The organism is Streptomyces sp. NBC_01716, assembly GCF_036248275.1.
Taxonomy (GTDB): Bacteria; Actinomycetota; Actinomycetes; order Streptomycetales; family Streptomycetaceae; genus Streptomyces.
On the sequence record NZ_CP109181.1, the window covers coordinates 3331266 to 3388936 of the forward strand.

Consider the following 57671-nt stretch of genomic DNA (forward strand, 5'->3'; position numbering starts at 1 on the left):
CGGTCGTACGGAGCGGGGCGAAGCCCGCGTCGGCGGCGGCCCGGACCAAGTCGTCCAGCGAGCCGACGAGTTCGTCCTCCTCGGCGCCAAGTCCCTTCAGCGCGTCGGCGGTCGGCGGGGTGGTCCAGAATCCGTCCCCGAAAAGCACCTGCCCGCCGGGCTTCACGGTCGTGCGCAGGGCGCGCAGCGCCTCGCGGGTCGAGCCGGGCCAGGCATGGACGGCGCCGATGGAGACGGCGAGGTCGTAGCCGGTCGGCGTCCACCCGTCGGCGGAGCTCTCATGGAACGCGACGTGGCTGTCGAGCCCCCGCCCCCGCGCGAGCCGCTGTCCGCGCGCAACGGCGACGGGGTCGCTGTCCACACCGTCACCGGTGCTGCCGGGCGCGCCCTCCACGATCCGCAGCAGCAACTCGCCCCAGCCACAGCCAAGATCAACGACCCGCCCGCCGTCGGGCACCGGGCAGGCGTCGATCAGGGAGCGGGCGTGCTCTTCGGAGAGGGGTGCGTTCCAGGTCAGAAGGGGGTTGTTGGGTGCGGCGAGGATGGCGTGAAGTTCGTGGTCGGACATGGTGGGTGAGACTCGCACAGGTGGTCGGCGGGGTGCGAGTGAATTGCGGCGGCTACAGGTTGTCGACGTCGGCGAGATCGATGTCGATGTCGAACGGGACGGTGAGCTTCAGCCGCTCGTGATGGATACCGACCAAGGCGTACGACTTCGTCACCGACGCCAATTCGTAGACCTGGACGACCGGGTGATCGTTCGGACTCGCCATCTCCACCAACCAGAAGTGCTTGATACCCGCCCGCGCGTATTTGTGCGGCTTGGTGTCGCGGTCGCGCGACTCGGAGTCCGGCGAGACGACCTCGACGGCGAGCGAGACGTCCGCCACGTCGAAGCGGGTCTGCTGCCTACTGGTCACGGCCTCGGCCCGGACGACACAGACATCCGGCTCGGGGCCGTTGCGCTCGTCGAGCTGCACGGTCATCTCGCGCCGGATTCGCAGCTCCGCAGGCGCGGTACGGCGCAGTCCTGCCACCAGCAGGTCAATCACGATGCTGTGGAAATCTCGCTGCGGACTCACGAAAACCAGGCTCCCGTCGATCAACTCTGTGTGCGGCGGGAGCCCGGGCAGCGTCAGCAGATCGTCCACGGTGTAACCGTCCTGCGGCGGCAACGGCCACAAGGTGGTGGGCAGCGGCTCAGGGGTGGTGGGCAGCGGCTCAGCGGTCATGGTTCCTCCCATGGACGGGATTCTGGTCCGTACAGCAAGCCTACCCACGGCATATGCCAATGCCGCCACCCAAACGAATGAGCGACGGCACCGGCGTTGACCTGGGAGAAACGGTCACTCCCACTCGATCGTGCCCGGCGGCTTGCTCGTCACGTCCAGGACCACGCGGTTCACGTCCGCCACCTCGTTGGTGATGCGGGTGGAGATCTTCGCCAGTACGTCGTACGGCATCCGTGTCCAGTCCGCCGTCATCGCGTCCTCCGAGGAGACCGGGCGCAGCACAATCGGGTGGCCGTACGTACGGCCGTCGCCCTGGACGCCCACGGACCGGACGTCCGCGAGCAGCACCACCGGGCACTGCCAGATGTCACGGTCGAGACCGGCCGCCGTCAGCTCCTCGCGGGCGATGGCGTCCGCCTCGCGCAGCAGGTCCAGGCGTTCGCGCGTGATGTCGCCGACGATACGGATGCCGAGTCCCGGGCCCGGGAAGGGCTGGCGGTGGACGATCTCGTCCGGCAGGCCCAGTTCCTGGCCGACCATCCGGACCTCGTCCTTGAAGAGCTGGCGCAACGGCTCGACCAGTGCGAACTCCAGGTCCTCGGGGAGCCCGCCGACGTTGTGGTGCGACTTGATGTTGGCCGTGCCCGTGCCGCCGCCGGACTCGACCACGTCCGGGTAGAGCGTGCCCTGGACGAGGAACTCGACCGGCTCGCCGGGCTCGGCCTCCGCGACGATCTCCGCCTGGGCCTGCTCGAAGACCCGGATGAACTCGCGGCCGATGATCTTCCGCTTCTGCTCCGGGTCGGAGACCCCGGCCAGCGCTGCCAGGAAGCGCTCCTGTGCGTCGACCACCTTCAGCTGTACGCCGGTCGCGGCGACGAAGTCCTTCTCGACCTGCTCGGTCTCGCCCTTGCGCATCAGCCCGTGGTCGACGTACACGCAGGTCAGCTGCGAACCGATCGCCTTCTGTACGAGGGCAGCGGCGACGGCCGAGTCCACACCGCCGGAGAGACCGCAGATCGCCCGGCTGGAGCCGACCCGCTCGCGGATCGCGGCGACCTGCTCCTCGATGACGTTGCCGGTGGTCCAGGTCGGCTCGATGCCGGCCCCTCGGTAGAGGAAGTGCTCAAGGACCTGCTGGCCGTGCGTCGAGTGCATGACCTCGGGGTGGTGCTGGACGCCGTACAGCTTCTTCTCGTCGTTCTCGAAGGCCGCGACCGGCACCACGTCGGTGGAGGCGGTGACGGTGAAGCCCTCGGGGGCGGCGGAACAGGCGTCGCCGTGGGACATCCACACCGGCTGCTCGTCCGGGGTGCCCCCGAAGAGCGTGGAGCCGGACTGGGAGACATGCAGTCCCGTACGGCCGTACTCGCGCGAGCCGGTGTTGTCGACCGTCCCGCCGAGCGCCGTCGCCATCAGCTGGAAGCCGTAGCAGATGCCGAAGACCGGGACCCCGGCCTCGAAGAGCGCGCGGTCGAGGGCCGGGGCGTCCTCCGCGTACACGGAGGACGGGCCGCCGGAGAGGATGATCGCCTTGGGGTTCTTGGCCAGCATCTCGGCCACCGGCATCGTGGAGGGCACGATCTCGCTGTAGACCCGGGCCTCGCGGACGCGGCGGGCGATGAGCTGGGCGTACTGCGCGCCGAAGTCGACGACGAGTACGGCGTCGGGGGCGGCGGGGGGTACTGCTGGCACGGGCGCGGCCTTCCGGCGGTGAAGGGGTTCGGTACCCCGATTCTAACGGGGGCCGAACACAGCTTTTCGTCTCAGCATCCGAACCCCACGCGGGCTGCCGGCGGCCTTCGGGCATACTGCCCACTATGCGCGAGCACTCGACCTTCGTCTTTACCTATGGCACCGGCCCGTCCGGCTGCCATGGTCGTGCCGCTTGAGCTGACAAGCGACTTCCCAGGCGCCCCGGGCCGACAGGCCCGGGGCGTTCCGCGTTGTCCGGGCCGGATGTTCGTCGCTCGGGGTCTCCCCCTTCGTACAGAGGAGCCCTTCATGACTGCCACCGACCGCGCTGCCACCGGCCCCGCTGTCACCGACCGCACCGGCGCCCGTACCGAGGACGCCGCGGCGGTGATCGACGGCGCGCGTGAGCGCATCGACGCGCTGGACGACCGGATCATCGGTCTCGTACAGGAACGGATGGCCGTCTCCGCCGTCATCCAGGACGCCCGTATCACCTCCGGCGGACGCCGGGTCAACCTCTCGCGCGAGAACGAGATCCTGGCCCGCTTCAGTGACGCGCTCGGCACGCCGGGCACCGCGCTCGCGATGACGCTGCTGGAGCTCTCACGCGGCCGGATCTGAGCGGGTACGGAGGCGGTACGAGGGCGGTGGCCGTGCGGACATGGGTTCGGGCGCATCCTCACCCGTACGGCGCGTGACCGGACGCGCCGGGCCTTCGTTGGTCCCGATGTCCGTGCCAGCCAGGGGCGGGCACGAACAAACCACGCGTGGCTTCGCTGGGGCGTGTGACGTACCGCTGGTACGTCGTGGGACCTCGCCCCAGCCCGAGTGACCGGTCGGCAGGGGACAGCATGCCCGGTCACCCCAAGAGCGGTCGGCACCGGGGACGCCCGGCGCCGACCGCATACGGATACGGATCCCCCCGTCTCCGACCGCTCCTCCCGCTCAGCAGCTCTCCGCTCCTCCGTCCACCGTCCCGAACTCGCGGCGCTCCCCCCCCAGCGCCGCGATCCGGCACCGCGCGCCGCCCTGACGCCGCGGTGCCGACGGCAAGGGCCCCGCAGGCGCCCGTCCGATTCGCTTCGGACCGGGCCCGCGGGGCCCTTGTCGCGCGTGGGGCGGGACGTGACGGCCGTCACATAAGGATTCCGTGAGGAAGTGGGCAACCATTCGCCCAGGTCACAGGTCCACCATGCGGCACACCGGAGGCGCTGCACTCGGAGGGGGGCGCAGCGCCTCCTTGCTGCCCGGCCGACTCAGGGAGCGCTACGCTCCCTCATCGGCGGCACCGTCGGCAGCCCGAGGAACGGCAGCCTCAGCGCCCCGAACGCCGACGCCGGGACCGCCGGCGACTTGGGCGCGACCGCCTCCCGCCGTACGTACGCCGTCCCCGCCGACTGCTCCGGACGCGGGTCCTCCTCCCCCTTGTTGGGCCAGAAGGACATCGCGCGCTCGGCCTGCGCGGTGATGGTGAGCGACGGATTGACGCCGAGGTTCGCCGAGACCGCCGAGCCGTCGACCACCGAGACGCCCGGGTGGCCGTACAGCCGGTGGTACGGGTCGATGACACCGTGCTCCGCGTCCGACCCGATCGGGCAGCCGCCGAGGAAGTGCGCGGTGAGCGGAGTGCCCATCAGCTCACCGACGTTCGAGCCGGCGAAGCCGTTGATCTCCTCGGCCAGCAGGGTCGCCGTCCGCGTACCTTCCGCGATCTGCTTGGGGTTGGGGTCGCCATGGCTCTGACGTGCCGTCAGCAGCCCTTTCCCAATACCGCCTTGCTTGCGGTATGTCGTCAGCGAGTTGTCGACGGACTGCATGACCAGGCCGATGATGGTCCGCTCCGACCAGTGCCGGTAGGAGAGCGAACGGGCCGCGCGGACGGGGTGCTTGGCCATGTTGCCGAGCCAGCCGGCTATCCGGCGGCCGTTCTCGCTGTAGGGGACCTGGAGGATCGAGAGCGAGCCCATCGCGTTGGAGCCCTTGCCGTAACGGACCGGCTCCACATGGGTGTCGGCGTCGGGATGGAAGGAGGAGGTGATGGCGACACCACGGGTGAAGTCCGCCCCGCCACCGGCGGCGCCGTACTTCTTCCGGTAGCGCCGGTCGGTGGTCTGGGCGCCCACCAGGGCCTCGGAGTTGGTACGGGTCAGCTCACCGAGCCGGTCGGACAGCCGGGGCAGCCGGCCCCGGTCCTTCATCGTGTGCAGCAGGGTCTGTGTCCCGTACGTCCCCGCCGCGACGACGACTTGGCGGGCGCGCAGCTCCCGTGGCGCGGACTTGCGCCGGTGGGTGGGGACGGTCGCGACGCGATGGCCGCCCGCCGGGTCCTCCGTGATGTCGACGACGGTCGTCATGGGGCGGATGACGGCCCCGGCCTGTTCGGCGAGATGGAGATAGTTCTCGTTCAGCGTGTTCTTGGCGCCGTGCCGGCAGCCGGTCATGCACTCGCCGCACTGGGTGCAGGCCCTGCGGGAGGGACCGGCGCCGCCGAAGTACGGGTCGCCGACGGACGCGCCGGGCTCGGCACGTTCCGTACCGTCGGCGTCCTTGCCGTCGCCGAAGAAGACCCCGACCGGTGCGAGGTGGAAGGTGTCGCCCACGCCCATCGCCTGTGCGGTGGCCTTCAGATGGACGTCCGAGGGGGTCATGACCGGGTTGAGCCTGACGCCGAGCATGCGCTTGGCCTGGTCGTAGTACGGGGCGAGTTCGGCCTGCCAGTCGGTGATGCCGGCCCACTGCCTGTCCTCGAAGAACGCCTTCGGCGGCACGTACAGCGTGTTCGCGTAGTTGAGCGAGCCGCCGCCGACACCGGCGCCGGCCAGGACCATGACATTGCCGAGCAGATGGACCCGCTGGATGCCGAAGAGGCCGAGGGCCGGGGCCCAGAGATAGTTCTTGAGGTCCCAGGAGTTCTTGGGGAGGGTGCCGGGAGTGAAGCGGCGGCCGGCTTCGAGGACACCGACCCGGTAGCCCTTCTCGGTCAGCCGCAGCGCGGAGACCGCGCCGCCGAAGCCCGACCCGACGACGATGACGTCATAGTCGTAGCCGTCGTAGCCGTCGTTGCCCTTGAAGCCGTCGCGGTCGCGGTCCTCGCGGTCGTCGTCCTCCGGCCCCCGGGCATGGATGTCCCCTGACATCGGCTCTCCTTCTTCCCATCAGCGCAGCCGGAAGGCCTTGAGCGCGCGCAGGCTCCTGGTCATGAACGCCGCGTACTTCTCGTCGTCCATGCCCATCGACGGAGCCATCGGCAGCACGCGCTGCCGCGCGACGGTCTGTACCTCGGTGAATTTGAGAATGCCTTCGGAGCCGTGCCTGCGGCCGAGGCCGGACTCCTTCATGCCGCCCATCGGCGCCCGGACGCTGCCGTACGCGGAGGCGTACCCCTCGTTGATGTTGACGGTGCCGGTGCGCAGCCGCGTCGCGACCGCGTGCCCGCGCCGGGCGTCACGTGTCCATACGCTCGAATTGAGCCCGTACGGCGTGGAGTTGGCCAGCTCGACGGCCTCGTCCTCGTCGCGGAACCGGTAGATGGAGACGACCGGCCCGAAGGTCTCCTCGGTGCAGACCGACATCGGCGCCTCGACGCCCTCCAGGATGGTGGGCTCGTAGAAGTACGGCCCGATGTCGGGGCGCGCGACGCCGCCCGCGAGGACCGTGGCGCCCTTGGCGACGGCCTCATCGACATGGCCGGTCACGGTCTTGAGCTGGCGCTCGCCGACGAGCGAGCCCATGTCGGCGCCGTACGCGAGCGCGGACCCCAGCCGCATCGCCTTCGTACGGGCGACGAACCGCTCCACGAACGCGTCCGCGACCGACTCGTGAACGTACAACCGCTCAATGGAGACGCAGAGTTGGCCGGCCGTGGAGAAGCAGGCGCGCACCGCGCCGGCCGCAGCCTTCTCGATGTCGGCGTCACGCAGGACCAGCATGGCGTTCTTGCCGCCGAGTTCGAGGGAGGCGCCGACGAGCCGGCTCGCCGCGCGCCGCGCCACCTCGCGGCCGGTGCGGGTGGAGCCGGTGAACGAGATGTAGTCGCCGCGCTCGACGACCTCCGGCCCGACGACCGCGCCATCGCCGATCACCACCTGGAACAGCCCGGCCGGCAGCCCGGCCTCGACCAGCAGGTCACGCGCCCACAGGGCGGTGAGCGCGGTCTCGGTGTCGGGCTTCATCACCACGGCGTTGCCCGCGGCGAAGGCGGGCAGGGCGTCCCCGACGGAGAGTTCGAGGGGGTAGTTCCAGGGCACGATCTGGCCGACGACACCGCGCGGGTGGCGCTGCTCGGTCACCGTGGTCAGCAGGGGTACGGCGCCGGTGTGCCGTTTCGGCCGCAGATACGCCGGGGCCTTGCGCCCGTAGTGGCGGGCGGCGACGGCCACGGACTGGACCTCTTCGTGCCCGTGCAGCCTCGCCTTGCCGGTCTCCAGCTGGATGAGGTCGAGCACCTCGGCCTGGCGCTCCAGCAGGAGGTCGTGGAAGCGGAGCAGGACGGCGGCGCGCTTCCGTACGGAGGTCGCCGCCCAGACGGGCTGCGCGGCGCGGGCGCGTGCGAAGGCCTCGGCGACGTCCTCGGGGGTGGACTCGGGCAGGTCGGCGAGCTTCTCGCCGGTGGCCGGGGTGTGGTTCGCGGTCTGTCCGGAACCCACGACGCCCCTGATGAGCTGGGCGAGCACCTCGGGAGTGACCACGTCGGCGGCAGTGCGCACGCCGGCGGGCACCGGAGCCACGGGATTGGTCGTGGGGGCCTGTGAGTCCGTCATGAGGGCGAGGGTATGCCGCATCCAGGACTTTGGGTACCCGCCGGTAACACCCTTTTCACCGCACCTGCTCAGGGCAGGTACTTGCTCTCGATCTCCAGATGCTCGACCACGTTCGAGAAGAGTTCCTCCCCGTCCGTCACGGCGTCCCCCTCGGCCGGCATCGCCACCCGCAGCCGCCAGTGCACCTCGTCGGTGCCCGGGACGATCAGCTCGTGGTAGCGGTAACGGATCGGGTCCTCGGACGAGTCTCCGTACGCCACGAAGTCGACGATGTTGTCGAACGCCTTGTCCGAGCCGCCGAACGACGAATCCTGGCTCTTGTACTCCGCGTCCTTGATCTCCGAACCGTTGTCGCCGCCGTCCTCGTAGTACTTCTGCCAGTCCGCCTTCTCGGCCGGCAGAATCTCGTTGTCCGGCTTCTTCTGGACCTGGTCCATGGAGACGGTGAAGACACCGCTCGGATCCCGGAAGGTGACACGGCTGTCCTCGGTCAGACTCTCCTGGGACCGCCGGTAGTCCTCCGGGACAGCGATCTTGGCGTCGAGGATCTCGACCTCGGAGCGGACCTCCCAGCCCTCCGGCAGTTCGTCGCCGGCGAACGGGTTGAAGAAGATCAGCCCCAGCACGAGGGCCACCGCGAGCACACCGCTGCCGAGGCCGTACTGCGCCGGGCGGTTGCGGTGCAGCACGGGCGGGACCCACCTGCTGCCGCCCGCGCCGCCGCCGGTGCCCGCGCTCTGGTAGAGCCTCGTCGCCTCCGGCGAGAGCTGCGGCGGACGCGCCACCGACTCCAGCACCGCCCGCACCTCGGCCGCGGTGGGACGCGCCGCCGGGTCCTTCCGCAGGAGCTGCATCACGACCGTGCCGAAGGCACCCGACCCGCGGGCCGGCATCTGGGGCTCGGCGGAGAGCACGGCCTGGAGCGTCGCGGGGATGTTCGAGCGGCGGTACGGGGACATCCCCTCGACCGCCGCGTACAGCACGACGCCCAGCGACCACAGGTCCGACTCGGGCCCGGGGCGCTGGCCGAGCACCCGCTCGGGCGAGATGAACTCCGGTGAGCCGACGAACGCCCCGGTCTCCGTCAGCCCCTGCTGGCCCTCGACCTGGGCGATGCCGAAGTCGCTGAGCACGACGCGGTCGCCGCGCCCGAGCAGGACGTTGTCGGGCTTCACGTCGCGGTGCAGCACACCGGCCTCGTGGGCGGCGTTCAGCGCGTTCAGTACGTCGAGCCCGATCCTGGCGGCCTCGCGCGGGTCGAGCGTGCCTTCCTGAAGACGGTCGGCGAGCGACTGGCCGCGCACCAGCTCCATGACGATCCACGGTTTGGCGTCCTCGACGACCACGTCGTGCATCGTGACGACCGAGGGATGGTCGATCCGCGCTGCGGAGGTCGCCTCGCGCTGCATCCGCCGGTGGACGGTGTCGCGTTCCTGGGCGCTCAGATGCTCGGGCACCCGGGGTTCCTTGACCGCGACGTCGCGGTCCACGACCTCGTCGTGCGCCAGCCAGACCGTGCCCATGCCGCCGTGGCCGAGCCGCGAGACGAGGCGGTAGCGGCCACCGAGCAGACGTCCGGCCGACGGGTCGGGCGCGGTGGGGCCCTGTGGGGTCCCGAGGCCCTGCGGCGTCTGCTGTGTCGGCTGGTACGGGGAACCCTGCGGGCTCTGGGGAGCCTGGGGCGGCACCTGCGGCGGCTGCCCCTGGTGCGGCGGATACGCCTGCGCCTGCGGCTGAGGCGGTCGAAGGCCGTAGCTGGTGGGCTCGTTCGCCCGTCCCCCGTCGTTCGTCATGACCACATCCTTACGGAAAGCACATCTCGAAGGCCACCGGGGGGCGGCAGCGGGTGCAGAGCCGTGACATCACGGTTTCACTCGCGTACCTCGCGACGGGCTCCCGCGCTCACCCGCCCGCGCCGTCCGAACCGCCCGCGCCGTCCGGCTGCCAGCCGCCGAGCATGATGTCGAACTGCGTCTGGGTGGTGGACCAGTCGTCGACGGGACCGGACATGTAGAGCGCGTACTCGGTCGAGTCGTCGGCCGAGTAGTACATCTGGTCGATCGCGCGGCGCTCCCCCTTGTGCCCCTGTTCCTCGGTCCAGGTGAACTCCCAGAGCGCGGCCTTCGTCTGGCCGCGGAAGGTGTTGGGGCGCAGCTTGACCCGGTCGTACTGGGGCAGGCGGCCGACGTCCTTCTCCATGTCCTGCATGTGGTGGTACGGATCGGGGAAGTCCGGCGAGGTGTCGACGGCGATACGCAGCAGGTGGAGGCCGTTGTCGGGGGTGTAGTCGATCTGGTCGCCGTCCTGCTGGCGCTGCCAGCCCTCGGGGACGATGAGGCTGAAGCCCGCGGGATCGTCCACCCGTACCCAGCCGTCAGGGACGGCGTCGTCGGTGCGCTCGCCGTCGGTGCTGTCCTGGCCGCCGTTGTCCTTCCCGCCGCCGCCCGTATCGCCGTCCGCGCTGGTGTCCTTGCCGTCGTCGGAGGAGTCGCCGCTGGGCTCCGGGTTCGCTCCGCCGCTCGTGCCCGCGCTCGTGCCCGGGTCGTCGTTCTTGCCGGCTTCCATGGCGAAGTAGCCGGCCACGCCGCCGACGAGCGCGGCGACGACTATCGCGACGACTATCGCGGGCCAACGGCTCTTCCGGGCGGGCGTGTTGGCAGGCGTGGGGGCGGTATGCGGACCGGTCGCCTGCGGGTAGGCGTGCGGCGGTGTGTGCCCGTACGGGGAGGGGTACGGCGTCGCGGTGTGCTGGGGCTGCTGGGGCTGCTGGCCTTGCGGGTGCTGGGCCTGTGGCTGCTGGCCCCCCGGGTGCGGTGTGTACGGCGGCACCGGGGCCGTGACGGCCTCCTGCCGCGCCGCCCGCGGCTCCCGCCCCTCCAGCACCTCCCGCAGCATCCGCTCGGTCTCGGCGGCGTCCGGGCGGGCCTCCGGGTCCTTGTGGAGCAGCGCGGTGATCACGGGCGCGAGCGGCCCCGCGCGTACGGGAGCCGGCGGTTCGTCGGTGATCACCGCCTGCATGGTCGCGACCGCCGACGTACGGCGGAACGGTGACGTCCCCTCCACCGCCGTGTGCAGCGTCGCGCCCAGCGACCACAGGTCGGAGGCCGGTCCGGGATCGCGGCCGCGCACCCGCTCGGGTGCCAGATAGTCGATGGAGCCGACGAGTTCACCGGTCCGCGTGATGGCCGAGTCACCCTCGATGGCGGCGATCCCGAAGTCCGTCAGCAGCACGCCGCCGTCCCGCGCGAGCAGGACGTTGCCGGGTTTGACGTCGCGGTGCAGCACCCCGGCGGCGTGCGCGGCACGCAGCGCGCCGAGCACCTGGAGGCCGATCCGGGCCGCTTCCCGTACCACGATGGGGTCGGACTTGAGCGCGTCCGCGAGCGAGGGACCGTCCACGTACTGCATGACGATCCACGGCCGCCCGCCGTGGTCGAGCACGTCGTGGACCGTCACCACGGCGGGGTGGCTGATCCGGGCCGCGGCTCTGGCCTCTTTCTGGGTGCGGGCGTGCAGCACCGCGCGGTCGGCAGCCGTCACGTACAGCGCGGCCGTCAACTCCTTGACGGCGACTGTCCTGTTGAGCAGTTCGTCGTAGGCCCGCCACACCTGGCCCATGCCGCCTCTGCCGATGGCCTCGCCGAGCTTGTAGCGCCCGGCGAGCATCTGACCCTCGCGCGTTACCTCAGAATCTTCCACGTGCCCCCGCCTGGTGCCCCCGCCTGCTCCTCGGAGTGACAGATTACGGAGCGGACGCGCGGACACGGAACCTGGGCCCGCCCATGAAACCGCACCGTGACACGAACGATGCGACCGGACGGACCGTCAGCGGGCGTTCAGGGCAGGGCCGGTGAGGATTCGGCGGACGCGGCGGCGGCTCAGCGGGTGATCCGGTAGGAGCCGGTCGCCTGCTGGTAGATCTCGGAGACCTTGTCGCGCTCGTTCTCCGGCCCGATGACCTGGATGATGTGGTAACTGTCCTTGACGATCATGACGAGATTCCGGACGTAGACCTCTTGTCCAGTGCTGCTCTGCCAGGTGAACTGGCCCTCGGCCATGGGCTGCTGTCCGACGTCGATCCGGCGCAGACCCGATGAGGTGGCCCAGGTCGAGTCCCGGTAGGGCTGCAACTCCCTTTCCTTGTCACGCTGGTAGGCCATCGGGTCGTCGCCGTTGTCGGCCACGGTGTCGCGTCCGGGCACCACGATGAGCGTGTAGTCCCCCCGTACGTAACGGACTTGGCCGCTGTCGTTGATCGGACGGCGCTCCCAGCTCTTGTCCACGCCGATCTCGAAGCCCTCGGTGTCCTTGCGCAGGACGTACCCGTTCGCGAGGTCGGCCGGGGACCCGGAGGTCTGCGGGGTCGAGGAGTTGGGGTCCGCCGGCTGGTCGGCGCCGTTGTCCGGGGTCGTGTCCGGGTTCTGCTCCCCTGGCGTCGCCGGCGCGCTCGGATTCGCACCCGCCCCGGTCCCCGACCGCGTCTCGTCGGCCTTCGGCAGGAACATCACGGCGAAGGCGATGGCCGCGACCATCAGCACGAGGATCACGACGAGCAGGACGCGTCCGAGGGAACGCGGCGACCCGCCGCCCCCCGCCGTCCGCTGTCTGGGCTCGCGGTACTCCCTGTCGCCGAAGTCGTCGTCCCGGTGGTCCCGTCCGGCGTACGAGCGGTCCGGCTCGCGCCGCGGCTCGACGTACGCCTCGCCGTGCGACGCCTGCGCCAGGCCGCGCCGCTCGGAGGATCTGCCGCCCTTCTCCTTGCGCTCCTTGACCTTCTTGTGGCGGTGCCGGCCGGCGTCGCCGCCACGGCCGCGGCCACGGCGCTTGCGGACCAGCTCGCCCCTGCGGCGCACGATGGGCAGCCGCTCGTCCACGGAGGGCACGGCGACGACATCGAGACCGGCGTCGGGCTCGGGCGCGGAGCGCACCAGCGAACGCAGCCAGCCGCGCAGCTCCTCGAAGTCCGGGCGCTCCGTGGGGTCCTGGCGGAGCAGGGACTCCACGACGGGGCGCAGCGGGCCGCACTCCTCGGCGAACGCGGGCGGTTCGGCGCAGACGAGCTGGACCAGCTCGGCCGCGTTCTCCTCCGGATACGGGGCGTGGCCCTGGACGGCGCGGTAGAGCAGCGCGCCCAGTGCCCACAGGTCGGTGGACGGGCCGATGGGCGGGGCGAGTTGCCAGTTCTCGTGGACCGGCCCTGCCTGCTCGGGCGCCCACCGTTCGGTGACGGCGCCGACGACGGCTATCCGTGCCTGGCGCGCGCGTTCGGCGGCGAGCGGGGTGGCGGGGCCCCGGTACGCGGGGGTCGTGCCGCCCGCGACGACGTCGTCCCAGCGTCCCGCCGGCGCGGTGGAGCCGGGGACGGCGGGCAGGTTCGCCGACTGGCGCCGGGCGTCGGCGCGCATGGCGTCGCTGGTGCCCGAACCGTGCCAACTGCCGCCGCTGCCACCGCCGGTGGTGCCGCCGGTGCTGCCCGCGCTCTGCTGCGGGAGGTACGGGGACGAGCCGCCGGCCGGGGGCAGCGCCGGTACGCCGCGTGTGCCAGGCGTCTGGTGGTACGGGTCGCCGCCGCCCGCGGGCAGCGGGGCGGAGCCGTCACCGGGGGCCGAGGGGCCGTCGTGCCAGGTGCCGGCCAGCTGGACGCGGCGGGGCGGGCCGGGCTCGTCGTCGTCCGTGCCGGGGTCGTCGGCGGCAGTGTCGGTGTCGTATCGTCCGCGCCCGGTGTCGATCTCGCGGGGCGGCATGGCCCACCAGTCGGGGTCGCGGTTGTCGCTCTGCGAAGGTCCGGCCGCTCCGGCACCGCCCGAGGGGCCCTCCGGGGAGCCGCCGCGGCCTGCGGGGGCCGAGGGGTCCGACAGGGGCACGGGACGCTGTGCGGGCACGGTGCCGCTGTCGCGCTGCTGGTCCTCGGTGACCCGAGCGGCGGCGCGCGCTCCCGCGCGGTAGGCGGCGATGGCTCCGGCGCGCGCGGCGCGGGTGTCCGCAGGGCCGCCGCGCGAGGGGTTGGCGGGCAGGGCGGGCCTGCCGGTGTACGGGAGGACGGGAGCCGCTCCCGTACCGCTGTCGGCGCCCGTGCCCGTACCGCCAGGGGTGTCCGGGCCGTCGGCGGCGTCGGCGCCGTCCGCGTCGCCCCGGCCGACAGGGCGGCCGGAGGGGTCGGTCCGGTACGCGTCGGTCCCGTACGGGCCCTGGCTGTACGGGACTTCGCCGTAGGACCGGCCGTCGTACGTACCGTCACCGTAGGTCGCTTCGCCGTACGGACCGTCGGCCGAGCGGGCCGTCTCCAGCGCGGCGCGCCCGGGGGACGCGGGCCCGACCGGGACGCCCAGGGCGGACGTGCCGGGCGGCAGCGCCTCGGAGGTGCCCGTACGGCCCGCGGGGATGCCGGCGGCTGCCTGTTCGGTGCCCGGAACGGGCCCCGGAATCTCGCCGACGGGCCGGTGACCGGCGTCGAAACCGCCCTCCTCGGGCGACGCGGGCACCGGCATGTAGCCGCAGAGCGCCTCCTCGGCCGCGCCGGCGGCGAGGCCGGTGAGCACCACGCGCCCGTCGTCGCAGACGAGCACCGTGCGGATGGTGATGTTCCGGTGGGTCCAGCCGTGGGCGTGCAGCACCCGCACGGCGGTGAGCACGTCCGAGGCGATCTCGGCGGCGCGGTAAGGGTTGAGGGGCTTCTCGGCGAGCAGGGCGGCCAGCGGTCTGGCCGCGACGAGTTCACTCACTATCCACAGCGAGCCGCCCTCGGCGAAGACGTCGAAGACCTGGTCGAGCCGAGGGTGGTCGGGGATCTGCGCGGCGCTCTGCGCGGCCTCGATGGCGCGGCGCACCGCGGGGTCGGTGGGTCTGCGTGTCGTACGGCCCGAGACCCGCCGGGTGGCGGCGGCGCCGTCCGGGTCGACCATCTCGGCGTCCACGACCTCGGGCAACGGCACTTGCCTGACGAGGACTTCCTGCGCGCTGTAGGTGTCGAACGCACGCGTCTCGACGAGGTCGAACTCGTCGGACGGGGGCAGGGGAAGGCGGTAGCGGTCGGCGAGTACCCGTCCCGCGTAGTCGTCCACGACGCCTCCCACACGCGCGCTGTCCCTGGGTCTCCGGATCGTCGGAGACCTCGCGAAACCGCCAATTCCGGTCGTTTACCGGCCCATTGTGACTGCGTACGGTCCGCGAGCTCTCACGATACGTGGCCGCACAGAAATATGCCGCCGGGTCGCCGCAACACAGGTCTTAACCTTCCCGGCAACCTGCGCCCGTACGCCCCGGCGCACCGTGCCACTGACCGCCGTGGCCCGTTCCGGTCATCTTGCGCGCCGCTCCACAGACAGTCGCATCAATCACCGGAACGGGTGGTATCGCCCACGAGTTCACGCCATCGCGACGCGTTCACGCCGCGCCCCGCCGTCAGTCCGACGGCTTGAAAGTGCTGTACGCCGTCTCACGGAGCGTCCGGCACTCGTCGTCGTCCCACTCGCCCGCCTCACAGGTGATCATGATCGCGTAGCCGTGTGTGGCGTCGGCCTTGAAACCGCGGTTCAGCACCCGCACCCGTTCGCCGTTCTGGTCGCGCTCGAACTCCCAGTCGGCGGTGGTCGGATAGCCGTTGAACTCCACCGACTTGAGACCCAGGCGCTTGTAGTTGCCGAGGGTGCCCTTGATCTGGGCTTCGAGCTGCTCCCAGGCGCGCTTCGCGTCGTCGGTCGGCTTCGCGTTGAAGTCGACCTGGATACGCGGGAATCCGCCGTTCTCGCTGTAGATCCCGCCCGAACTCTGGCCCGCCGTACCGGTGCGCCGGAAGTCGTCGGGCATCGCCATGGAGAAGCGGAACTGCTTGTCCGTGATCGTCTTGAAGTCGTCGGGCAGTCCCTTGCCGTCCGAACCGGAGCCGGAGCCGGAATCCGGATCGGCGTCGGAATCGCCGGAGCCAGGACCCGAGTTGTCCGTGCCGGAGCCGTTCGAGGCCCGGTCGTCCGACTCCTTGCCGTCAGCGTCGGCCTTGGCCGAATCCTGCTGCTTGTCCTTGCCCGCCGTGTCGTCGGCGCCGCCCTTGGCGTCGTCACCGGCGGTGGCCCCGGCCGACGCGGCGGTGTCGTCCTTGCCCGTGCCGCCCCCGGCCGTCTTGTCCGAGTCGTCGCTCAGGGCGACGGCCAGGACGACGGCGAGGATCGCCAGCACGACCACGCCCGCGATGATCGCCAGCGTGCGGCGCGGGACGACGTCGGTGAGCGACGCCCGCGTGACCGGGGTGTGCGCGGCGTTGCCGCCCGGTGCGGGCGTGGCGGGTGCGGACGGCGACGCGGCTGCCGCGCCTGTACCTGAGGCGCCGGCGCCGGCGGCGCTTGCGCTGCGGGCCGGCTCCTTGGCCTTGCCCTTCGACCGGGGCTCGGGCACCGGGGGGAGCGGTGGCAGCGGCACGACCCGGGTCGCGTCGGCGGCCGGTTCGGGCTGCTCCGAGGGGTCGGGGGCGTCGATGACGTCCTGGAGCAGGGCCCGCGCTCCGGGCTCGTCGAGCCGTAGTGCCGGGTCCTTGGCCAGCAGGCCGTAGATGACCTCTTCCAGCGCGCCCGCGTTCTTCGGCGGGTCGAGAGGCTCGGTCATGACGGCGGTGAGGGTCGCGATGGCCGACCCCTTGTCGTACGGCGGGCAGCCCTCGACCGACGCGTAGAGCAGTCCGCCCAGCGACCACAGGTCGGCGGCGGGGCCGGGCTTCTTGCCGCGGGCGCGCTCCGGCGAGATGTACGAGGGGGCGCCGACGAGCATGCCGGTGGAGGTGACCGACGGGTCGCCCTCCACCTGCGCGATGCCGAAGTCGGTGAGGACGACACGTCCGTCGTCGGAGATCAGCACGTTGGACGGCTTCACGTCCCGGTGCAGGATGCCCTGGAGGTGGGCCGAGCGCAACACGTCGAGGACCGCGAGCCCGACCTCGGCGGCGCGCCTCGGGGTGAGGATCCCGTCCTCGCGGATGACGTCGGCGAGGGACTTGCCCTCGATGAGTTCCATGACGATCCACGGCCGGTCGTCCTCGTCCACGACGTCGTAGACCGTGACCGCCCCGTTGCTGCGGATACGGGCGATCGCCTTGGCCTCGCGCAGGGTGCGCGTGATGAGGCGGCGCTTCTCGTCCTCGTCGATGCTGCTGGGGAAGCGCAGCTCCTTGACGGCGACCGTACGGCCCAGCGTCTCGTCGACGGCCCGCCAGACCGTGCCCATTCCACCGCGGCCGAGCACCTCACCGAGCCGGTACCGCCCGGCGAGCAGGCGCCCCTCGGAGACCGACTTGGCGTCAGAGGTCGATTCCGCCTCGGGGGTCGATTCGGTCTCGCGCTCCGTGTCGTCCGTGTCGTTCCCGGGGTCCCGCGCCGTGTCCCGCGACTGCTCCGCCTCCGCCATGCGTCCCCTCTGCGATCCCTGGTGTCCGCCCGCGCCCGAGGGCTGTCGTCCGTCGGCCCTGCGGGCGGGGCCAGTTCGAAGACATCCCCCTGGCGCCTGCCCGCGCGCGGCGCGGTAACGCGCCCTGACAGAGCCCCCATTGTCCCTCACTCCGGCGCATGCGATGCTCCCGGGTCCGAGGTCGGCCGGGGCCGGGTCCCAAGCGGAGTCCGGCGCGGGGCCGTTGGGCGGGGCCCGGCGGACGGCGTCGCTGGTCATGCCCCTGTTCGAGGCTCGAACAAGCCGCCCTGAGACATCTGTCTCAGAGCCGCCACAGGCGCCCCACCAGCCTCAACTCGCCCCGGACACCCCGGCCCACCTCGGGCGCCCCATCCCGGAAGTCACCCGGGGGACCCGGGGCACCCGGACACGCGGGCACCCGAACAACCCCGGGCAACCGGGCGCCTCACAGCGGCACGATGTCCGGCGCCCCGAGCCTCGCCGCGTCCGCCGTCAGGTCGTCCGGCTGCCGCTGCGACTCGCGCTCCGCCTCCACCCGCTTGCGGTAGTGCTCGACCTCCTTGTCGATCTGGTCCGTGTCCCAGCCGAGCACCGGCGCCATCAGCTCCGCGCACTCCCGCGCGGAGCGCGTCCCCCGGTCGAACGTCTCGATCGAGATACGCGTCCGCCTCGTCAGGACGTCGTCCAGATGGCGCGCCCCCTCGTGCGACGCCGCGTACACGATCTCGGCCCGCAGATAGTCCTCGGCGGCGCCGAGCGGCTCGCCGAGCCCCGGGTCGGCCGCGATCAGCTCCAGCAGCTCCTCGACCAGCGCCCCGTACCGGTTCAGCAGATGCTCCACGCGCACCACATGGAGGCCGGTCCGCGCGGCGATCCCCGCCCGCGCGTTCCACAGGGCGCGGTAGCCCTCGGCGCCGAGCAGCGGGATGTCCTCCGTCACGCAGTCCGCCACCCGCTGGTCGAGGCCGTGCACCGCCTCGTCCACCGCGTCCTTGGCCATGACCCGGTACGTCGTGTACTTGCCGCCCGCGACGACGACCATCCCCGGCACCGGGTGCGCGACCGTGTGCTCGCGCGACAGCTTGCTCGTCGCGTCGGACTCGCCGGCCAGCAGCGGGCGCAGCCCCGCGTACACCCCTTCCACGTCGTCACGCGTCAGCGGTACGGCGAGGACCGAGTTGACGTGTTCGAGGAGATAGTCGATGTCCGCGCTGGAGGCCGCCGGGTGCGCCTTGTCGAGGTCCCAGTCGGTGTCGGTGGTGCCCACGATCCAGTGCCTGCCCCACGGGATGACGAACAGCACCGACTTCTCGGTCCGCAGGATCAGCCCGGTCGAGGAGTGGATACGGTCCTTGGGGACGACCAGATGAATGCCCTTCGACGCCCGGACGTGGAACTGTCCGCGCTCGCCGATCAGCGCCTGGGTGTCGTCGGTCCACACCCCGGTCGCGTTGACGATCTGCTTCGCCCGGATCTCGTACTCCCCGGCGCCGTCCACGTCCCGCACCCGGGCCCCGACGACCCGCTCGCCCTCGCGCAGAAAGCCGACCACACGGGCCCTGCTCGCGACATGCGCGCCGTAGCTCGCGGCCGTACGCACCAGGGTGGCCACATAGCGCGCGTCGTCCATCTGCGCGTCGTAGTACTGCAACGCGCCCACCAGCGCGTCCTTCTTGAGCGCGGGCGCCACGCGCAGCGCGCGGCGGCGGGAGAGATGCCGGTGCGTCGGCAGACCCCTGCCGTGGCCCGAGGAGAACGACATCGCGTCGTACAGCGCGACGCCCGATCCGGCGTAGAACCTCTCCCATCCCTTGTGCCGCAACGGGTAGAGGAACGGCACCGGCTTCACCAGATGCGGGGCCAGCCGCTCCAGCAGCAGGCCGCGCTCCTTGAGCGCCTCCCTGACGAGGCCGAAGTCGAGCATCTCCAGATAGCGCAGGCCCCCGTGGATCAGCTTGCTCGACCGGCTCGACGTGCCCGAAGCCCAGTCGCGTGCCTCGACGAGCCCGGTCGAGAGCCCGCGGGTCACGGCGTCGAGCGCGGTCCCGGCACCGACCACGCCCGCGCCCACGACCAACACGTCCAGTTCACGCTCGGCCATCTCCGCCAGAGCCGTGGCGCGCTCCTCCGGTCCCAGTGTCGCTGTCCTCACCGCTGCCTCCCTCGCCCCCCGTGTTGTTCGGGCTCTTCGATTCTGTCCGCCCTCACCGACTTCAGCCACCGCCTGTGGACAACACCGGCTGAAGATCGGATCGGACCCGATAAATCGGCAGACATGTCACTCAATGTCCGGCCATGTAATGACGCATATCGGTCATATTTACGCCTAGTCTGACATTGCACTCGCTCGTTCTGTCCACAGGGGTTGCGCCCTCTGTCTCCTCCGGTTAAGGGAAAGGACGGCCCACATGCCCGCAGACCTCGCCGTCATCGGACTCGGCCATCTCGGCCTCCCCCTCGCCCAGGCCGCCGTGGCCGCCGGCATCGAGACCATCGGCTACGACTCCGATCCACGGCCCGTCGCCGAACTGGCGGCGGGCCGCACCCCGGTCGACGGCTCACTCACCGCCTCCGACGTGCGCCGTATGCTCTCCGGCGGCTTCCGGCCCACCACCAACCCGACCGAACTGGGCCGGGTCCGTACCGCCGTCATCTGCGCGCCCACCCCTCTCGGGCCCGACCGCACGCTGGACCTCACCGCCGTCGGCGAGGCCGCGCGCGCCCTGGCCGCCCGGCTGCGCCCGCACACCACCGTGCTCCTCGAATCACCGGCGGGCCCCGGCACCACGGAGGGGTTCCTGCGCACGATCCTGGAAGAGGGCTCGGGCCTGCGCGCCGGACGCGACTTCCACCTCGCGTACTCCCCCGGCCGTCTCGACCCCGGCCACCGCACCCACGGCCTCACCAACACCCCCAAGGTGATCGGCGGACTCACCCCGGCCTGCACCGAATCGGCCGCCACCTTCTACGGACGCCTCACCGACAAGGTGGTCCGCGCGCGCGGTCCGCGCGAGGCCGAGACCGTCAAGCTCCTCGAAACCAACTTCAGACACGTCAACATCGCCCTGGTCAACGAGATGGCCGTGCTCTGCCACGACCTCGGCGTCGACCTCTGGGACGTCATCCGGTGCGCCGAGACCAAGCCGTTCGGCTTCCAGGCCTTCCGCCCCGGCCCCGGCGTGGGCGGCCACGGCGTCCCCATGGACCCCAGCTATCTGCCGCACGCGGGCCGCACCCCCGGCCACCCGCTGCGCATGGTCGGCCTCGCCCAGGAGATCAACACGCGCATGCCGCAGTACGTCATCCAGCGCTGCGCCACGCTCCTCAACGAGCACGGCAAGTCCGCGCGGGGCGCCCGCGTCCTGCTGCTCGGCGTCACCTACAAGCAGGACCACGCCGACCAGGAGAGCTCACCGGCCACCGAGATCGCCTGCCGGCTGATGGACCTGGGCGCGACCGTCAGCTACCACGACCCGTACGTCCACGACTGGCGCGTACGCGATCTGCCCGTCCCGCGCGCCGACTCTCTTTACGAGGCCGCGGCGCAGGCCGATCTGACGGTGCTGCTCCAGCACCACCGTACGTACGACCTCCAAGGCCTCGCCGTGAAGGCGCAGTTGCTGCTCGACACCCGGGGAGCGAGCCCGGCGGGCGCCGCGCACCGGCTCTGAGACGGCGGCCCACCCACCTTCCAGGACCGGGCAATTGCCTGGGGCGGTGTCGTACCCGCCTGCTATGGTCCAGGGCGCTCGCACAACGGTGCGAGCTTTCCTTGGGGGATTCTTCATGAGCCAGTCATTCCAGCCGCCCGGAAACCCGTTCGCCGGCGGCCCCGTCCCGCCCGGCCCCGGCAACCCCTTCGCGCCGGCCCCGCCGGTCCGCGACAACGTGGGCCTCGGGCTGGGAGCGGCGGCCGTCACCGCGATCGCCGCCGCCGCGATCTACGGCGGCATCGCCGGTGCGATCGAGAGCGAGATCGGCTTCGCCGCCATCGCTGTCGGCTTCGTCATCGGTCTGGTCGCGGGCAAGGTCGGTGGCCGCAACCCGATCCTCGCCGTCGCCAGCGCCGTGTTCGCCCTGGCCGCCGTCTACCTCGGCCAGATCTTCGGCATCGCGATCATCGGGGCCGAGGAGCTGGGTCTTTCGACGACAGAGATGCTCTTCGACCACTTCAGCCTCCTTACCGAAGCGTGGAACCAGGGCAAGGAAGCGATGACGTTCCTCTTCTTCGCCCTTGCCGCGTTCGCGGCCGTCTCGGCGGCCAAGAAGGCCTGATCGCGGGGCGGTTGCCGCCCCGCGCACACGAAGGTGCCCCGGACCGCGTACGGTCCGGGGCACCTTCGTACGTTCAGCGGCTGTGCTGCGAGTCCGCGACCGTCACCTCGACGCGCTGGAACTCCTTGAGTTCGCTGTAACCGGTCGTCGCCATCGCCCTCTTGAGCGCGCCGAAGAAGTTCATCGAGCCGTCCGGACTGTGCGACGGGCCCGTCAGGACCTCCTCCGTCGTGCCGACGACGCCCAGATCCACCAGCTTGCCGCGCGGCACGTCCTCGTGGACCGCCTCCATGCCCCAGTGGCGTCCCTTGCCCGGCGCGTCGCTCGCGCGCGCCAGCGGGGAGCCCATCATCACCGCGTCCGCGCCGCACGCGACGGCCTTGGGCAGGTCGCCGGACCAGCCCACGCCGCCGTCGGCGATCACGTGCACGTACCGCCCGCCGGACTCGTCCATGTAGTCGCGCCGCGCCGCGGCCACGTCGGCGACGGCGGTCGCCATCGGCACCTGGATGCCCAGCACGTTACGGGTGGTGTGCGCGGCCCCGCCGCCGAAGCCCACGAGCACACCGGCCGCGCCGGTCCGCATCAGGTGCAGCGAGGCGGTGTAGGTCGCGCAGCCGCCGACGATGACCGGGACGTCCAGCTCGTAGATGAACTGCTTCAGGTTCAGCGGCTCGGCCGCGCCCGACACGTGCTCGGCGGAGACCGTGGTCCCCCGGATGACGAAGATGTCCACCCCGGCGTCGACAACCGCCTTGGAGAACTGGGCGGTTCGCTGCGGCGACAGCGCGGCGGCCGTGACCACGCCCGAGTCGCGCACCTCCTTGATGCGCCGGCCGATCAGCTCCTCCTGGATCGGCGCGGCGTAGATCTCCTGGAGCCTGCGGTTGGCGGTCGCCCGGTCCAGCTCGGCGATCTCGTCCAGCAGCGGCTGCGGGTCCTCGTAACGGGTCCACAGACCTTCGAGGTTGAGCACGCCGAGACCGCCCAGTTCACCGATGCGGATCGCCGTGCTCGGCGAGACCACGGAGTCCATGGGGGCGGCCAGGAACGGCAGCTCGAAGCGGTAGGCGTCGATCTGCCAGGCGATCGAGACCTCCTTCGGGTCGCGGGTGCGCCGGCTGGGGACGACGGCGATGTCGTCGAAGGCGTACGCGCGGCGTCCGCGCTTGCCGCGGCCGATCTCGATCTCAGTCACGATGTATGGCCTTTCCTCTGCGTCTGCGGCTTCAGTATCCCCGACCCGCCCCGGCACACCCGTGAGGGGCGGCCCCGAATCGCGCGGGACCGCCCCTCACCGACGAGCCGGACGTCAGCGCCTGGTGTAGTTCGGCGCCTCGACCGTCATCTGGATGTCGTGCGGGTGGCTCTCCTTGAGACCCGCGGCCGTGATCCGGACGAACCGGCCCTTGCGCTCCATCTCGTCGATGGAGGCCGCGCCCACATATCCCATGGTCTGCCGCAGGCCGCCGATCAGTTGGTGCAGCACGGCGCTCAGGGGGCCGCGGTACGGCACCTGGCCCTCGATGCCCTCGGGGACCAGCTTGTCGTCCGCGGACACCTCGCCCTGGAAGTAACGGTCCTTCGAATACGAGCGGCCCTGACCGCGCGACTGCATCGCGCCCAGCGACCCCATGCCGCGGTACGACTTGAACTGCTTGCCGTTGATGAACTGGAGCTCACCCGGCGACTCCTCGCAGCCCGCGAGCAGGCTGCCGAGCATCACGGTGGAAGCGCCGGCCGCGAGAGCCTTGCCGATGTCGCCCGAGTACTGGAGGCCGCCGTCGCCGATGACCGGGACGCCCGCCGCCTGGCAGACCACCGCGGCCTCGTAGATCGCCGTGACCTGGGGGACGCCGATGCCGGCGACGACACGCGTCGTACAGATCGAGCCGGGGCCGACACCGACCTTCACGCCGTCCACGCCCGCGTCGATCAGTGCCTGGGCGCCGTCACGGGTCGCCACGTTCCCGCCGATGACATCCACCGGAACGCTCGACTTGATCTTGGACATCCAGCTCAGCGCGTTGCTGTTGTGACCGTGCGAGGTGTCCACGACCAGGAAGTCCACCCCGGCCGCGACCAGCGCCTGGGACCGCTCCAGCGCCTCGGGACTGGCGCCGACGGCCGCACCGACGAGCAGCCTGCCCTCGCCGTCCTTCGCCGCGTTCGGGTACTTCTCGGCCTTGACGAAGTCCTTGACCGTGATGAGGCCCTTGAGGAGGCCCTTGTCGTCGACGAGCGGAAGCTTCTCGATCTTGTGGCGGCGCAGCAGCTCCATGGCGTCCACACCGGAGATGCCGACCTTGCCGGTGACCAGCGGCATCGGCGTCATGACCTCGCGCACCTGGCGCGCACGGTCCGACTCGAAGGCCATGTCACGGTTGGTGACGATGCCGAGGAGCTTGCCGGCGGCGTCGGTGACCGGGACGCCGCTGATCCGGAACTTGGCGCAGAGCTCGTCGGCCTCCGCGAGCGTCGCGTCGGGGCCGACCGTGATCGGGTCGGTGACCATGCCGGACTCGGAGCGCTTCACGAGGTCGACCTGGTTGGCCTGGTCGGCGATGGAGAGATTGCGGTGCAGCACGCCCACGCCGCCCTGCCGCGCCATGGCGATCGCCATCCGGGCCTCGGTGACCTTGTCCATCGCGGCGGAGAGCAGGGGCAGGTTCACCCTGACGTTCCGGGAGACCAGGGACGTGGTGTCCACCTCGTTCGGCAGGACCTCCGAAGCGCCGGGCAGCAGCAGCACGTCGTCGTATGTCAGCCCGAGCGTCGCGAACTTCTCAGGCACTCCGTCGACGTTTGCAGTCATGACACCTTCCCCAAATGGCCTTGATCGGTGCGGATGTCCATGCTAACGGGAAGCGGAGGCGTCTCATTCCACGCTCCCGCACTCTCAGGAGGCGCCCGGGGCCGCCCGCCGGGTGCGGCTACTGCTCGGCGAGCGCGCGCAGTCTGCTGAGCGCGCGGTGCTGCGCGACCCGTACGGCGCCGGGCGACATCCCCAGCATCTGGCCGGTCTCCTCGGCGGTCAGCCCCACGGCGACCCGCAGGACGAGCAGTTCGCGCTGGTTGTCGGGGAGGTTGGCGAGGAGCTTCTTCGCCCACTCCGCGTCGCTGCTGAGCAGCGCGCGCTCCTCCGGGCCGAGGGAGTCGTCGGGCCGCTCGGGCATCTCGTCCGAGGGCACCGCCGTGGAGCCGGGGTGCCGCATGGCGGCCCGCTGGAGATCCGCGACCTTGTGCGCGGCGATGGCGAAGACGAAGGCCTCGAAGGGCCTGCCGGTGTCCCGGTAGCGGGGGAGCGCCATGAGGACGGCGACGCAGACCTCCTGTGCGAGGTCCTCCACGAAGTGGCGTGCGTCACCGGGCAGTCGGTTGAGCCGCGTGCGGCAGTAGCGCAGCGCGAGGGGATGCACATGGGCCAGAAGATCGTGCGTGGCCTGCCCGTCCCCCTCGACGGCACGGTGAACGAGCGCACCGATCACCGTGGTCTCGTCATCGCGCATCCGCCCATGGTGCCTCGGAGGCTGCCGATCCGTGGCACCACGTTCATAGTTGTGCACCGAAGCGTTATGAGCAGGTGCGCCGGAACTCATCTCCTGCGCCCTCCCCTTCCGCTCGCCCGACTCGTCCCCGAGGAACTCCACACCTCAAGGATGCGGCATCGGGCGGGAAACTGTGGCGTACGGGCACCGGTGACCCTCTCCGCCGCCCCGTCCGCCGCATGGGCAGACGGGGTTACGCGACTGTCCGGACGAGCCGCCCGGACGCCTCCGACCAGCGCCTAACGGACCAGACCCCAGCGGAATCCGAGGGCCACGGCGTGCGCGCGGTCCGATGCGCCGAGCTTCTTGAACAGCCGCCGGGCGTGTGTCTTGACCGTGTCCTCCGAGAGGAAGAGCTCGCGCCCGATCTCCGCGTTCGACCGGCCGTGGCTCATGCCTTCGAGCACCTGGATCTCACGCGCGGTGAGCGTGGGCGCCGCGCCCATCTCCGCCGACCTGAGCCGGCGCGGGGCGAGCCGCCACGTCGGGTCGGCGAGCGCCTGCGTGACCGTCGCGCGCAGCTCCGCGCGGGACGCGTCCTTGTGCAGATAGCCGCGGGCACCGGCGGCGACCGCGAGCGCGACCCCGTCCAGGTCCTCGGCGACCGTGAGCATGATGATCCGGGCGCCCGGGTCCGCGGACAGCAGCCGGCGAACGGTCTCGACGCCGCCCAGACCGGGCATGCGCACGTCCATCAGAATCAGGTCCGAGCGGTCCGCGCCCCAGCGGCGGAGGACTTCCTCACCGTTGGCCGCGGTCGTCACGCGCTCGACGCCGGGCACGGTCGCAACCGCGCGGCGCAGCGCCTCTCGGGCAAGCGGGGAGTCGTCACAGACGAGGACGGATGTCATGGCCGCCCTCCGCAGCTGATGCGCGTCACCTTGAGCCTCCAGGCTGAGTACATGTGGTCACCTGTGCGATTGACGCCATCGGACATGTGCCCGATCGCTTCTTCCTTCAACCGCCTCGCACACTCAACGACGGTCACTCGAAAGAGTTACGGGTCCGAAATCGCCCTCGGCACTCTACGTGAGGAGGCGCGCACAGAGCAGAGCCTCGCAGGTCACCGCTCGATCACGCTGAGCCATGCCCCATTTAGCGGCTTTTCTTCGCTTTTGCTGGTGTCTGTGGCTAGATTCCCAATGAGTCATATTTACATCTACTTACACAGGAGATGTACGGTCGTGAAGAGATGCGGTCGGCGCGTCGGGCTCATACCCGGCGCCGCGGGGTGCATCGCGCGCCCGGGCGACCCATATCCGCCTCCACGGATGCAAGGGGACATGAGCAATGGCAGATTTCTCCCGTCTTCCCGGACCGAACGCAGATCTGTGGGACTGGCAGCTCCTCGCGGCCTGTCGCGGCGTCGACAGTTCGCTGTTCTTTCACCCGGAGGGAGAGAGGGGCGCGGCCCGCAGCGCCCGCGAAACCTCGGCCAAAGAGGTGTGCATGAGATGCCCGGTCCGCGCGCAGTGCGCGGCGCACGCGCTGGCGGTGCGGGAGCCGTACGGCGTGTGGGGCGGGCTGACGGAGGACGAACGCGAAGAACTGATGGGGCGCGCACGCACCCGGTTGATCGCGACCACGGGGGCGAACGGGTCGGGGCGCGCCTGACCTGCGACAAACATTACGCAGAAACGTTTCTGCACTGACGCTTCCGCATCGACCGCGCACCGCGCGCGGCTCGGATCACCGCGCTCCCGTCACGGCGGGAGCGGGGGCAGGGGGAGGGGAAGGGAAGGGCGTCAGCGCGAAGCGGCCCGTTCCAGTTGATCCAGCGTCGCCGCCACCGCCGGGACCCGTGCCAGATCGGGCAGGGTGAGCGCGACGATCTCCCGCCGCACCGCGGGGTCGACGGTGACCGTACGGGCGGCCTTCGGCAGCACCGACTCCATCGCCAGCTCCGGCAGGAACGCGACCCCGAGTCCGGCCCCGACCAGGCCGATCACCGCGGGGTAGTCGTCCGTCGCGAAGTCGATACGGGGGGTGAAGCCCGCCTTCGCGCAGGCTTCCACCAGTTGGTGCCGGCAGCGCGGACAGCCCGCGATCCAGGACTCGTCGGCGAGGTCCGCGATGGAGACGGCGGCGGCCCCGGCCAGCCGGTGCTTCTCCGGGAGCAGCCCCACCAGCCGGTCGGTCAGCAGCGGGCGTACGACCAGGTCGTCCCACTCCCCGGCGCCGCCGGTGGAGCCGTAACGGAACGCCAGCGCCACGTCGCAGTCGCCGTCGCGCAGCATCTCGACGGAGCGTGGCGGCTCCGCGTCGACGAGCGAGACGCGGGTGCCGGGGTGCGCGGCGCGCAGGGCGGCCAGTGCGGCGGGGACGAGCGTGGAGCTGCCGCTCGGGAACGAGACCAGCCGGACCCGGCCGGCGCGCAGGCCCGCGATGGCGGCGACCTCCTCCTCGGCGGCGGTGAGTCCGGACAGGATGCCCGCCGCGTGCCGTACGAGCACTTCGCCGGCCTGGGTGAGGCGCATCGCGCGGCTGGTCCTGATCAGCAGGGTCGTACCGACCGAGGCTTCGAGGACCTTCATCTGCTGGCTGACGGCGGGCTGGGTGCAGCCCAGTTCCCGCGCCGCGGCGGAGAACGAGCCGGTGGTGGCGACGGCACGCAGGACACGGAGATGACGGGCTTCGATCACCCCGCAAACATAAGGGAAACTTGGGGGCCCGGGGAAATTCGGGGCGGCACATTTGGGAGGCCCCCGACCGGGGCGGCGCGTTAGCGTTCCTGGCATGAGAGTTCTGACCGTGAATGTGGGACGTGCCAAGACCGTCGCGTACACGGACGCGCCCGGCGGCGCGACCGGTATCGACAAGCAGCCGGTGGACGGCCCGGTCGCGGTGCGCGATCCCGGCCGCAAGGGCACGGGCGCGAGCGGTCTCGTCGGGGACACGGTGTGCGATCTGCGCCATCACGGCGGCAGCGACCAGGCCGTGTACGTGTACGCGCGGGAGGATCTGGATTTCTGGGAGCGGGAGTTGGGGCGTCCGCTGGCCAACGGCTGCTTCGGCGAGAACCTCACGACAGCCGGTCTCGATCTCAACGGGACGCTGATCGGCGAGCGTTGGCGGGTCGGCCCCGATCTGGTGCTGGAGGCGACGAGCGGGCGGGTCCCGTGCCGTACGTTCGCGGGCCGGCTCGGTGAGAAGGGGTGGGTCAGGCGGTTCACCCGGCAGGGGGTCACCGGGGCGTACTTCCGGGTCGTGGTGCCCGGCGAGGTCCGGGCGGGCGACCCGGTCGAGATCGTGCACCGGCCCGAGCACGAGGTGACGGTGGCTCTCGCCTTCCGGGCCGCGACCACCGAGCGCGAGCTGCTGCCGAGGGTGCTGGCCGCCGGAGAGGCCCTGCACACCGAGGAGTTGAGGACCGCGCGGGAGTACGTGGCGAGGTACGGCGACGGGACGGCCGGGGCCGCGACGGTCCCCGGTCAGACGGACGGAACCGCCGACGAGAGCGCCGAGGTGGTGTGACTCCCGGAAACGACAACAGGGCGGGAAGCGGTGTGCCGGGGGCGCCCGGTGGTGGGCGGGGGCGCCTTCCGGTGACCGGACGGCCGTTCGCGCCGGGCGCGCGACCGTCTAACGTGCCGCCTATGACGACTGCTTTGATTACGGGCGCCACAGCGGGTATCGGCGCCGCGTTCGCGCGGCGGCTGGCGGCGGGCGGGACCTCCGGCGGGGTGGGAAGCGGCCACAATCTGGTGCTGGTCGCACGTGACACCGAGCGCCTTCAGCACCAGGCGACCGAACTCCACGACCTGCACGGCATCGAGGCCGAGGTGCTGACCGCCGATCTCTCCACGGACCTGGGGATCGCGGCGGTCGAGGAGCGTCTGGGCGACCTCAAGCACCCGGTCGATCTGCTGGTCAACAACGCGGGGTTCGGGAACAAGGGCCGGTTCCTGGACGTGTCGATGGCCGACGAGCTGACGATGCTGAAGGTGCACTGCGAGGCGGTGCTGCGGCTGACGTCGGCGGCCGTCGTCGGAATGCGGGAGCGCGGGCGCGGCGGGGTGGTGAACGTGTCGTCGGTGGCCGCTTTCCTGCCGCGCGGGACGTACGGCGCGTCGAAGGCATGGGTCGTGCAGTTCACGGAGGGCGCCGCGCGGGACCTGGAGGGGACCGGGGTACGGCTGATGGCGCTCTGCCCCGGCTTCACGCGCACGGAGTTCCACGACCGGGCGGGGATGGGGACGGACAGGATCCCCAACTGGATGTGGCTGGACGCCGACAAACTGGTGACCGCGGCGCTGACCGATCTGGCGCGTGGCAAGACGGTGTCGGTGCCGGACCCGCGGTACAAGGCCCTGATGGGCGCGGTGAAGCTGGCGCCGCGGGGGCTGCTCGGCGGGGTGACGTCGAAGACTGGACGGAAGTACGGGCCGCGATAGCGGCGGGACCCGCCGGTCCGGCCCGCCGTACCACCCACGCCGACCCCACGAGGAGAGCGACTTCCACCATGCACGACGCCACTGACAATCGGCCTTCGGCGCTGCTCTCGATGGGTCCGGGCATCGCGGAGCGGCTGTTCTCCCCCGCTCATCTCTCCCGGCTGACCAGCCTCGTACGCACCGATCCGCGACGTGTCGCCCACACCCTGACCGGCCCCGGTCTCGACCCCGCCGTCGCCGCCGCGCTCGCCGACGCCGAACTGCTGATCACCTGCTGGGGCGCGCCACCGCTGACGGCCGAGGTCCTCGACGCCGCACCGCGGCTGCGCGCCGTCGTACACGCGGCGGGAACGGTCAAGCACCACATCACGGACGCCTGCTGGGAGCGGGGCATCGCGGTCACATCGGCGGCGGCGGCCAACGCCGAGCCCGTCGCCGAGTACACGCTGGCCGCGATCCTCTTCGCGGGCAAGCGGGTCCTTCACTCGGCCCACCGCCACCGGGAGCTGCGCGCCCCCCACGACTGGCACCAGGAGCTGAGCGGGGCGGGCAACTACCGCCGTACGGTCGGCATCGTCGGCGCGTCCCGGATCGGCCGCCGGGTGATCGAGCTGCTGCGGCCGTTCGACCTCGACGTCCTGCTGTACGACCCGTACATCGACACCGCCGCCGCCGAGGCTCTCGGTGTCGAGCAGATGGCGCTGATCGAGCTGTGCGCGCGGAGCCAGGTGGTGTCGGTCCACGCTCCGCAGGTCCCGGCCACCCACCGGATGATCGGCGCCGCGCAGCTCGCGGCGATGCCCGACGGGGCCACGCTGATCAACACCGCGCGGGGCTCGCTGATCGACGAGGACGCGCTGCTGCCGCAGCTGGTCTCCGGCCGGCTGAGCGCGGTGCTCGACGTGACGGATCCCGAACCGCCGTCGGCCGACTCGCCGTTGTACGACCTGCCGAACGTGCTGCTGACCCCGCATGTCGCGGGCTCGCTGGGCGGAGAGGTCCACCGGATGACGGATCAGGCGCTGGACGAGGTGGAGCGGTACGCGAAGGGGCTGCCGTTCGAGGATCCCGTACATCCGTCGGCGCTGCCGCACTCGGCCTGAGCCGTACCCGGGAACGCGCCGAGGCCCGGCACCCCCGAAGGGGCGCCGGGCCTCGGCGCGTCTACCACGGAGAGCCGCTGGGCTCAGTGGCTGTGACCGTGGCCGCCCTGGCCGGCGTCGGCCTCTTCCTCGGCCGGCTTCTCGACGACCAGGGTCTCGGTCGTGAGGAGCAGCGCGGCGATGGAAGCGGCGTTCTCCAGCGCGGAACGGGTGACCTTGACCGGGTCGTTGACGCCGGCCTTCACCAGGTCGACGTACTCGCCGGTCGATGCGTTGAAGCCGTGGCCCTTGTCGAGCTCGGCGACCTTCGCGGTGATGACGTAGCCCTCAAGACCGGCGTTCTCGGCGATCCAGCGCAGCGGCTCGACCACGGCGCGGCGGACGACCGCGACACCGGTGGCCTCGTCGCCCGTCTTGCCGAGGTTGTCGCCCAGCACCTTGGCGGCGTGCACCAGGGCGGAGCCACCACCGGAGACGATGCCCTCCTCGACCGCGGCGCGGGTCGCGGAGATGGCGTCCTCCAGACGGTGCTTCTTCTCCTTGAGCTCGACCTCGGTCGCGGCGCCGACCTTGATCACGCACACGCCGCCGGCCAGCTTCGCGAGGCGCTCCTGGAGCTTCTCGCGGTCCCAGTCGGAGTCCGTGGCCTCGATCTCGGCCTTGATCTGGTTGACGCGGCCGGCGACCTCGGTGCTCTCGCCACCGCCGTCGACGATCGTGGTGTCGTCCTTGGAGACCGTGACGCGGCGGGCGGTGCCCAGCACGTCGAGACCGGCCTGGTCGAGCTTGAGGCCGACCTCCTCGGCGATGACGGTCGCGCCCGTGAGGGTGGCGATGTCGCCGAGCATGGCCTTGCGGCGGTCACCGAAGCCGGGGGCCTTCACCGCGACGGCGTTGAACGTGCCGCGGATCTTGTTGACGACGAGGGTGGAGAGCGCCTCGCCCTCGACGTCCTCGGCGATGATCAGCAGCGGCCGGGAGCCGCCCGCCTGGATGACCTTCTCCAGCAGCGGGAGCATGTCCTGGATGGAGCCGATCTTGCCCTGGTTGATCAGGATGTACGGGTCGTCGAGGACGGCCTCCATACGCTCCTGGTCGGTCACCATGTACGGCGAGAGGTAGCCCTTGTCGAAGGCCATGCCCTCGGTGAACTCCAGCTCCAGGCCGAAGGTGTTGGACTCCTCGACGGTGATGACACCGTCCTTGCCGACCTTGTCCATCGCCTCGGCGATGAGCTCGCCGACCTGCGGGTCCTGGGCGGAGAGCCCGGCGACCGCGGCGATGTCGGCCTTGTCGTCGATCGGACGGGCCGTGTCCAGCAGCTCCTTGGAGACGGCGGCGACGGCCGCGTCGATGCCCTTCTTCAGGGCGGCCGGGGAGGCGCCGGCGGCGACGTTGCGCAGGCCCTCGCGGACCAGCGCCTGGGCCAGCACGGTGGCGGTGGTGGTGCCGTCACCCGCGATGTCGTTGGTCTTGGTCGCCACCTCCTTCACGAGCTGGGCGCCGAGGTTTTCGTACGGGTCGTCGAGCTCGACCTCGCGGGCGATGGTGACACCGTCGTTGGTGATGGTCGGCGCGCCGAACTTCTTGTCGATGACGACGTTGCGGCCCTTGGGGCCGATCGTCACCTTCACCGTGTCGGCAAGCTTGTTGACGCCGCGCTCAAGGGCGCGACGGGCGTCCTCGTCGAACTTCAGGATCTTCGCCATGGGAGCTTTCTCTTGTCCTCTCGAACGAACAACGAACTACGCCCCGGGCCGCCCGGCGATGCGGGGGCCAGGGGCGCAGCTCACAGCGGACTGTGGAATTACTTCTCGATGATCGCGAGCACGTCGCGAGCCGAGAGGACGAGGTACTCCTCGCCCGTGTACTTCACCTCAGTACCGCCGTACTTGCTGTACAGAACGACGTCGCCGACGGAAACGTCGAGCGGAAGCCGCTCGCCGTTCTCGAAGCGACCCGGACCGACGGCCAGGACGACGCCCTCCTGGGGCTTCTCCTTGGCCGTGTCCGGAATAACCAGGCCAGAGGCCGTGGTCTGCTCTGCGTCGAGCGGCTGGACCACAATGCGGTCCTCGAGCGGCTTGATGGCAACCTTGGTGCTGGCGGTCGTCACGATCCGACCTCCCCCTTCGGAGATCTCACGGGGTTAACTGTCTGGGTGGCGCGACCGGGCTCGATCCGTCGTCGCGGGTGCCGGACCTGTCCTGTCACGCATTGGCACTCTCCAGTGGGGAGTGCCAGACATGACACTATGACCGCGATTAGCACTCGGTCAAGCTGAGTGCCAGTCGGGCCCCGCGCGCCGCCGCCGTCCGGCCCCCGTTCCGGGGCCCGAAGGGGCCGGTGAACCGGCTCAGACGTAGTCCTCCAGCTTCGCCACCGCGTACCCCTTGTCGGTGATCGTCTTCATGACGTGCCGGATCATGTCGGGCATCGAGCCCTTCCAGTCCTCCTTCCCGCGGAAATGCGTGAGGACGATGTCGCCGGGGTGCAGGTCCCGGTCCCACTCGCGCCACTCCATGTGGTCGGGGAACGCCTCGGACGACCACAGCGGAACCGCCTTGACGCCGCAGGACTTGGCGGCGCGCAGGGTGCGCGCGTCGTAGTTGCCGTACGGCGGCCGGAAAAGCGCGGGCCGCTTCCCGTACCGCTTCTCGATCTTCTCCTGCTGGCCGCAGATCTCCCGTTTCTGCTCCTTGTAGGAGAGCCCGGGGAGGTAGGGGTGGGTGAGGGTGTGGTTGTGCAGGGAGACACCGCGGGACTGCATCTTCTTGAAATAGGCGTAGTTGTCGTTGATGACGTAGTCGCTGAGGAAGGCGCTGTACGGGATCTTCAACTCGCCCATCATCCGCAGCAGTTCGGGGTCCTTCTCGGCGCCGTCGTCGATCGTCAGGAAGACGACCTTCTCCTTGGTCGGGACCCTGGTGAAGACCGGCGGCAGGGTCGCGCCGCCCGTGACCTCGAAGCCCTTGCGGGTGGTGATCCGGGGCTTCGCCGCGGGCGGCGGGGGTGCGGCGAGCGGGGTCTTGGCGAGCTTCCACTTCTTCGCGGCCACGGCGCGCAGCGCCTGGGACTTCGCCTGGGCCTGCGCCTGGGCTTCCGCCTGCGCCCTGACGGCAGCGGCGGCGTCGGCGTCGGCGTCGGCCTTCTTGCCGGCCCCGGCTCCCGGGGCGGGGCCGGCCCGGCCCGGTTTCTCCGGGGCCGACTCCACGGGTCCGCCACCACCGCCGCCACCGTCCCCGCTCCGGCCGCCGCCGCTGCCGTCGCGGTCGCCGGACTCACCCGCGCAGGCGGTGCCGAGCGCGGCGATCAGGAGTACGGCGGCGGCGGTGCGCACCCGCCGGCCGGGGTTCCTTTTCCTAGCCCCTGAGGCTTTATTGTCCTTTTGTCGTACTAGTTGCATGGCGTCGCATCCTGTCAGCGCCCGGCCCACGCACCCGGCAGACACCGCCGGGGAGCGATGACGGTCGCCCGGCTGGCCCACAATGACCCGGTGAACGACCGCACCCCCGCACCCCTGGCCCCGCTCCTCTCCGAGGAGGGCCAGGCCCTGCTCGCCGCCCTTCGCGACTACGACCCCGCCCAGGAGCTGGCCCTGGCGACCCGGCTGCGCCGTGACCACCCCGCCGAGCTGGTCTCGTCGGCGCTCGCGCAGGCCCGGCTGCGCCAGCGCGCGACCGCGAAGTTCGGCGAGCGCGACGCGTACCGCATGTACTTCACGCCCGACGGCGTCGAACAGGCCACCCGCACCTCGGTCGCCGCCCACCGCGCGGCCCGGTTCCGCGCCATCGGCGCCACGGGCGCGGGCCGCACGGGCGCCGGCCCGGCGCGGATCACCGACCTCTGCTGCGGCATCGGCGGCGACGCGATCGAGCTGGCCCGCGCGGGGTTCGCCGTGACCGCCGTCGACCGTTCTGCGGAGACCTGCGAGATCGCCGCGCACAACGTCCGTACGCTGGCGCCCGACGCCCCGCCGCCGACGGTCCTGTGCGCGGACGTCATGACGTACGACCCGCACACCGCGCCCGCTCCCGACGCTCTGTTCATCGACCCGGCGAGGCGCGGCGGCCGGGGGCGGATCTTCGATCCGGAGGCGTACTCACCGCCGCTGTCCTGGGCGATCGAGGCGGTACGGCGGGTCGGCGCCGGCGGCATCAAGATCGCGCCGGGCATCCCGCACGAACTGGTCCCCGGTGATTTCGAGGCCGAGTGGATCTCCGACGGCGGGGACGTGAAGGAGGCGGTGCTCTGGTACGACGCGAGCGCGCCCGGCGGCCCCGGCGCCCCCGGCCGGGTCGTGCCCGGCGCCCGGCGGGCCACCCTGCTCCCGGCCGGAGTCACCCTCACCGGGCGCGGGCTGCCGGACCCTCAGGTCAGGGCGGTCGGCCGCTATCTGTACGAGCCGGACGGCGCCGTCATCCGCGCCCATCTGGTCGCCGAGGCCGCCGACGAGCTGGCCGGCGGGCTGATCGACGAGACGATCGCGTACATCACGGCGGACGAGGTTCTCCCGACGCCGTACGCGACCGCGTACGAGATCACCGACGAGCTGCCGTTCAGCCTCAAGCGGCTCAAGGCCCTGCTCCGTGAGCGCGAGGTCGGCATCCTGACGGTCAAGAAGCGCGGCTCGCCGGTCGAACCGGAGGAGTTGCGGCGGAAGATGAAGCTCAAGGGCCGGAATTCGGCCACGGTCTTCCTCACCCGGGTCGCGGGCGCGCCGACCATGCTGCTCGGCCGGCCGGCCGGGAAGGCGTGAGTTCCGGCCCGTTCATGGCCGGAGTCCCACATCCCTGATCTTCGCCAATCACCCCGAACCCCCTTGCTCCAGAGCATATTTGAGAGGGTTTTGGTCCTCTGGGCCCATGCCTGCTGACGTGTTCAGGACATAAGCTCCGCTGTGGGGCGGCCTGCGTGTGCCGCCTGAACGCAGCGGTTCGTGAAGGTGGTTGGGGGGCTCGGAATGGCTGGTTACGGGGGAGCGTCGACATACGAGGGCGGGTGGACACCGCCGGATCCGTCGGGGCGGCGCGACATGCCCCAACTGCTCCAGTTCGCACGGTGGTTGATCCACGCGCTCTTCGGCTTCACCGTGCTGGGCGGGATCGGCCTGCTCCTCTCGGCCGCCGACGCCGACGCGATGGACGCGGAGCTCATCGGCCTCACCGTATGGGCGGCGGCGCCCGGCACGGCCGGCTGGCTGCTGTCCCGGCGGCTGTGGACCGGCGGTGTGTGGGAGTGGCGGGCTCTGCTCGCCGTACAGGCGTGGCTGATCGCCGGAGGCATCTCCAACATCACCGAGGGCTCGGTCCAGGGCTTCACCCAACTCCTCCTGCCCATACTGATCCTCGTCTTCCTGAGCCGCCCCGAGAGCCGGGAGTGGATCCGGCTCGATGGGGAACGGCGGGCGGAGCACCGGCGGTTCTCGTTCGCGCGGTTCATCAAGTGGCGCAGCGACGGGGGCCAGACGGCGCTCGAATACCTCGGGCTGTTCGTCCTCGTCGCGGCGATCATCGTCGGACTCACGGTGAGCGGCGTCGGCGGGCAGATATCCAACGGCCTCCAGTCCGCGGTCTGTTCGATCACGGGCGCGGCGTGCCCCGCGGCCGACGGCGACTCGGTCGAGGCGGGCGACGGCCAGGACGAACCCGGCGGCGACCAGGGCGATCCCGGAAACCCCGGCAACCCCGGTGACCCGGGCGATCCGCGGGACGGCGAGAACGGCGGCACCGTCCCCGTGAGCGTCGAGACCGACGAGGACCGCACCGACGCCGCCGCCGACGAACCCGGCTGGGAGGACGACCAGGCCGCCGCCGACGACGGCGATGACGGCGGGGAGGAGAAGGAGGACTGCGGGGGCTGGGGCTTCTTCTCCTGCGCGGGCGACCGGATCGGCCAGGTCGCCAAGGGCCTGGCGGTGGACGGCTTCTGGGGCGACGTCACCGGCGTCTGGGACCTGGTCACCGACCCCGGCGGCACATGGGACGGGCTGAAGGACTACGGGAGCCACCTGGGCGACGAGTGGTCCGAGGACGCCAAGGACGCCGGCGACAAGTGGGCGAAGGGCGACTACCTCGACGCGCTGACCGACTGGGGCGGCGCGTCCGTGAACACGGTCGTCTCGGTCGGCGACGACATCTTCGTCGGCGACGAGGTCCGCGACCGGTGGAACAACGGTGAGAAGACGCGGGCGGTCACCGACGTCGTATGGAACATCGGGTCCATCTTCATCCCCGGCTACAACGCGGCGAAGGTCGGCGGAAAACTCGGCAAGATCGGCAAGCTGGGCAAGCTCGGGAAACTGGGCAAGGCGGCCGACAAGGCGAGGGAGGCCGCCGAGCGGGCCCGGAAGGCCGCGGAGAAGGGCGACGTCAAGGCGGCCGACAAGGCGGCGAAGGAAGCCCAGCAGCACGCCGACGACGCCGAGAAGGAGCTGGCCGAGAAGGGCTGTGTGATCAGCTCCGGCCCGATCGGCGGCCGGCTCCCGGGCGGGTCCGGCGGGTCCGGCGGGTCCGGTACCAAGACTCCCTCGCTCAGCGGCGGGGTCAACGCCGCCGGACGGACCGTGGCGGTCTACCGGGCGAACGGCGTCCCCGTACTCCTGCCGTTCGAGAAGAAGTGCGACGGCGCGAGCCAGGAGGAGATCGACGCCGCCGAACAGGCCAAGAAGGACGCCGAAGCGGCGAAGGAAGCGCAGAAGGAGGCCGGCCGCAAGGCGGTCTCCAAGTGGAAGAAGCCGTCCTGGTACGGCGATCTGAAGAACCCCCGCAAGGGCTCCGCCGATCTCGGTGACGGCAAGTGGAAGACGAAGAAGTCGGTCGCGTACAACCCGGCGATGGAGCGCTGGATGCGGTTCCAGGAGCAGGTCTCCGGGGTGAAGCGCGGCAAGGAGTACTCGGTGAAGGACCCCGACACCGGCCGCGACGTGGACTTCGACGGCTGGGACTCCGCCGGGCAGAAGTACAAGGAGGCGAAGTTCGGCTACGGGGGCAAGGTCCGCCCGGATGGCACTCTGGAACCCGCACAGGCCACCAAGTGGGTCGAGCAGGCGCGGCGCCAGGTGCGGGCGGCGAACGGCAAGCCGGTTGAATGGAACTTCTCCAACAAGCAGGCCGCCGACGCCGCACAGAAGGCGTTCGACGATGCCGGGGTGGACGTGGACGTCGTCCACACGCCCTGGAAGAAGTGAGAAGCGGGAAGCAGGAGCACGATCGGAGTGGCGGGAGTGTCGAGCATGGCGAGCGAGACCATCGTGAAGGCGTCCTGGGGACCCAGGCCCGAGTCCTCCCAGGAGCTGGCCGGGCACTGGCTGGCCCTGCTGGGGCGGCTGACGGACCTGTCGGGAGGCGACCTGGCCGAGTGGCGGTGGGACACCGACGGCGCCGCGCCCGGCGAGACCGTGCCGGATGAGGTGGGCGCCTTCGCGGCGGCGATCGAGGCGGCCAACCCGCACGACGACGCGGACATCATCGGCCGCACGGGTGTCGTCGTGGCCAGGCGGCAGGACGGCGGATACGCGCAGCTCAAGGTGGGGGCGGGCGGTACGGACGGATACACCCCGTTCAACGCGACGCTGCTGCTCTTCCCCGGCTCCCCGGGCGCCGCGGCGCCGCTCGCGGACCGGCTCCCCGAGGCGCTGGCCGCCGTGGCCGACGTCTGGGACGCGGACACCGGGAGCGCGCACGACCGCGAGCTGTTCAACGCGCTGAAGTCCGCGTACGGGCTGCGGGCCTCGCACCCGCGCTGCGGCTGGGCCGTCTTCGTGTCGGCGAACCGGGCCGCGCGGGTCCCCGCAGACCTGGCCGCGCCACGCCTGGCAGCCGGGCCCGGCGGAGTCGTACTGAATATCGGTCCTTCCACGGACGCGGTGCTCGCGGCGCACAAGACGCTAGCCGACGCGGGCGTGCTGGAACCGCTGCCCACGCCGGCGGACCGGCCGAAGCTGTGACCTCGGGGGCTTCGGGGGCCGGGGCACCGGGACGCGACCCGCTCGCGTTCAAGGCGGCGGTCGACGCGCGGACCGCCGCCGTCGAACGGCTCGCCACCGCGCCGTACGCCCCGCCCTGGCCGGACGGCGTGGACCCGGGCCGGTCCGGCGCGGGGGCGGACTTCGCGATCGTCGCGCTGCGGGTCAGCCCCGACTTCCACGAGGACGAGGACGGCGAACTCCACGCGGCCGTCACCGACGAGTACGAGACCGAGCTCTGGGGCGTCGTCCTCGCCCTCGACACCCGGTGGGGCGCACACCTGACCGTCGGCCTTGAGGAGGACGGCGACCGGCATCTGGCCGGGGAGCCGGTGCCGCCCTTCCACGCGGCCCTGTTCGACCTGGGCTACTACGGCGACCTTCAGACATGGCGGGTGGGCGGGCGGCTGGTCGCCGTCGGTGTGGGGCAGCCGGACGCGGAGGAGCCCGTGGTGCTGTTCGCGGCGGTCAGCGGCGCGCCGGGCGCCTGAGGACGCTCAGGGCGCACCCGGTCAGTCCTGGTCCTTGTCCCCCGGTTCCTTGGGCTCCTCCGGCTTCTTCTTCAACATCTCCGGTATCCCGGACGCCTCAGGCTTCTCGGATGCCTCAGGCTTCTTGGACGTCTCAGCCTTCGCGCGCTTCTCAGGCGCCGTCCCAGCAGTCCCAGCCGTCTTCTTCGGCCCGCCGGCCTGCTGCTCCGCGCCCTTGAGCTGGGCGTCCAGCAGCAGCTGGTCCAGGTCGGTGATCTCGTCCGCGTAGATCTGCGAGAGCGGTTGCGGCCCGACGTACTGCTGGCAGTTGCACTGCGCGAGCTCGTACCGCTTCGGCTTCTTGTTCTCGTCCCAGGCCGTCGCCACTTCCACGTTCTCGTGGCACTTGCCCTGCTTGTCGTGCTTGGCGAGATGGTGCGTACACCCGCAGACGGGCTCCGGCGGCCTGTGTGACTCCTCCAAGGCGAGCCGGCCGCCCTCGACGAGCTTGATGCGCTCCACTCTTCGCTCGTGCCTGGTGCGCAGCGCGCTCCGGCCCGTATCGGCGACCCAGCTGAAGCCACCGACCATGAAGAAGACGAAAATCCACCACAGCCAGTTCATCCGCCGCCCCTTCACCCCTGAAATGGCGCATGCGTTCCACCCAGGATAGAACGGACCGCGTAGGAACGACCTCAGAGAGCGGGGGGCGACTTCGGGACACATCCGGACATCACCCGTCGCTCATGTCCCGTAAATCACCGTCTCAGCGGTGGGCGCCGCCGCGTCCGCGCTCGGGTGCCGGGCTCAGTACGTGCCCGGCCCACCGCTGGTGGAGTACGGCCCTGATCGCGCCGAGCACGCCGATGACCAGCGCTATCACGCCGATCCCGACGAGATACGCCACCTCGCCCAGGCCCGCGGAATCCGGCTGGCCACCGCCGGTCAGGGCCAGCACCAGCCCTGCGACGCACAGCGCTACGGACATTCCCAGCCACATCGCGCTGCGGGCGCCCGCCCGCAGCCGGTGGTCGTTCTCGGGGTCGTACGCCAGTTCGGCCCAGGCGTCGAGCCTCTCGCGTACGGCCTGGTCCCTGGCGACGGCGAACCCGACGCCGATCACGGCCGGGACCAGGACCATCACACCGAGGACCAGTTCGACCAACCCAGTGATGTAGTCGGCTGTCCGGTCCTCGAAATGGCCGAGCCCGAGGCTGACCAGGATCCATCCCAGCGCCGCCCCGAGCCCGAGCGACCAGAGCAGCAGCATCCGGGCGACGGAGAGACCGTGCCGCTGCAACTCCGCCATCGCGGCAGCCCGGTCCGCGAGTAAGGACTCCAGGTCGGGCCAGTCGTAGACGTCCGCGGGCGGCGGTGGGGGCGGCAGCGGCGCACGACGGAACATCCGGGGAGGTTATCGCCCGTGATCATCGCGGGGCGGACCGGGGATCACCGCCGGGGATCACCGCCGGGGATCACCGCCGCGTGGGCCATTCGGGTCAGAGCCCGGCGGCGCGCTCCTCCAGCAGCGTGCGTTCCCGTTCGTTGCGGGCCAGCCCTGCCGCCCGTACGAACTCGGCCCGCGCCTCCTCCGTGCGCCCCAGCCTCGCCAGCAGATCCCCGCGCACGCTCGGCAGCAGGTGGTAGCCCTTGAGCGCGGGCACCGCCGCCAGCTCGTCGACCAGCGCCAGGCCCTCGGCCGGCCCTTCGGCCATCGAGACGGCGACCGCGCGGTTCAGCTCCACGACGGGCGAGGGGGTGAGCGCGGCGAGCCGCCCGTACAGCGCGGCGATCATGGTCCAGTCGGTGTCCTCGTACGTCGCGGCCCCCGCGTGACACGCGGCGATCGCCGCCTGGAGCGCGTACGGGCCGGGGGCGCCGCCCAGCGCGCCGGCCCGGGTCAGGGCGTCCACACCACGGCGGATCAGCAGCCGGTCCCAGCGGGAGCGGTTCTGGTCGGCCAGCAGGACGGGCGCGCCGTCGGGGCCGGTACGGGTGGCCGTACGGGACGCCTGGAGCTCCAACAGGGCTGCCAGGGCGTGTACTTCGGGCTCCTTGGGCATCAGTGCGCTCAGTACGCGCGCCAGCCGCAGCGCGTCCTCGCACAGGCCAGGACGCAGCAGGTCGTCCCCGGCTGTGGCCGAGTAACCCTCGTTGAAGATGAGGTAGATGACCTCCAGCACGGACGCCAGGCGCGCGTCGCGCTCGGCGCCGTACGGCACTTCGAAGGGGACGCCCGCCTTGGCGAGGGTCCGCTTGGCGCGCACGATGCGCTGGGCGACGGTGGGCTCCGGCACCAGAAAGGCGCGGGCGATCTCCTCGGTGGTGAGGCCGCCGAGCAGCCGCAGCGTGAGGGCGAGGCGCGCCTCGGTGGACAGGACCGGGTGGCAGGAGACGAAGACGAGCCGCAGCAGGTCGTCGTCGATGTCGTCCGCCTCGGCGGGCTCGGGCGGCGGAGCGGTTTCCTCAAGGGTGCGGCCGACCTCGGCGAGCTTGCGCGCGTACGTCTCGCGGCGGCGTACGAGATCGATGGCCCGGCGCCGGGCGGTGGCCATGAGCCAGGCACCGGGATTGTCCGGGACCCCTGATCGGGGCCACTGTTCAAGGGCGGCGACGAGAGCGTCCTGCGCCAGTTCCTCGGCGATGCCCACGTCACGTACGACGCGTGCGACGGCGGCGATGATCCTGGACTGCTCTATCCGGAACACCGCTTCCACCGCGCCCGCACTGCCGCCGCCCTCGCCGTCTGCCGTCACGGCCACCCATCAGAACACCAAGGGCGGACGGACGCCAGCGCGGGGTGGCGGGCGTGCGGGCCGGGGGTTACTCGCCGATCTCGCGCACCTGGACCGAGATCGTCCAGGTGTCCTCGTGGATCTGCAGGAACCGCTTGCTCCACTCGACGGCCTCGGCCTGGTTCTTGGCCTGGAGGATCGAGTAGCCGCCGATGACTTCCTTGGCCTCGGTGAAGGGCCCGTCGGTGACGGAGAGCTTCCCGCCGGACCACAGGACACGGGTGCCCTGCGCGGACGGGGTGAGTCCGGCGGTCTCCAGCATGACCCCGGCCTTGTTCATCTCTTCGATGAGCACGCCCATGCGGTCCATCAGTTCGGCGCTGGGGCCCTCGGAAGGAGCGTTGTTCTCGTCCAGGTGGATCGTGGTCAGATAGCGCGGCATGGTGACTCCTCGGTGTGCGGTGGCGGGGCTGTTTCCCGCCTCTCACCCTTGCGTCGAACAGGCCGGGCCGGGATCGACACACGCCGCGACTTTTCTTCGAAAAGTTTCCGGCGGCGGTCCGGATCAGTCGGCCGTCTCGAACCGCCAGCGGTGCACGGCCCGCGCCACCAGGTCATCGGCCGGCTCCGGGATCTCGGGCAGGTCCGCGTCGTACGGGGCGTCCCACCAGGTCATCACCAGCACCCGGCCGCCGGGCGCGGTGAGCGTCTCGCGGCGCTCCGGGGCGGGGGCGAGGTCCGCTTCGCGGGCCCACGCCAGCAGTTCGGCGCCCCGCCCGGGGGCGGCCTTGGCCTCCCACATCAGCGCGACGGTCATCAGTCGGCGGTCATGAGTAGAGGTTCTCCTTGCTGACCTCGTGCACATGGTCGTGGTCGTGCGTGTGGCCCTGTCCCGGTACATGGGTCTCCGTCACCGGCAGCGAGGAGTCCGCCGACAGGTCCCAGTCCGAAGCGGGCCGGTTCCGCGCCACCATCTCGGCGCCGAGCGCGGCGACCATCGCGCCGTTGTCCGTGCAGAGTCCGGGCCGCGGCACCCGCAGCCGGATGCCCGCCCGTTCGCACCGGTCGGCGGCCAGCGCCCGCAGCCGGGAGTTGGCCGCGACACCGCCGCCGATCATCAGGTGGTCCACGCCCTCGTCCTTGCAGGCGCGCACCGCCTTTCGCGTCAGCACGTCCACCACCGCCTCCTGGAAGGACGCGGCCACGTCCCGTACGGGCACGTCCTCGCCCGCCGCCCGCTTCGCCTCGATCCAGCGGGCGACCGAGGTCTTGAGCCCGGAGAAGGAGAAGTCGTACGGCGCGTCGCGCGGGCCGGTGAGTCCCCTCGGGAAGGCGATCGCCGCCGGGTCGCCCTCGCGTGCGAGCCGGTCGATCACCGGGCCGCCGGGGAAGCCCAGCTGGAGCACGCGCGCGATCTTGTCGAAGGCCTCGCCCGCCGCGTCGTCGATGGTCGCGCCCATCGGCCGTACGTCCGCGGTGATGTCCGGCGCGAGCAGCAGCGACGAGTGCCCGCCGCTGACCAGCAGCGCCATCGTCGGCTCGGGCAGCGGCCCGTGCTCCAGCTGGTCGACGCAGATGTGGGAGGCGAGGTGGTTCACGCCGTAGAGCGGCTTGCCGAGCGCGTACGCGTACGCCTTCGCGGCCGACACCCCGACCAGCAGCGCCCCGGCCAGCCCGGGACCTGCCGTGACCGCGATCCCGTCGAGGTCGCGGGCGCTCACCCCCGCCTCCTGCAGGGCGCGCTCGACCGTCGGCACCATGGCCTCCAGGTGCGCGCGCGAGGCGACCTCGGGGACGACACCGCCGAAGCGCGCGTGCTCGTCCACGCTGGAGGCGATGGCGTCGGCGAGCAGGGTCGTACCGCGGACGATGCCCACGCCCGTCTCGTCGCACGAGGTCTCGATGCCGAGGACGAGAGGTTCGTCAGCCATTGGTCCCTGTTCCTTGTGTGGGGACGCCCCGCTCGTCACGCATCGACAGGCGCATGACGAGGGCGTCGACGTTGCCCGGCTGGTAGTAGCCCCGGCGGAAGCCGATGGGCTCGAAGCCGAACCGCTCGTACAGCTTCTGCGCGCGGGGGTTGTCCACCCGCACTTCGAGGAGCACCTCCTCGCATTCGAAGGCGGTGGCGTGCTGGAGGAGATCGGTGAGCAGCCGGGAGCCGAGCCCGGTCCCCCAGCGGTCGCGGGCGGCGGCGATGGTCTGTACGTCGCCGAGGCCACCGGCGGCGGCGAGTCCGGCGTAGCCGACGATCCGGCCGTCGTCGGCCTCGGCGACCACGTAACGGCGGGTGGCGGCGGGGCCGCGCGCGTGGGCCAGCTCGGACCAGAACATGCCAGGTGACCAGGCGTCCTCGGGGAACAGCTCGTACTCCAGGGCGAGTACGGGCTCGATGTCCCACCAGCGCATCTCGCGCAGCGTCGTGTCGGTCACTTCGGGGTGACCACCTTGTAGTTCTTGGGCACCTGCGCGTCGGGGCGGCGCAGATAGAGGGGCAGCGCGGGGAGGAACGCGGCCTTGAGCGCGTCGCCGTCGCCCGCCGCGAGTCTCTCTGCGGCAAGGGAGGCGAGCGCGGCGGCGGACTGGTGCTCGGGCCCGCGCGCGTCCGGGAACTCCCCCGGGTAGAGCGTGCCGCCCGCCCCGACGACCGGCAGTCCGGCCAGCTCGGCGGCGATGTCGGCGGGCCGGTCGACGGCGGGCTCGGTCAGGCGCGTACGGGAGTCGGCGTACCGCGCCCAGTAGACCTCCTTGCGGCGCGCGTCCGTCGCGACGGCGAAGGGCTCGTCGAGCCCGGCGGCGTACGCGAGTCCGTCCAGCGTGCACAGGCCGTGGACCGGCACCCCGAGCGTCGAGCCGAGGGCCGCGGCCGTGACGAGGCCGACGCGCAGTCCGGTGTACGGGCCGGGGCCCACACCGACGACCAGGTCCGTCACGGCCCCGAGCCCGAGACCGGCCCCGGCGAGGACGCGGTCGACTGCGGGCAGCAGCAGCTCGCCGTGCCGGCGCGCGTCGACCTGGCTCTCGGCGGCGAGGACGGAGACACCGTCGTGGAGGGCGACGGTGACGGCGGGCGTGGCGGTATCAACGGCGAGCAGCAGCACACAAACAGCCTACGGCTCCCCCCACGCCCTCCGGGGCCGGGCACGGCACCTCAGCCGCTCCCTCGGCTGCTGCTAACGTCACCACGCAGACGTACGTACGAGAGGTGGATCAAGGTGTCCAGGAGCAGCTCGGGATTTGTGGCCGGGCTCACCGCGCTGGCCGTGGCCGCCGTCGGTTTCCTCGCGTACCAGGCGTCGGCGAACGTGCCGGACGAGCTCGCGTCGCCCAAGAAGCCGGGCTCGTCGGCGGCCGGCTCTCCGGCGGGCAAGGAGAAGAAAAAGGACGCGCACGCGGTCCCTGCGGCGTCGGGCGCCGGTCAGCGCGTCGTCTACGCGCTGGCGGCGAAGCGCGTGTGGCTGGTGGGCAAGGCGGTGGGCCAGAAGCCGCGGACCTTCGTGGTCATGCCGAGCACGGTGAGCCCGCCCCCGGGCACGTATCAGGTCACCTCGCGCTCCGGGGAGATCACCGGGTCGGACGGGGTGGACATCGAGCACGTGGTGCGGTTCGCCAATGTCGGCCAGGTCGCGATCGGCTTCAGCGCGGCGGTGGACGGGACGATGGCGAAGCCCGACCCGAACCTGAAGACGGGCGGCGTGCGGATGGCGCCGGCGGACGGGGACGCGATGTGGACGTTCGCGCCGATCGGTTCGAAGGTCGTCGTCGTCCCGTGAACGGGACACCGGCCCCGCCCGGCTACGCCGCTTCCGCGCCCCCGTCGTCCTCGACGCCCTCGTCGTAGGCACGCTCGACGTCGTCGGCACGCGACTCGGTCGGCGGGGTCGATACGGCGCTGGCGGCGGCGCACGATGCCAGCAGCTCGCTCATCGACACGGACGAGGGGTCAGGGGACGGGATCGTCGGCTCCGACGGTCGCGCTTCGGTGCTCTCTGTCGCCGACATGGATGCCTCCTGAGGCTCCGGGGGCAGGCTGGTTAGGCAAACCTAACCAAGTCTCGTTCACCATGTGACCACGGCCGCACGGCATAGGCAACAGTTTACCGACGTCGTGTCGGAATCGACGCGGACGGCGTGACTCAGCCCACAGAGGCGGTGAGGTCCACGTCCGCCCAGCGCCTGCCGATCCCGGTCAGGGTGACCACGCGCAGGTCGTGCTCCTCCACGGCGAGCGGGTCCGTCCCCGTCCCGCCCCCGAGCACCCGGTCGATCACCACCTGGAGCCGGTCGTCGGACAGCTCCTCGACCTTCCCCTCGCCCCACTCCACGACCACCACCGAGTCCGGCAGCGACACGTCGAGATCGAGGTCCTCCATCTCGTCGAGACCGCCGCCGAGCCGGTACGCGTCCACGTGTACGAGCGGCGGGCCCGAGGTCAGGGAGGGATGCACCCGGGCGATGACGAAGGTCGGGGACGTGACCGCGCCCCGTACACCGAGCCCGGCGCCCAGGCCGCGCGTCAGCGTCGTCTTGCCCGCGCCGAGTGGGCCGCTGAGCATCACGAGATCGCCGGGGCGCAGCAGCGCGGCGAGCCGCCCGCCCAGCTCGCTCATCCGCTCGGGTGAGTCGACGGTGACACGGGCGGTGACGCGGGGGGCGGTGGGTTCAGCCGCCGGGCTGTGCGGTGCTTCCATACGAACCCACGTTAATGGTTGCCGGCACGGCACCCGCCCGTACCAGCAGGTCCGCGAGCCGGTCGGTGACGGCCTCCGGATGCTCCAGCATCACCAGATGGCCCGCGTCCGGCACGATCACCAGCTCGGAGTCCGGCAGCAGGTCCGCCATGGCCTCGCTGTGCGAGCTGGGCGTGATGAGATCCCGGTCCCCGGCCAGCACCAGCACCGGGACCTCCATGAAGACCGGCAGCGCCGCCGACTTGTCGTGCTCGGTGAACGCCGGGTAGAACTCCGCCACCACGTCGATCGGCGTCCCCTCGATCAGCCGCTCGGCGAACCGCGCGACGGCCGGGTCCACGTCCTTCGAGCTGAACGAGTAGCGCTTGATCAGGCCCGCGAAGAGATCGGCGGTCGCGCGCCGGCCGCGCTCGACCAGTTCGGTCTGCGAGCCGAGGGCCTTCAGTACGCCGGGGAGCACCCGGCGTACGGCGTTCACGCCGGCCACCGGCAGCCCGAAGTTGACCTCGCCGAGCTTCCCGCTGGAGGAGCCGACGAACGCGGCGCCGACAACCCGGTCCTGTATGAATTCGGGGAAGTTGTCCGCGAGCGCCATCATTGTCATGCCGCCCATGGAGTGGCCGACGAGGACGAGCGGGCCCTCGGGCGCCGCCTCGTCGATGACCGCCCTGAGGTCGCGGCCGAGCTGGTCGATCGAGACGGGGACCCCGTCCGGTCCCTGCTGCGCCGCGCCCCGGCCGGAGCGGCCGTGGCTGCGCTGGTCCCAGAAGACGGTCCGCACCAGACCGCGCAGCGCGGCGCGCTGGAAGTGCCAGGAGTCCTGGTTGAGGCAGTAGCCGTGGCTGAAGACGACGGTGACGGGCGCGGGGGCCTTCCGGCCGAAGAGTCTGCGGCGGCGCGGGGTGCCCGCGCCGGACTCGGGGTCGACGTCGTCCACCTCGAAGTAGAGCTCGGTGCCGTCGTCGGCGACAGCCGTGCCGGGGGTGCCGCGCAGGGAGCCGTACGGTCCCGTCGAGTCGAGCGCCAGCCGGGCCTTCTTGCGCATGCCGCGGCCGACCGTCATCCGCTCGATCGCGACGCCGGCCGCGGCCCCGGCGGCGATCACGCCTATCGCCGTGCCGGCGATGCCGGCCAGCCGCCACGTGCCGCCGGTGCTCACGGCCTTGGCGGCGTCGGCGGCGACCGCCACCACGCCCCCCGCTTTGCTCTCGCTCAACGTCCCGCTCCTTGTGGTCCCACGCCGCCCCGGTCTCCGCCGTCTCCGCTGTCTCCGCCGTCTCCGCTGTTCTCTTGCCCATTCACATAGACGCGGGGAACACGCGGACCGATACGGGTCACGATCTCGTACGCGATGGTGCCGGCCGCCTCCGCCCAGTCGGCGGCTGTCGGCTCGCCCCGGTCGCCGGGTCCGAAGAGGACGGCGGGCGCGCCCTCCTGGACGGCGTCGGCGTCCGGGCCGGTGCCGAGGTCCACCACGAACTGGTCCATGGCGACCCGCCCTGCCACCCGCCGCACCTTCTCCCCGACGAGTACGGGGCCCCGGCCGGACGCGTGGCGCGGAACGCCGTCCGCGTATCCGAGGGGGATCAGCCCGAGGGTCGTCTCGGCGGGGGTGCGGTACTGGTGGCCGTAACTGACGCCGTGCCCCTCCGGTACGCGCTTGACCAGCGCCACGGACGCGGCGAGCGTCATGACGGGCCGCAGGCCGAGCTCCGCCGAGGTGCCGACCTCGGGGCCGGGCGAGATGCCGTAGACGGCGATACCGGTCCGTACGAGGTCGAAGTGCGACTCGGGGGCGGTGAGGGCGGCGGGAGAGTTCGCGATGTGCCGGACCTCGGGCTCGACGCCGGCCTTCTCGGCGTACGCGACGAGTTCGTGGAACAGGTGGAGCTGCGCGGCGACCGAGGGGTGGCCCGGCTCGTCCGCGCACGCGAAGTGCGACCACAGGCCGGTGACCCGGACGGTGCCGGCGGCCTCGGCGGCGCGGGCGGCGGCGACAAGTTCTGGCCAGTCGGCGGGCTGGCACCCGTTACGGCCGAGCCCGGTGTCGGCCTTGAGCTGAATCCGCGCGACCCGCCCGGCCTCCCGCGCGGCTGCGGTCACCTCGCGCAGCGCCCACATCCCGCTCACGGACATGTCGATGCCGGCCTCGATGGCCTCGCGCCAGGGGTCGCCGGGGGTCCACAGCCAGCACAGAACGGGGGCCTCGATCCCGGCGGCCCGCAACGCCAGCGCCTCGTGCGGCGTCGCGGTCCCGAGCCAGCTCGCCCCGGCGTCGAGGGCGGCCCGCGCACAGGGCAGCGCGCCGTGCCCGTACGCGTCGGACTTCACGACGGCCATGAGCCCGGCACCGGGCGCGAGCCGGCTCCGCAGGGCACGGACGTTGCCACGCAGAGCGCCGAGATCGATCTCGGCACGGGCGCGAAGGGGCGAGGTGGGTACGGTTCCGGTCATCCGGAACAGTCTCTCAGAGCCCCCCGCACCCGCCGGAACACGAAGCTCCGCCGCCCGGCCGCCCGGAGGCGGTTCTCACTCGAAGAACTTGAGGCTGTATCCGACGGTGGTGGTGGCGCCGGGGACGTTGGCCCTGCGGTAGGTGGTGCTGCCCCACCAGACGGCCGTGCCGCTGTACCACTGGCGGTTGGCCCACGAGTACGGCGTGCCCTTGGCGACCGCGTGGAACATGGTCGGGAACCGGTTGCCGGACGGCGGACCCGCGGCGGCGTCGCCGCGTGGCAGGACGAAGGTGTGATGGCCGGGACCGTCGACGTTCAGCGTGGGGTCCCAGCCCTGCATCATGGTCGCGGCGTGCGAGCCGAACAGGCAGCCGTTGCTCTTGTACCAGTCCCACACGTACGTCGGATCGCCGCCGGCCCGCAGCCGCAGATCGGCGATGCAGTACTGATTGCTCCAACTGCCGTTCGCGGAGTACACGATGTGCAACTGCCCGCTGGGGTCGACGATCGGCTGGGGCGCCTCGTTGATGTAGGGGTTGCCCACGACCCGTTCCCACGGCTCGCGCGGCTGCGATATGACGTACCGGCCGCCGGTGGTCGCGGTGGGACCGCTCATCCGGGCGATGTAGAGGTTCTGCTCGACGTTGGTGTCGCCGGACCAGCCGGACCACACGAACCAGCGCTGCCCGCCGAAGGTGAAGGGCGCTCCGTCCAGGGCCCACTTGTCGCCTGGCAGGGCGACCTTGGTGGCGGCGGAGTAACCGCTGTCCGGGCTGGCCGAGCCGATGTGGTACATCCGGTGCGCCGCACCGGTGCCGGCGGCGAAGTAGATGCGGTACTGCCCGTCGTGATGCACGATCTCCGGCGCCCAGACCTCACCGAGGCCGCCGGTGTCCCGCCACACCTGGTGCTTGGGCGCGGTGGCCACGGCCTCCATGGTGGACGCCGTCCGCACCGCGATACCGCCGTCCACGGCCTTGGCGGAGACGTAGAGATCCCCGACCTTGATCACGCTCGGGTCGGCGCCGCCGACGAGGGGACGGCCGAGCGTGGAGGGCGGGCCGCCGGTCACGGCGTCGACGGCCTTGGCGGGTCCGGCGGCGGTGACCTGCCCGAAGACAGAGGCGCCGAGAAGTCCGAGGGAAATGGTGCCGATGATCCAACGTCTGAGGGACATCAGATTCCTCCCGATCATGTCCACGACAAAGGGAGTCGCGCTTCATAGTCACGCCACGGTGACCGTCCGTCAATAGACGGGCGACCGTGTCCCCATGTGCCGTATGACCGACCCCGTGCGCCCTAGCTGTTCGTCTCCGACCGGCCCGTCGATCTGCGCGCAGGCGGCGAGACGCTTCCCTACTGCGCTCGCCCCGAGGTTCTGCGCCTTCTCCTTGTCGTCCGTCGTGGTGAGTACGGCGAGAAAGTCGGCCACGAGGGCTCTCCTCTCAGGGCTGGGGCAGCGACAGTCCGGGCATCTGCGGGTGCCGTAAATGCTGCCCGTCGTCGTGGACGTGCAGCGTGAACGCCCCCGGCCCGGGTCGGCCGGCCGCGTCGTAGGCGTCCAGGACGCGTTCAACGCGCTCCCAGAGTCTCACCGGACCGCCCTCCCGCACCTGCCACGGGCCGTCGTCGGGGGTGAGGGTGGCGGCGGAGCCGGTGACGACGTCGACCAGGTGCACGACCTCGCCAACGGTGGTCATCTGGGCGTCGGGCACGGCGCATTGAGCCAGGAACCGCAGATGGAACGCCTCCTCGGTGGCGGCGCTGATCCGTTCGGGGCTGTGCCGCGCGCTGCGGGGCCTCGCGGGCAGTCCCGCGGCCCAGTGGGCGGGGTTGCCGAATGCCGGCGCCGCGTGGGTGCGGGCCGCCATGAAGGACACGGTGCCGCTCAGCAGATGCCCCTCGGCGGTGCCGTCCTCGGCGACGGTGAGCAGGACACGGGCGTACCCGTAGAGCCAGCCCGACAGGGTGAGAAGAATCTTCCCGCCCGGCCGGGTCTGCGCGATCAGTGCCGGAGGCACGGCGCGGAAGGAGCAGGCGGCGACGATCCGGTCGAACTTCTCCTCCGGCCAGTACCCGTACAGTCCGTCGGCCACCGCAAGGGTTGGGGTGTAACCACACCCGTACAGCGCGCTCGCCGCCGCCTCCAGCCGGTGCGGGTCCACCTCGATGCTCGTGATGTCGGCGGAGCCGAGCCGTTCGCAGGCGAGCGCGGTCGAGTAGCCGGTGCCGGTGCCGATCTCCAACACGGTGTGCCCCTCGGCGATTTCGGCGTCTACCCACATTCCCGCGACCAGGGACGGCAGGGTGGAGGATGAGGTCGGTGCGCCGCCGTGGCGTACGGCGGGCCGCGTCCAGTCGGGTTCGTCCCCGTCGAACTGCGTGATGAGCGTGGTGTCGGAGTACGCGGCGGCCAGCCAACGGCCCTGGTCGAGTGCGGCGGTGAGCGGCTCCCACATTGTCAGCCCATGCGCGTCCCGTTCACCGGCCGGCAGATAGAAGCCAGGCACGAACCGATGCCTGGGCACCGTCTCCACGGCCTGCCGCCAGTCCGGATCGGCGAGGACTCCGTCTCGGTCAAGGGCCTTCGCCATCGCCTCCCGCAGCCGTTGGGCGTCCTTCTCCAGATCGGCGGGCATGGTCATGGCCTGCCGCCTCCTTCCGTGCTCAGGATGTCGGCGAACGCGGCTGTGATGGCGGGCGCGTCCGGGAGCCAGCCCCATTGGCCGTTCGGATTGCACTCGATCGCGGTCCAGTGTGCCGGGTCGTCCCCATCGCTCCCTGCTGTCGCTGCGCAAAGCGCGCGCACAGGCGATGCTCGGCGAATCCCGGGACTGCTACCGCGAACTCGCCCAGGCCGAACGGCTACTCAGCCCGGCCACCGAGGAAGTCCCCAGTTGGTGCGCCTGGATGAGCCCCGCCGTTATGCGATCTGTCAACCTGTCTCAACGCCGAGGTGTCTCACAGCTTATCTACGTCCTGGCATCGTGAATCATCACAGGACGCGACCTCACCAGTCCCGAGGCCGGTATCGAAACACCGGGTCAGGAGGTAACGCGGAGCGTCAGTTCGCGAAGCTGGCGGCCGGTGGCAGTGATGTCGTATCGGCGCGCGTTATGTCGAGCCGCCTTGATCAGGGCCTTCCGCCGATGGAAGTCTCGGCCCATCTCGTCTAGGGCCACGGCCAGCGAGCACGGGTCGCCGGGAGTGTACGGAACACCAGCGCTCCCGAGGATTTCCCTCACACCGGGAAGATCGGAGTAGACAACCGGAAGTCCGTGGGCTTGGGCCTCAATGAGGACGAGCCCGAAAGCCTCCAGACCCTTGGTCGTGAAGACGAAGGCGTCGAAGTTCGGCAGGCGGCGCCACAGTTCGGCGCGGGGCAGGAACGGATCAAAATGGACTCGATCCCGCAGGCCGAGTTCGACAGTCCGCTGTTCCAGATGCTCCCGTTGGGGTCCGTTGCCGATCACGGTCAAGTGGTGCGGCTGATCGGTCAATGCGAGGGATTCGACGGCGGTGATCGTGGATTTGTTGTCGTCCAGGCGGCCGGCGTGTACCAGAGACAGGGGACCGGACCCTGCGGACGGCTGATCGCGTACATGGGCATCGGCCAGACGGATGCCCCACGGGATGATGACGATGCGGTCGGTGAACCGGCGCCCGGTGAGGCGATCGATGCGGTCGGCGAGGACCGAGGTCGGGGTGACGATCGCGGCGCTTGCACCGGCGACTTCGAGCACGGCCTCGTGCTCCGCCATGTTGCGCTCGGCCGCCATCACTTCGGGGCCGTGAGCGACGGAGATGATCGGGATCGTGCCGGCGGTGCGACTGAGCGCGAGGCTGAGTGCGAACCCGACGTTCTGGGCGTGGATGGCGTCCGGCCGGATCTGCTCGATGAGCTTCCCTACCTCTTGCGTCAGCTCGTCCACGTAGGTGTCGAAGCCAGGGCCCTGGGGTTGCTTCGTCGTGGAGAGGGGGATCAGGTGATCGAACGCGGTCTTCCACACCGGATGGACCGGTGTCCGGCCAAGGAAGGTCGTATGGGTGTTGGGCATGGCGCGGTAGAGCTCGCCGACGAGGATCATGCTGCCGGACGAAGGCTCGGACGTGCGGTTGATGCCGGTGAGGATAGTCAAGGGTTTCGTGGTCACGCGGAGATCCCCTCGATAGATGACCGGTAGGCGGGAACCGAGGACGGGGCACTACGGTCCACCATGACCTGCGGATCAGTGGTGATCACCCGTCCGCGGTTGCGAGGTGGCGCCCACCACGACGCCAGGTGCGGCGTGAGGACAGCGGTGATCTCCTGGGCCGGGTGCAGGAAGCCTCTGCTGTCCCGCTTTGCCGTCCACGCCCTGACTGCCGACCGGGGGTAGACGGGGTGTATCCCGATCTCGCCCTTGGGGAGGATGCCGTTGAAGGGCGTGGGGATGCCCTCGTGGTTCCAGTAGTCCCAAGCCTCCAGCGCCTTGGCCTTCTCGAAGCAGTGGTAGAGCTGCCGATAGCGCGGCATGTACCGGATCTCGCGAAAGACCATCTGCCCGACCAGCCCCGGCGCGACGTACCGGAGCGCGCTGAGATCAATGCCCCGGAAGCTCACCGTGGCCGCGTCCTGGGACGGGTGCAGCGCGATCCGGGCGAACAGATGGGACAGCCGCCGCCGCACGTACTCGGCGACTCCCGGAGCGAGCGCCGGTTCCACGCCGGCGATGAGCTGGACGAGCTGCTGGTGGCGCGGATGGAAGCGGGCCAGGTCGAACAATCGGTGCATGCCGTCCACGGCGGCGAACGCGAGTCGCTTGTACAGCCAGTTGTTCAGCTCTCCGACCTGGGCGTAGCCCCTGGTCTCCGGAGTCGTGGAGTGGAGCATCAGGTACTCGGACAGCACCTCGAAGTACAGGTAGCCGAGAAACGGTACAGCGGGCACGGCAGCGGCCAACTGGTCGATGAACTCGGGGGCCTCCGTGGCGCGGCCGACTGCGTTGCGCAGGGCGGTGTCGAGGAATCCGGCCGCGGCGCCCAGCCCGGTCAGCACGGCATGGTCAAGCTGGTCGTTCTCGACCAGGGTGAGAAATTTCTGGTACCGCAGGTAGGTACGCAGGTGGATGGCACCGAGGTGCAGATAGTCCACGCCCTTGGTGGGGATCGGAGCGTCCGGGATGACCTCGAAGATCATGGGCGTGGTGCCGGGCTTCGTCTGCATCAGGTAGGCGCCGAGATTGTGCGGACGCAGTCCTTCCCGCTGACGGGTCAGAGGGGAGCAGTACAGGGCCCCGACCAGGCACCCGGTGGAGACATGCAGCTCACCGCTGGTGCGGATCGCGGCGATGTCCTTGGTGGTGTGCAGCAGGTACATGGGCCGGTCGCTGACGAGCGCTTCGGTCATCGCGCTGTGCTGGATCAGCCAGCCGTTGGGGGTGTCACCTTCCAGGTAGCGGCGCCAGTCGCCCTCGCTCTCGGCCAACGAGGCAGGCGCGGGGCGCCGCGCGGGCCGGGTGTAGTCCGTGTGGACGTGCTCCCATTCGTCACGCAAGGGAACTCCTGGGGTTGAAGTCAGCAGCGGGCCAGGGGGGTTCGGGAACTACAGGGTCTCGACGTTCGCTCCGGACAGGCGGTTTCGGCAGTCGAGCACGTACGGCGCGTGCTTCTCGATCATCACGAGGTCGAATCGCGGATGATCCATGAGAAGAACCACCGCATCAGCGGCGGCTACCTCTTCCGGGTTCGCATCGACCCGGGGCACGTTCAGCTCGGTGTCGACGCCGTCCGGGATGTTGGGTTCGGAGCCGCGGACATCGGCACCGAGGCCGATGAGAAGTTCGGCGACACGCGCCGACGGGGAATTGCGCAGGTCGGTGGCGTCGTACTTGTAGGTCAGGCCGAGGAGTAGAACCTGAGATCCGCTGACCGGTATGCCCCGCTTGTTGAGTGCTTCCACGAGGCGCCGGACTACGTAGTCGGGCATGTGCCGGTTCACGTCGGCGGCGAGTTCCGCGAACCGGAACGGGATGCCAAGCTCCTGCTGGGCCTTCCACGAGAGGAACATCGGGTCGACGGGCAGGCAGTGCCCGCCGACCCCCGGTCCCGGGGTGAACTTCGTGAATCCGAACGGCTTGGTCGCGGCGGCGTCGATCGCCTCCCAGATGCTCACGCCGAGGGCATCGGCCAACATCGCCATCTCGTTGATCATGGAGATGTTGACGAACCGGAAGGTGTTCTCCAGCAGCTTGGCCAACTCGGCGACCTTCGGCCCTGACACCGGCACCGTGGTCTGGAAGATGCCGTCGTAGAAGTCCTTGATCACGTCGAGCGATTTGGCGTCGATTCCGGACACCAGCTTCGGCGTCCCGTCGAACGACCACCGCTTGTTTCCGATCCGCTCGGGGCTGAAGCCAGCCAGGAAGTCTGCCCCGCCTTTGAGGCCCGAGGTCTCTTCCAAGATCGGCAGCAGCAGCTCCTCGGTGGTGCCGGGATAGCTCGTGGACTCCAGGACCACCGTCGCGCCGTGGCGCAGGTGCTCACCCAGTGTCCGGGCGCAGGACTCGATGTAGGTCAGGTCGGGCACGCCGTCTCGCAGCGGGGTCGGCACGGTGATTACCGCGATATCGAAGCCGACCAGTGCGGCAGTGTCGGCGGTCACGGAGTAGGCCCCGGTCTCCAGCACCGCGCTGAGCCGCGAGGAGGCCACGTCCTCCACGTAGGACTGGCCGGCGGCGAGCTGCTTGACGCGGCGCCGGTCCACGTCGTAGCCAACGACACGGTGTCCCACCTCTGCGGCGCGTACGGCCAGCGGAAGCCCTACGTAACCCTGACCAGCGACAACTATCTGCACGGCAGCTCCTACTCGATTCCGGTGCTTGAATGGACCGTCGTTCCTGGTCTGGCAAGGAGAAGCGCTGTGCCCCTGGTGTCTGTCGTGATGCCCGTGTACAACTCGGCACCCACCCTCGGCGCAGCCGTCCGATCGGTGCTCACGCAGACCCACAGCGACCTGGAGCTCCTGGTCACCGACGACCAGTCCTCCGATGGCTCCATGGACCTGCTCCGCGAGTTCGCCGAGCAGGACGAACGCGTCCTGCCGGAGTCGGCACCCGAACAGGGAGGCGCGGGCCGGGCCCGCAACCTCGCGATCGAGCGGGCCCGCGGGGACTACATCGCCTTTCTCGACAGCGACGACATGTGGCTTCCGGAGAAGACCGAGAAGCAGCTCGCCTTCGCCGCGGAGGCCAGTGCGCCGTTGACGTTCACCTCGTACTTCAAGATGGACGCCGACTACGAGGGCGAGAGCACCGACTGGGTCCCGAACGGCCGGGTGGTCCGTGCGCGGCAGCACGTGAACTACCGCGCGATGCTGGTCCGAGACCACATCGGCGCCCTCACCGCCATGTACGACCGCAATGCCCTGGGCACGAGGCTGATGCCGGAGATGCGCAAGCGCCAGGACTACGCCCTCTGGCTGTCGATCATGCGGGACGGCGCTGACGCCCGAGGCCTGGCTGAACCGCTTGCGGTGTACAGGGCCCACCAGGCGGGATCGCTCTCCTCCAACAAACTGTCGCTCGTGCAATACAACTGGGCCCTGTATCGCGAGCACGAGCATCTGTCGGTCCCACGGGCGACGCGGGCACTGAGCGGGGCTGTATGGCAGTCTCTGCGTAACTCGCGCATCTAGGTTCGCGAACGGGCCCGGGGCGCCCGGTGCGCAACCGTTTCGGTGGGTCACCGGTGCCTTCGACCGGCTACGCGGCCGAGCCGTTGCCGGCCCTCGCGCGCAGGAACAACTGCAGGAGCAGCCGCCTGTCGGAGACCGGGACGGCCTCCTGACCACTGTGGAGCGCCTCCCGACCGTGCAGGAAGCGGCGCTGGTTCACGATGAGGTAGTCCCCGGGCTGGAGCATGAGGGAGACCTGCCCCCGGACAAGCTCCGCAGCGAGTTCCCTGGCGGCGTCGGCGTGCGCCTGGCCGAGCTCGGACCTCTCCAGCATCTTGGCGGTGAACCGGACGAACCCCTCGCCCGGGGCGGAGCCGTCCAGGATCGGGAACGGCTTGTACTCCTCGCCCACGCCGAACAGGTCGAAGAAGGTCCCGTAGTGGTAGGCCGACTCGGCCAGCAGGGCACGGCTGTCCTCCGACAGCCGCGCCACCGCAGCGCGGGCGTCGGACAGGATGCTGGGGCCCCCGCCGAGCGGGTCGGGGCGAACGCACAGGAGCGTGGTGTAGTCAGGGGGCAGGGTCCCGTTCACCAGGTCCATGTGGAAGGCGTTGTAGCCGATGCCGCTGGACTTGCCGGGGTCCTTGTCGACCTTGACCCCGATGTCCTTCCACAGGGGCCACCGAGGGAAGGGCGAGAAGGGAATCGCCACCTCGGCCGCGAAGGCCGTCGCCAGCCGCTGGAACCTGTCGTCGACCCCCAGGGCCTTGGCGAGGTTTCCCAGGCGCAGCACGGCGTATCCGCCGCCCTCCCCGGTCAGCGAGTGGCGCAGGATCGCGGCGGTTTCCTCGAACTGCGGGGTGACCTTCAGCTCGGCCCGGTACCGCCCCATGGTGGACTGCGCCAGGAACGCGCCGTCCAGTTTCCAGAGCGGGAGAGAACAGTCGATCAGAGCGGCTTCGAGTTCGCTCGGGATGTCGATGAGCACGCGGAGCTTCCTTCTCTCTTGGGGTTCTCGACGTTGACCGGGAACAGGCCGCTGCCCCGAGACCGTGGGGAGTCGGCAGGTCTCTCCGGGCGGCACCCACCCTCGACCGTGACCGAAGGTAATGACACCAGCACTCTGGGGTGTTCACTGTCGTGAACCCGCGGCCCCCGAGCCGGTTCAGGGCCGACAACGCGTCGCCGAACCGAGCGTTCGCGTAGGCAGCAATGCCCTCAGTCGCGTACGGACTCCACGCGGAGGTGTGTACGGGCGAAAGTGCTCCACCGCGTACGACTTGTGCACTTCGGCAACGTACG

General features: G+C 70.9%; 49 protein-coding genes and 1 pseudogene (1 of these 50 only partly in view). 13 read left to right on the plus strand and 37 right to left on the minus strand.

Going from position 1 to position 57671, the window contains the following annotated elements; translation table 11 throughout:
• From OIE74_RS14395 to guaA, 3 genes are all read right to left on the minus strand, one after another.
• Positions 1–568, minus strand: the 5' portion of a protein-coding gene (locus OIE74_RS14395; RefSeq protein WP_329382920.1) for an SAM-dependent methyltransferase. 191 nt of this gene lie to the left of the window's left edge; only the first 568 of its 759 coding nucleotides appear in the window; the start codon lies at positions 566–568; the stop codon falls past the left edge of the window.
• 52 nt (positions 569–620) lie between these two features.
• Positions 621–1232, minus strand: a complete 612-nt coding sequence (locus tag OIE74_RS14400; RefSeq protein ID WP_329382923.1) for a Uma2 family endonuclease — start codon at positions 1230–1232, stop codon at positions 621–623.
• A gap of 114 nt (positions 1233–1346) precedes the next feature.
• A complete protein-coding gene (gene guaA, locus OIE74_RS14405) occupies positions 1347–2927 on the minus strand; it encodes a glutamine-hydrolyzing GMP synthase (RefSeq protein ID WP_329382925.1) in 1581 nt (526 codons plus the stop codon).
• A gap of 309 nt (positions 2928–3236) precedes the next feature.
• On the opposite strand from guaA, the gene OIE74_RS14410 reads away from it, so the two are divergent.
• Positions 3237–3548 carry a chorismate mutase gene (locus tag OIE74_RS14410; RefSeq protein ID WP_329382928.1) on the plus strand — a complete coding sequence of 104 codons (312 nt, stop codon included), beginning with the start codon at positions 3237–3239 and terminating at the stop codon, positions 3546–3548.
• A gap of 635 nt (positions 3549–4183) precedes the next feature.
• Here OIE74_RS14410 and OIE74_RS14415 read toward each other — a convergent pair.
• The 7 genes from OIE74_RS14415 to OIE74_RS14445 all read right to left on the minus strand — a co-directional run bounded on the left by OIE74_RS14415 (position 4184) and on the right by OIE74_RS14445 (position 19229).
• The gene (locus OIE74_RS14415) at positions 4184–6064 is read right to left on the minus strand and encodes a GMC family oxidoreductase (RefSeq protein ID WP_329382930.1); all 1881 of its coding nucleotides are present in this window, start codon (positions 6062–6064) and stop codon (positions 4184–4186) included.
• A gap of 18 nt (positions 6065–6082) precedes the next feature.
• Positions 6083–7687 carry a succinic semialdehyde dehydrogenase gene (locus OIE74_RS14420; RefSeq protein WP_329382932.1) on the minus strand — a complete coding sequence of 535 codons (1605 nt, stop codon included), beginning with the start codon at positions 7685–7687 and terminating at the stop codon, positions 6083–6085.
• Between the two features lie 68 nt (positions 7688–7755).
• A complete protein-coding gene (locus OIE74_RS14425; RefSeq protein WP_329382935.1) occupies positions 7756–9480 on the minus strand; it encodes a serine/threonine-protein kinase in 1725 nt (574 codons plus the stop codon).
• Between the two features lie 109 nt (positions 9481–9589).
• Entirely contained in the window at positions 9590–11353 is a 1764-nt protein-coding gene (locus tag OIE74_RS14430; RefSeq protein ID WP_443076351.1) for a serine/threonine-protein kinase, read from the minus strand.
• 212 nt (positions 11354–11565) lie between these two features.
• Positions 11566–14748, minus strand: a complete 3183-nt coding sequence (locus OIE74_RS14435) for a protein kinase (protein WP_329382941.1) — start codon at positions 14746–14748, stop codon at positions 11566–11568.
• 340 nt (positions 14749–15088) lie between these two features.
• Entirely contained in the window at positions 15089–17077 is a 1989-nt protein-coding gene (locus OIE74_RS14440; RefSeq protein WP_329382944.1) for a serine/threonine-protein kinase, read from the minus strand.
• Between the two features lie 445 nt (positions 17078–17522).
• Positions 17523–19229: a glycerol-3-phosphate dehydrogenase/oxidase gene (locus OIE74_RS14445; protein WP_329382947.1), complete on the minus strand. Its 1707-nt coding sequence runs from the start codon at positions 19227–19229 to the stop codon at positions 17523–17525.
• A gap of 256 nt (positions 19230–19485) precedes the next feature.
• Here OIE74_RS14445 and OIE74_RS14450 point away from each other — a divergent pair, with 256 nt between their 5' ends.
• Together OIE74_RS14450 and OIE74_RS14455 are read left to right on the plus strand one after the other, a co-directional pair.
• Complete coding sequence (locus OIE74_RS14450; RefSeq protein WP_329382949.1) at positions 19486–20748, plus strand: nucleotide sugar dehydrogenase; 1263 nt, start codon at positions 19486–19488, stop codon at positions 20746–20748.
• 115 nt (positions 20749–20863) lie between these two features.
• Positions 20864–21352 (plus strand): hypothetical protein, encoded by a 489-nt coding sequence (locus OIE74_RS14455; protein ID WP_329382952.1) that lies wholly within the window; start codon positions 20864–20866, stop codon positions 21350–21352.
• 73 nt (positions 21353–21425) lie between these two features.
• Here OIE74_RS14455 and OIE74_RS14460 read toward each other — a convergent pair whose 3' ends face one another.
• From OIE74_RS14460 to OIE74_RS14475, 4 genes are all read right to left on the minus strand, one after another.
• Positions 21426–22550 carry a GuaB3 family IMP dehydrogenase-related protein gene (locus OIE74_RS14460; RefSeq protein WP_329382954.1) on the minus strand — a complete coding sequence of 375 codons (1125 nt, stop codon included), beginning with the start codon at positions 22548–22550 and terminating at the stop codon, positions 21426–21428.
• Positions 22551–22664: 114 nt separating this feature from the next.
• Entirely contained in the window at positions 22665–24167 is a 1503-nt protein-coding gene (gene guaB / locus OIE74_RS14465) for an IMP dehydrogenase (RefSeq protein ID WP_329382958.1), read from the minus strand.
• 118 nt (positions 24168–24285) lie between these two features.
• Entirely contained in the window at positions 24286–24861 is a 576-nt protein-coding gene (locus OIE74_RS14470) for a sigma-70 family RNA polymerase sigma factor (protein ID WP_189107598.1), read from the minus strand.
• A gap of 278 nt (positions 24862–25139) precedes the next feature.
• A complete protein-coding gene (locus tag OIE74_RS14475; RefSeq protein ID WP_003948568.1) occupies positions 25140–25751 on the minus strand; it encodes a response regulator transcription factor in 612 nt (203 codons plus the stop codon).
• A 439-nt stretch (positions 25752–26190) separates the two neighbouring features.
• On the opposite strand from OIE74_RS14475, the gene OIE74_RS14480 reads away from it, so the two are divergent.
• On the plus strand, positions 26191–26514 hold the full coding sequence (locus tag OIE74_RS14480) for a WhiB family transcriptional regulator (RefSeq protein WP_329382964.1): 324 nt from the start codon (positions 26191–26193) through the stop codon (positions 26512–26514).
• A gap of 131 nt (positions 26515–26645) precedes the next feature.
• Here the strand turns inward: OIE74_RS14480 and OIE74_RS14485 are convergent, their stop codons facing one another.
• Positions 26646–27542: a LysR family transcriptional regulator gene (locus tag OIE74_RS14485; RefSeq protein WP_329382966.1), complete on the minus strand. Its 897-nt coding sequence runs from the start codon at positions 27540–27542 to the stop codon at positions 26646–26648.
• A 94-nt stretch (positions 27543–27636) separates the two neighbouring features.
• Between OIE74_RS14485 and OIE74_RS14490 the strand changes: the two genes are divergently transcribed.
• From OIE74_RS14490 to OIE74_RS14500, 3 genes are all read left to right on the plus strand, one after another.
• Complete coding sequence (locus OIE74_RS14490; protein WP_329382969.1) at positions 27637–28374, plus strand: MOSC domain-containing protein; 738 nt, start codon at positions 27637–27639, stop codon at positions 28372–28374.
• 122 nt (positions 28375–28496) lie between these two features.
• The gene (locus OIE74_RS14495) at positions 28497–29294 is read left to right on the plus strand and encodes an SDR family NAD(P)-dependent oxidoreductase (RefSeq protein ID WP_329382972.1); all 798 of its coding nucleotides are present in this window, start codon (positions 28497–28499) and stop codon (positions 29292–29294) included.
• A gap of 68 nt (positions 29295–29362) precedes the next feature.
• Positions 29363–30397 (plus strand): hydroxyacid dehydrogenase, encoded by a 1035-nt coding sequence (locus tag OIE74_RS14500; RefSeq protein WP_329382975.1) that lies wholly within the window; start codon positions 29363–29365, stop codon positions 30395–30397.
• 83 nt (positions 30398–30480) lie between these two features.
• Here OIE74_RS14500 and groL read toward each other — a convergent pair whose 3' ends face one another.
• The 3 genes from groL to OIE74_RS14515 form a co-directional block, all read right to left on the minus strand.
• Complete coding sequence (groL, locus tag OIE74_RS14505; RefSeq protein ID WP_329382978.1) at positions 30481–32106, minus strand: chaperonin GroEL; 1626 nt, start codon at positions 32104–32106, stop codon at positions 30481–30483.
• Between the two features lie 98 nt (positions 32107–32204).
• Positions 32205–32513: a co-chaperone GroES gene (gene groES / locus OIE74_RS14510; protein WP_189107608.1), complete on the minus strand. Its 309-nt coding sequence runs from the start codon at positions 32511–32513 to the stop codon at positions 32205–32207.
• Between the two features lie 240 nt (positions 32514–32753).
• Positions 32754–33803, minus strand: a complete 1050-nt coding sequence (locus OIE74_RS14515) for a polysaccharide deacetylase family protein (RefSeq protein WP_443076113.1) — start codon at positions 33801–33803, stop codon at positions 32754–32756.
• 57 nt (positions 33804–33860) lie between these two features.
• Between OIE74_RS14515 and OIE74_RS14520 the strand changes: the two genes are divergently transcribed.
• The 4 genes from OIE74_RS14520 (at position 33861) to OIE74_RS14535 (ending at position 38854) form a co-directional block, all read left to right on the plus strand.
• A complete protein-coding gene (locus OIE74_RS14520) occupies positions 33861–35156 on the plus strand; it encodes a class I SAM-dependent methyltransferase (protein ID WP_329382984.1) in 1296 nt (431 codons plus the stop codon).
• Positions 35157–35360: 204 nt separating this feature from the next.
• Positions 35361–37586, plus strand: coding sequence for a Tox-REase-5 domain-containing protein (locus OIE74_RS14525; RefSeq protein WP_329382987.1), 2226 nt, complete (start codon positions 35361–35363; stop codon positions 37584–37586).
• A 45-nt stretch (positions 37587–37631) separates the two neighbouring features.
• A complete protein-coding gene (locus OIE74_RS14530; protein ID WP_329382989.1) occupies positions 37632–38345 on the plus strand; it encodes a hypothetical protein in 714 nt (237 codons plus the stop codon).
• Complete coding sequence (locus OIE74_RS14535; RefSeq protein ID WP_329382991.1) at positions 38342–38854, plus strand: hypothetical protein; 513 nt, start codon at positions 38342–38344, stop codon at positions 38852–38854. The genes OIE74_RS14530 and OIE74_RS14535 overlap by 4 nt, the downstream gene beginning before the upstream one ends.
• 246 nt (positions 38855–39100) lie before the next feature.
• Here the strand turns inward: OIE74_RS14535 and OIE74_RS14540 are convergent.
• The 8 genes and pseudogenes from OIE74_RS14540 to tsaB all read right to left on the minus strand — a co-directional run.
• Positions 39101–39457 (minus strand): annotated as a pseudogene (locus OIE74_RS14540) (hypothetical protein); the annotation flags it as partial.
• Positions 39458–39599: 142 nt separating this feature from the next.
• Complete coding sequence (locus tag OIE74_RS14545; RefSeq protein ID WP_329382993.1) at positions 39600–40238, minus strand: hypothetical protein; 639 nt, start codon at positions 40236–40238, stop codon at positions 39600–39602.
• Positions 40239–40332: 94 nt separating this feature from the next.
• Positions 40333–41589: an RNA polymerase sigma factor gene (locus OIE74_RS14550; RefSeq protein ID WP_329382997.1), complete on the minus strand. Its 1257-nt coding sequence runs from the start codon at positions 41587–41589 to the stop codon at positions 40333–40335.
• Positions 41590–41656: 67 nt separating this feature from the next.
• A complete protein-coding gene (locus OIE74_RS14555) occupies positions 41657–42010 on the minus strand; it encodes a YciI family protein (protein WP_329382999.1) in 354 nt (117 codons plus the stop codon).
• Positions 42011–42133: 123 nt separating this feature from the next.
• Complete coding sequence (locus OIE74_RS14560) at positions 42134–42385, minus strand: hypothetical protein (protein WP_329383003.1); 252 nt, start codon at positions 42383–42385, stop codon at positions 42134–42136.
• A gap of 10 nt (positions 42386–42395) precedes the next feature.
• Positions 42396–43499 (minus strand): tRNA (adenosine(37)-N6)-threonylcarbamoyltransferase complex transferase subunit TsaD, encoded by a 1104-nt coding sequence (tsaD, locus tag OIE74_RS14565; protein WP_329383006.1) that lies wholly within the window; start codon positions 43497–43499, stop codon positions 42396–42398.
• Complete coding sequence (gene rimI / locus OIE74_RS14570) at positions 43492–43977, minus strand: ribosomal protein S18-alanine N-acetyltransferase (RefSeq protein WP_329392298.1); 486 nt, start codon at positions 43975–43977, stop codon at positions 43492–43494. Before rimI ends, tsaD begins: the two co-directional genes overlap by 8 nt.
• A 20-nt stretch (positions 43978–43997) precedes the next feature.
• Positions 43998–44669 (minus strand): tRNA (adenosine(37)-N6)-threonylcarbamoyltransferase complex dimerization subunit type 1 TsaB, encoded by a 672-nt coding sequence (gene tsaB, locus OIE74_RS14575; RefSeq protein ID WP_329383009.1) that lies wholly within the window; start codon positions 44667–44669, stop codon positions 43998–44000.
• Between the two features lie 114 nt (positions 44670–44783).
• On the opposite strand from tsaB, the gene OIE74_RS14580 reads away from it, so the two are divergent.
• On the plus strand, positions 44784–45341 hold the full coding sequence (locus OIE74_RS14580) for a hypothetical protein (protein WP_443076114.1): 558 nt from the start codon (positions 44784–44786) through the stop codon (positions 45339–45341).
• 22 nt (positions 45342–45363) lie between these two features.
• Here OIE74_RS14580 and OIE74_RS14585 read toward each other — a convergent pair whose 3' ends face one another.
• The 10 genes from OIE74_RS14585 to OIE74_RS14630 all read right to left on the minus strand — a co-directional run bounded on the left by OIE74_RS14585 (position 45364) and on the right by OIE74_RS14630 (position 55550).
• The gene (locus OIE74_RS14585) at positions 45364–45570 is read right to left on the minus strand and encodes a hypothetical protein (protein ID WP_329383014.1); all 207 of its coding nucleotides are present in this window, start codon (positions 45568–45570) and stop codon (positions 45364–45366) included.
• A gap of 134 nt (positions 45571–45704) precedes the next feature.
• Positions 45705–46259, minus strand: coding sequence for a tRNA (adenosine(37)-N6)-threonylcarbamoyltransferase complex ATPase subunit type 1 TsaE (gene tsaE / locus OIE74_RS14590; protein ID WP_329383016.1), 555 nt, complete (start codon positions 46257–46259; stop codon positions 45705–45707).
• Positions 46231–47475 (minus strand): alpha/beta fold hydrolase, encoded by a 1245-nt coding sequence (locus OIE74_RS14595; protein ID WP_329383019.1) that lies wholly within the window; start codon positions 47473–47475, stop codon positions 46231–46233. The genes tsaE and OIE74_RS14595 overlap by 29 nt, the downstream gene beginning before the upstream one ends.
• Positions 47472–48713 (minus strand): alanine racemase, encoded by a 1242-nt coding sequence (gene alr, locus OIE74_RS14600; protein WP_329383022.1) that lies wholly within the window; start codon positions 48711–48713, stop codon positions 47472–47474. The genes OIE74_RS14595 and alr overlap by 4 nt, the downstream gene beginning before the upstream one ends.
• A gap of 75 nt (positions 48714–48788) precedes the next feature.
• Positions 48789–49892, minus strand: a complete 1104-nt coding sequence (locus OIE74_RS14605) for a glycoside hydrolase family 43 protein (protein WP_329383025.1) — start codon at positions 49890–49892, stop codon at positions 48789–48791.
• Between the two features lie 69 nt (positions 49893–49961).
• Complete coding sequence (cutA, locus tag OIE74_RS38620; protein ID WP_443076115.1) at positions 49962–50147, minus strand: divalent cation tolerance protein CutA; 186 nt, start codon at positions 50145–50147, stop codon at positions 49962–49964.
• Positions 50148–50160: 13 nt separating this feature from the next.
• Complete coding sequence (gene tgmC / locus OIE74_RS14615; RefSeq protein ID WP_329383028.1) at positions 50161–51360, minus strand: ATP-grasp peptide maturase system methyltransferase; 1200 nt, start codon at positions 51358–51360, stop codon at positions 50161–50163.
• 399 nt (positions 51361–51759) lie between these two features.
• A complete protein-coding gene (locus OIE74_RS14620; protein WP_329383031.1) occupies positions 51760–52869 on the minus strand; it encodes a glycosyltransferase family 4 protein in 1110 nt (369 codons plus the stop codon).
• Positions 52866–54251, minus strand: a complete 1386-nt coding sequence (locus OIE74_RS14625) for a hypothetical protein (RefSeq protein WP_329383034.1) — start codon at positions 54249–54251, stop codon at positions 52866–52868. The genes OIE74_RS14620 and OIE74_RS14625 overlap by 4 nt, the downstream gene beginning before the upstream one ends.
• Positions 54252–54299: 48 nt before the next feature.
• On the minus strand, positions 54300–55550 hold the full coding sequence (locus OIE74_RS14630; protein ID WP_329383036.1) for a nucleotide sugar dehydrogenase: 1251 nt from the start codon (positions 55548–55550) through the stop codon (positions 54300–54302).
• Positions 55551–55616: 66 nt separating this feature from the next.
• On the opposite strand from OIE74_RS14630, the gene OIE74_RS14635 reads away from it, so the two are divergent.
• Positions 55617–56390, plus strand: coding sequence for a glycosyltransferase family 2 protein (locus tag OIE74_RS14635; RefSeq protein WP_329383039.1), 774 nt, complete (start codon positions 55617–55619; stop codon positions 56388–56390).
• Between the two features lie 67 nt (positions 56391–56457).
• On the opposite strand, the gene OIE74_RS14640 is transcribed toward OIE74_RS14635, so the two are convergent.
• A complete protein-coding gene (locus OIE74_RS14640; protein WP_329383042.1) occupies positions 56458–57357 on the minus strand; it encodes a TauD/TfdA family dioxygenase in 900 nt (299 codons plus the stop codon).
• Between the last annotated feature and the right edge of the window lie 314 nt (positions 57358–57671).

Excerpts from the sequence above, each read along its gene's own strand:
- rimI (WP_329392298.1), bottom strand. The coding sequence starts at position 43,977 with ATGCGCTGGTGGGACATCGAGCCCGTACTCGCCCTGGAGTACGAGCTG.
- OIE74_RS14415 (WP_329382930.1), bottom strand. The coding sequence starts at position 6,064 with ATGTCAGGGGACATCCATGCCCGGGGGCCGGAGGACGACGACCGCGAG.
- OIE74_RS14480 (WP_329382964.1), top strand. The coding sequence starts at position 26,191 with ATGGCAGATTTCTCCCGTCTTCCCGGACCGAACGCAGATCTGTGGGAC.
- OIE74_RS14585 (WP_329383014.1), bottom strand. The coding sequence starts at position 45,570 with ATGTCGGCGACAGAGAGCACCGAAGCGCGACCGTCGGAGCCGACGATC.
- OIE74_RS14440 (WP_329382944.1), bottom strand. The coding sequence starts at position 17,077 with ATGGCGGAGGCGGAGCAGTCGCGGGACACGGCGCGGGACCCCGGGAAC.
- tsaD (WP_329383006.1), bottom strand. The coding sequence starts at position 43,499 with ATGGCTGACGAACCTCTCGTCCTCGGCATCGAGACCTCGTGCGACGAG.
- OIE74_RS14520 (WP_329382984.1), top strand. The coding sequence starts at position 33,861 with ATGACGGTCGCCCGGCTGGCCCACAATGACCCGGTGAACGACCGCACC.
- OIE74_RS14515 (WP_443076113.1), bottom strand. The coding sequence starts at position 33,803 with ATGCAACTAGTACGACAAAAGGACAATAAAGCCTCAGGGGCTAGGAAA.
- OIE74_RS14400 (WP_329382923.1), bottom strand. The coding sequence starts at position 1,232 with ATGACCGCTGAGCCGCTGCCCACCACCCCTGAGCCGCTGCCCACCACC.
- OIE74_RS14605 (WP_329383025.1), bottom strand. The coding sequence starts at position 49,892 with ATGTCCCTCAGACGTTGGATCATCGGCACCATTTCCCTCGGACTTCTC.
- OIE74_RS14545 (WP_329382993.1), bottom strand. The coding sequence starts at position 40,238 with ATGTTCCGTCGTGCGCCGCTGCCGCCCCCACCGCCGCCCGCGGACGTC.
- OIE74_RS14455 (WP_329382952.1), top strand. The coding sequence starts at position 20,864 with ATGAGCCAGTCATTCCAGCCGCCCGGAAACCCGTTCGCCGGCGGCCCC.
- OIE74_RS14495 (WP_329382972.1), top strand. The coding sequence starts at position 28,497 with ATGACGACTGCTTTGATTACGGGCGCCACAGCGGGTATCGGCGCCGCG.
- OIE74_RS14525 (WP_329382987.1), top strand. The coding sequence starts at position 35,361 with ATGGCTGGTTACGGGGGAGCGTCGACATACGAGGGCGGGTGGACACCG.
- OIE74_RS14425 (WP_329382935.1), bottom strand. The coding sequence starts at position 9,480 with ATGACGAACGACGGGGGACGGGCGAACGAGCCCACCAGCTACGGCCTT.
- OIE74_RS14475 (WP_003948568.1), bottom strand. The coding sequence starts at position 25,751 with ATGACATCCGTCCTCGTCTGTGACGACTCCCCGCTTGCCCGAGAGGCG.
- OIE74_RS14410 (WP_329382928.1), top strand. The coding sequence starts at position 3,237 with ATGACTGCCACCGACCGCGCTGCCACCGGCCCCGCTGTCACCGACCGC.
- tgmC (WP_329383028.1), bottom strand. The coding sequence starts at position 51,360 with ATGACCATGCCCGCCGATCTGGAGAAGGACGCCCAACGGCTGCGGGAG.
- OIE74_RS14450 (WP_329382949.1), top strand. The coding sequence starts at position 19,486 with ATGCCCGCAGACCTCGCCGTCATCGGACTCGGCCATCTCGGCCTCCCC.
- OIE74_RS14490 (WP_329382969.1), top strand. The coding sequence starts at position 27,637 with ATGAGAGTTCTGACCGTGAATGTGGGACGTGCCAAGACCGTCGCGTAC.
- OIE74_RS14430 (WP_443076351.1), bottom strand. The coding sequence starts at position 11,353 with ATGCTCGCCGGGCGCTACAAGCTCGGCGAGGCCATCGGCAGAGGCGGC.
- OIE74_RS14420 (WP_329382932.1), bottom strand. The coding sequence starts at position 7,687 with ATGACGGACTCACAGGCCCCCACGACCAATCCCGTGGCTCCGGTGCCC.
- tsaE (WP_329383016.1), bottom strand. The coding sequence starts at position 46,259 with ATGGAAGCACCGCACAGCCCGGCGGCTGAACCCACCGCCCCCCGCGTC.
- OIE74_RS14560 (WP_329383003.1), bottom strand. The coding sequence starts at position 42,385 with ATGACCGTCGCGCTGATGTGGGAGGCCAAGGCCGCCCCCGGGCGGGGC.
- OIE74_RS14555 (WP_329382999.1), bottom strand. The coding sequence starts at position 42,010 with ATGCCGCGCTATCTGACCACGATCCACCTGGACGAGAACAACGCTCCT.
- OIE74_RS14500 (WP_329382975.1), top strand. The coding sequence starts at position 29,363 with ATGCACGACGCCACTGACAATCGGCCTTCGGCGCTGCTCTCGATGGGT.
- alr (WP_329383022.1), bottom strand. The coding sequence starts at position 48,713 with ATGACCGGAACCGTACCCACCTCGCCCCTTCGCGCCCGTGCCGAGATC.
- groL (WP_329382978.1), bottom strand. The coding sequence starts at position 32,106 with ATGGCGAAGATCCTGAAGTTCGACGAGGACGCCCGTCGCGCCCTTGAG.
- guaB (WP_329382958.1), bottom strand. The coding sequence starts at position 24,167 with ATGACTGCAAACGTCGACGGAGTGCCTGAGAAGTTCGCGACGCTCGGG.
- OIE74_RS14530 (WP_329382989.1), top strand. The coding sequence starts at position 37,632 with ATGGCGAGCGAGACCATCGTGAAGGCGTCCTGGGGACCCAGGCCCGAG.
- OIE74_RS14470 (WP_189107598.1), bottom strand. The coding sequence starts at position 24,861 with ATGCGCGATGACGAGACCACGGTGATCGGTGCGCTCGTTCACCGTGCC.